52 protein-coding genes, 2 tRNA genes, 2 rRNA genes and 1 pseudogene (1 of these 57 running past the window's edge) are annotated in these 56240 nt (G+C 60.4%); 26 read left to right on the forward strand and 31 right to left on the reverse strand.

All coding sequences use genetic code 11. The features are described from left to right. The 5 genes from HU762_RS06520 to HU762_RS06540 form a co-directional block, all read left to right on the forward strand. Positions 1–82 (forward strand): 23S ribosomal RNA (locus HU762_RS06520); the annotation flags it as partial. A 161-nt stretch (positions 83–243) separates the two neighbouring features. Beyond that, positions 244–359, forward strand: a 5S ribosomal RNA gene (gene rrf, locus HU762_RS06525). 148 nt (positions 360–507) lie between these two features. Beyond that, entirely contained in the window at positions 508–1167 is a 660-nt protein-coding gene (locus HU762_RS06530) for a paraquat-inducible protein A (protein WP_186634474.1), read from the forward strand. Then, entirely contained in the window at positions 1154–1777 is a 624-nt protein-coding gene (locus HU762_RS06535) for a paraquat-inducible protein A (protein ID WP_186635459.1), read from the forward strand. The genes HU762_RS06530 and HU762_RS06535 overlap by 14 nt, the downstream gene beginning before the upstream one ends. Next, a complete protein-coding gene (locus HU762_RS06540) occupies positions 1770–4073 on the forward strand; it encodes an MlaD family protein (protein ID WP_186634478.1) in 2304 nt (767 codons plus the stop codon). The genes HU762_RS06535 and HU762_RS06540 overlap by 8 nt, the downstream gene beginning before the upstream one ends. A 98-nt stretch (positions 4074–4171) precedes the next feature. Here HU762_RS06540 and mksF read toward each other — a convergent pair whose 3' ends face one another. The 3 genes from mksF to mksB are packed head-to-tail and all read right to left on the reverse strand — an operon-like array spanning position 4172 to position 8980. Further along, complete coding sequence (mksF, locus tag HU762_RS06545; protein ID WP_186634481.1) at positions 4172–7012, reverse strand: Mks condensin complex protein MksF; 2841 nt, start codon at positions 7010–7012, stop codon at positions 4172–4174. Further along, on the reverse strand, positions 7009–7710 hold the full coding sequence (gene mksE, locus HU762_RS06550) for an Mks condensin complex protein MksE (protein WP_186634484.1): 702 nt from the start codon (positions 7708–7710) through the stop codon (positions 7009–7011). The genes mksF and mksE overlap by 4 nt, the downstream gene beginning before the upstream one ends. Then, positions 7700–8980 carry an Mks condensin complex protein MksB gene (gene mksB / locus HU762_RS06555; protein WP_053125232.1) on the reverse strand — a complete coding sequence of 427 codons (1281 nt, stop codon included), beginning with the start codon at positions 8978–8980 and terminating at the stop codon, positions 7700–7702. The genes mksE and mksB overlap by 11 nt, the downstream gene beginning before the upstream one ends. Positions 8981–9161: 181 nt before the next feature. Between mksB and HU762_RS06560 the strand changes: the two genes are divergently transcribed. Beyond that, a complete protein-coding gene (locus HU762_RS06560; protein ID WP_238340362.1) occupies positions 9162–9941 on the forward strand; it encodes an energy transducer TonB in 780 nt (259 codons plus the stop codon). After that, a complete protein-coding gene (gene rimI, locus HU762_RS06565; protein WP_186634487.1) occupies positions 9934–10386 on the forward strand; it encodes a ribosomal protein S18-alanine N-acetyltransferase in 453 nt (150 codons plus the stop codon). Before HU762_RS06560 ends, rimI begins: the two co-directional genes overlap by 8 nt. 63 nt (positions 10387–10449) lie before the next feature. Here rimI and HU762_RS06570 read toward each other — a convergent pair whose 3' ends face one another. Further along, complete coding sequence (locus HU762_RS06570; RefSeq protein WP_186634490.1) at positions 10450–10866, reverse strand: serine kinase/phosphatase; 417 nt, start codon at positions 10864–10866, stop codon at positions 10450–10452. Between the two features lie 133 nt (positions 10867–10999). On the opposite strand from HU762_RS06570, the gene can reads away from it, so the two are divergent. Then, positions 11000–11644 carry a carbonate dehydratase gene (gene can, locus HU762_RS06575; RefSeq protein WP_039594546.1) on the forward strand — a complete coding sequence of 215 codons (645 nt, stop codon included), beginning with the start codon at positions 11000–11002 and terminating at the stop codon, positions 11642–11644. Positions 11645–11654: 10 nt separating this feature from the next. Here the strand turns inward: can and HU762_RS06580 are convergent, their stop codons facing one another. The 3 genes from HU762_RS06580 to HU762_RS06590 all read right to left on the reverse strand — a co-directional run bounded on the left by HU762_RS06580 (position 11655) and on the right by HU762_RS06590 (position 15048). After that, a complete protein-coding gene (locus HU762_RS06580) occupies positions 11655–12182 on the reverse strand; it encodes a lysine methyltransferase (protein WP_186634493.1) in 528 nt (175 codons plus the stop codon). Between the two features lie 174 nt (positions 12183–12356). After that, positions 12357–13517, reverse strand: coding sequence for a hypothetical protein (locus tag HU762_RS06585; RefSeq protein WP_186634496.1), 1161 nt, complete (start codon positions 13515–13517; stop codon positions 12357–12359). Positions 13518–13629: 112 nt separating this feature from the next. Then, positions 13630–15048 (reverse strand): TIGR00366 family protein, encoded by a 1419-nt coding sequence (locus HU762_RS06590; RefSeq protein WP_186634499.1) that lies wholly within the window; start codon positions 15046–15048, stop codon positions 13630–13632. A gap of 221 nt (positions 15049–15269) precedes the next feature. Here HU762_RS06590 and HU762_RS26890 point away from each other — a divergent pair, with 221 nt between their 5' ends. After that, on the forward strand, positions 15270–16586 hold the full coding sequence (locus HU762_RS26890; RefSeq protein WP_186634502.1) for a PAS domain-containing methyl-accepting chemotaxis protein: 1317 nt from the start codon (positions 15270–15272) through the stop codon (positions 16584–16586). 67 nt (positions 16587–16653) lie between these two features. Here the strand turns inward: HU762_RS26890 and ggt are convergent, their stop codons facing one another. Further along, complete coding sequence (gene ggt, locus HU762_RS06600; RefSeq protein ID WP_346656840.1) at positions 16654–18498, reverse strand: gamma-glutamyltransferase; 1845 nt, start codon at positions 18496–18498, stop codon at positions 16654–16656. A 95-nt stretch (positions 18499–18593) separates the two neighbouring features. Continuing rightward, entirely contained in the window at positions 18594–19394 is an 801-nt protein-coding gene (locus HU762_RS06605) for a LuxR C-terminal-related transcriptional regulator (protein WP_186634507.1), read from the reverse strand. A 123-nt stretch (positions 19395–19517) separates the two neighbouring features. Here HU762_RS06605 and HU762_RS06610 point away from each other — a divergent pair. Both HU762_RS06610 and HU762_RS06615 read left to right on the forward strand, forming a co-directional pair. Further along, positions 19518–20338: pseudogene (locus tag HU762_RS06610) on the forward strand (carbon-nitrogen hydrolase family protein). 141 nt (positions 20339–20479) lie between these two features. Further along, complete coding sequence (locus HU762_RS06615) at positions 20480–21805, forward strand: APC family permease (RefSeq protein WP_186634509.1); 1326 nt, start codon at positions 20480–20482, stop codon at positions 21803–21805. 135 nt (positions 21806–21940) lie between these two features. On the opposite strand, the gene HU762_RS06620 is transcribed toward HU762_RS06615, so the two are convergent. Both HU762_RS06620 and HU762_RS06625 read right to left on the reverse strand, forming a co-directional pair. Next, positions 21941–22017 (reverse strand) — tRNA-Met (locus tag HU762_RS06620). Positions 22018–22120: 103 nt separating this feature from the next. Next, the gene (locus HU762_RS06625; RefSeq protein WP_186634511.1) at positions 22121–24178 is read right to left on the reverse strand and encodes a methyl-accepting chemotaxis protein; all 2058 of its coding nucleotides are present in this window, start codon (positions 24176–24178) and stop codon (positions 22121–22123) included. 332 nt (positions 24179–24510) lie between these two features. Between HU762_RS06625 and HU762_RS06630 the strand changes: the two genes are divergently transcribed. Next, a complete protein-coding gene (locus HU762_RS06630) occupies positions 24511–25728 on the forward strand; it encodes an MFS transporter (RefSeq protein WP_186634513.1) in 1218 nt (405 codons plus the stop codon). 151 nt (positions 25729–25879) lie between these two features. Here the strand turns inward: HU762_RS06630 and ychF are convergent, their stop codons facing one another. The 8 genes from ychF to HU762_RS06670 form a co-directional block, all read right to left on the reverse strand. After that, positions 25880–26980 carry a redox-regulated ATPase YchF gene (gene ychF, locus HU762_RS06635; RefSeq protein WP_186634515.1) on the reverse strand — a complete coding sequence of 367 codons (1101 nt, stop codon included), beginning with the start codon at positions 26978–26980 and terminating at the stop codon, positions 25880–25882. Positions 26981–27001: 21 nt separating this feature from the next. Next, the gene (gene pth, locus HU762_RS06640) at positions 27002–27586 is read right to left on the reverse strand and encodes an aminoacyl-tRNA hydrolase (protein WP_003185374.1); all 585 of its coding nucleotides are present in this window, start codon (positions 27584–27586) and stop codon (positions 27002–27004) included. Positions 27587–27752: 166 nt separating this feature from the next. Then, positions 27753–28355 (reverse strand): 50S ribosomal protein L25/general stress protein Ctc, encoded by a 603-nt coding sequence (locus HU762_RS06645; protein ID WP_186634517.1) that lies wholly within the window; start codon positions 28353–28355, stop codon positions 27753–27755. A gap of 140 nt (positions 28356–28495) precedes the next feature. Then, positions 28496–29437, reverse strand: a complete 942-nt coding sequence (locus HU762_RS06650) for a ribose-phosphate pyrophosphokinase (protein WP_003171603.1) — start codon at positions 29435–29437, stop codon at positions 28496–28498. A 47-nt stretch (positions 29438–29484) separates the two neighbouring features. Further along, positions 29485–29559, reverse strand: a tRNA-Gln gene (locus tag HU762_RS06655). 37 nt (positions 29560–29596) lie between these two features. Further along, positions 29597–30448 carry a 4-(cytidine 5'-diphospho)-2-C-methyl-D-erythritol kinase gene (ispE, locus tag HU762_RS06660; protein ID WP_186634519.1) on the reverse strand — a complete coding sequence of 284 codons (852 nt, stop codon included), beginning with the start codon at positions 30446–30448 and terminating at the stop codon, positions 29597–29599. Between the two features lies 1 nt (position 30449). Further along, positions 30450–31067, reverse strand: coding sequence for a lipoprotein insertase outer membrane protein LolB (lolB, locus tag HU762_RS06665; RefSeq protein ID WP_186634521.1), 618 nt, complete (start codon positions 31065–31067; stop codon positions 30450–30452). Positions 31068–31071: 4 nt separating this feature from the next. Then, complete coding sequence (locus HU762_RS06670) at positions 31072–32796, reverse strand: tetratricopeptide repeat protein (protein WP_186634524.1); 1725 nt, start codon at positions 32794–32796, stop codon at positions 31072–31074. A 181-nt stretch (positions 32797–32977) separates the two neighbouring features. On the opposite strand from HU762_RS06670, the gene hemA reads away from it, so the two are divergent. The 6 genes from hemA (at position 32978) to HU762_RS06700 (ending at position 38358) form a co-directional block, all read left to right on the forward strand. Continuing rightward, positions 32978–34267 (forward strand): glutamyl-tRNA reductase, encoded by a 1290-nt coding sequence (gene hemA, locus HU762_RS06675; protein WP_186634526.1) that lies wholly within the window; start codon positions 32978–32980, stop codon positions 34265–34267. Further along, positions 34264–35346: a peptide chain release factor 1 gene (gene prfA, locus HU762_RS06680; protein WP_186634529.1), complete on the forward strand. Its 1083-nt coding sequence runs from the start codon at positions 34264–34266 to the stop codon at positions 35344–35346. The genes hemA and prfA overlap by 4 nt, the downstream gene beginning before the upstream one ends. A gap of 14 nt (positions 35347–35360) precedes the next feature. Further along, positions 35361–36191, forward strand: a complete 831-nt coding sequence (gene prmC, locus HU762_RS06685) for a peptide chain release factor N(5)-glutamine methyltransferase (RefSeq protein WP_186634532.1) — start codon at positions 35361–35363, stop codon at positions 36189–36191. After that, positions 36185–36940 carry a molybdopterin-synthase adenylyltransferase MoeB gene (locus HU762_RS06690; RefSeq protein ID WP_186634535.1) on the forward strand — a complete coding sequence of 252 codons (756 nt, stop codon included), beginning with the start codon at positions 36185–36187 and terminating at the stop codon, positions 36938–36940. Before prmC ends, HU762_RS06690 begins: the two co-directional genes overlap by 7 nt. After that, a complete protein-coding gene (murI, locus tag HU762_RS06695) occupies positions 36933–37724 on the forward strand; it encodes a glutamate racemase (protein WP_186634538.1) in 792 nt (263 codons plus the stop codon). Before HU762_RS06690 ends, murI begins: the two co-directional genes overlap by 8 nt. 115 nt (positions 37725–37839) lie before the next feature. Then, the gene (locus HU762_RS06700; protein WP_186634541.1) at positions 37840–38358 is read left to right on the forward strand and encodes an acyloxyacyl hydrolase; all 519 of its coding nucleotides are present in this window, start codon (positions 37840–37842) and stop codon (positions 38356–38358) included. 44 nt (positions 38359–38402) lie between these two features. Here the strand turns inward: HU762_RS06700 and HU762_RS06705 are convergent, their stop codons facing one another. From HU762_RS06705 to HU762_RS06730, 6 genes are all read right to left on the reverse strand, one after another. Continuing rightward, the gene (locus HU762_RS06705) at positions 38403–38708 is read right to left on the reverse strand and encodes a YkgJ family cysteine cluster protein (protein WP_186634544.1); all 306 of its coding nucleotides are present in this window, start codon (positions 38706–38708) and stop codon (positions 38403–38405) included. Between the two features lie 28 nt (positions 38709–38736). Then, positions 38737–39492 carry an SDR family oxidoreductase gene (locus tag HU762_RS06710; protein WP_238340363.1) on the reverse strand — a complete coding sequence of 252 codons (756 nt, stop codon included), beginning with the start codon at positions 39490–39492 and terminating at the stop codon, positions 38737–38739. Positions 39493–39593: 101 nt separating this feature from the next. Beyond that, a complete protein-coding gene (gene phrB / locus HU762_RS06715; protein ID WP_186634550.1) occupies positions 39594–41069 on the reverse strand; it encodes a deoxyribodipyrimidine photo-lyase in 1476 nt (491 codons plus the stop codon). Between the two features lie 8 nt (positions 41070–41077). Beyond that, positions 41078–42016 carry a MerR family transcriptional regulator gene (locus tag HU762_RS06720; RefSeq protein ID WP_186634553.1) on the reverse strand — a complete coding sequence of 313 codons (939 nt, stop codon included), beginning with the start codon at positions 42014–42016 and terminating at the stop codon, positions 41078–41080. Beyond that, the gene (locus HU762_RS06725; RefSeq protein ID WP_186634557.1) at positions 42016–42978 is read right to left on the reverse strand and encodes a 2-thiouracil desulfurase family protein; all 963 of its coding nucleotides are present in this window, start codon (positions 42976–42978) and stop codon (positions 42016–42018) included. Before HU762_RS06725 ends, HU762_RS06720 begins: the two co-directional genes overlap by 1 nt. Positions 42979–43151: 173 nt before the next feature. After that, positions 43152–44138, reverse strand: coding sequence for an NAD(P)/FAD-dependent oxidoreductase (locus HU762_RS06730; protein WP_186612407.1), 987 nt, complete (start codon positions 44136–44138; stop codon positions 43152–43154). Between the two features lie 197 nt (positions 44139–44335). Here HU762_RS06730 and HU762_RS06735 point away from each other — a divergent pair, with 197 nt between their 5' ends. Together HU762_RS06735 and hemH are read left to right on the forward strand one after the other, a co-directional pair. Beyond that, the gene (locus tag HU762_RS06735; RefSeq protein WP_186634559.1) at positions 44336–45235 is read left to right on the forward strand and encodes a TIGR01777 family oxidoreductase; all 900 of its coding nucleotides are present in this window, start codon (positions 44336–44338) and stop codon (positions 45233–45235) included. Between the two features lie 13 nt (positions 45236–45248). Next, positions 45249–46274 carry a ferrochelatase gene (gene hemH, locus HU762_RS06740; RefSeq protein ID WP_186634562.1) on the forward strand — a complete coding sequence of 342 codons (1026 nt, stop codon included), beginning with the start codon at positions 45249–45251 and terminating at the stop codon, positions 46272–46274. Positions 46275–46363: 89 nt separating this feature from the next. On the opposite strand, the gene HU762_RS06745 is transcribed toward hemH, so the two are convergent. Then, complete coding sequence (locus HU762_RS06745) at positions 46364–47638, reverse strand: uracil-xanthine permease family protein (RefSeq protein ID WP_186612401.1); 1275 nt, start codon at positions 47636–47638, stop codon at positions 46364–46366. 2 nt (positions 47639–47640) lie between these two features. After that, the gene (gene upp, locus HU762_RS06750) at positions 47641–48279 is read right to left on the reverse strand and encodes a uracil phosphoribosyltransferase (protein WP_186612399.1); all 639 of its coding nucleotides are present in this window, start codon (positions 48277–48279) and stop codon (positions 47641–47643) included. A 162-nt stretch (positions 48280–48441) separates the two neighbouring features. Between upp and HU762_RS06755 the strand changes: the two genes are divergently transcribed. Both HU762_RS06755 and HU762_RS06760 read left to right on the forward strand, forming a co-directional pair. Next, positions 48442–48999, forward strand: coding sequence for a hypoxanthine-guanine phosphoribosyltransferase (locus tag HU762_RS06755; RefSeq protein ID WP_181287867.1), 558 nt, complete (start codon positions 48442–48444; stop codon positions 48997–48999). A gap of 4 nt (positions 49000–49003) precedes the next feature. Then, entirely contained in the window at positions 49004–49477 is a 474-nt protein-coding gene (locus HU762_RS06760) for a WbuC family cupin fold metalloprotein (protein WP_186634565.1), read from the forward strand. Here the strand turns inward: HU762_RS06760 and dauA are convergent. Continuing rightward, positions 49474–51189 carry a C4-dicarboxylic acid transporter DauA gene (gene dauA / locus HU762_RS06765; RefSeq protein ID WP_186634568.1) on the reverse strand — a complete coding sequence of 572 codons (1716 nt, stop codon included), beginning with the start codon at positions 51187–51189 and terminating at the stop codon, positions 49474–49476. The genes HU762_RS06760 and dauA overlap by 4 nt on opposite strands. 285 nt (positions 51190–51474) lie before the next feature. Here dauA and HU762_RS06770 point away from each other — a divergent pair, with 285 nt between their 5' ends. Together HU762_RS06770 and HU762_RS06775 are read left to right on the forward strand one after the other, a co-directional pair. Then, positions 51475–51960 carry a hypothetical protein gene (locus HU762_RS06770; RefSeq protein ID WP_186634571.1) on the forward strand — a complete coding sequence of 162 codons (486 nt, stop codon included), beginning with the start codon at positions 51475–51477 and terminating at the stop codon, positions 51958–51960. A 61-nt stretch (positions 51961–52021) separates the two neighbouring features. Beyond that, complete coding sequence (locus HU762_RS06775; RefSeq protein ID WP_186634574.1) at positions 52022–52309, forward strand: PA4642 family protein; 288 nt, start codon at positions 52022–52024, stop codon at positions 52307–52309. A gap of 112 nt (positions 52310–52421) precedes the next feature. Here HU762_RS06775 and mqo read toward each other — a convergent pair whose 3' ends face one another. Then, positions 52422–53930, reverse strand: coding sequence for a malate dehydrogenase (quinone) (gene mqo / locus HU762_RS06780; protein WP_186634577.1), 1509 nt, complete (start codon positions 53928–53930; stop codon positions 52422–52424). A 734-nt stretch (positions 53931–54664) separates the two neighbouring features. After that, positions 54665–54898 carry a hypothetical protein gene (locus tag HU762_RS06785; RefSeq protein WP_186612373.1) on the reverse strand — a complete coding sequence of 78 codons (234 nt, stop codon included), beginning with the start codon at positions 54896–54898 and terminating at the stop codon, positions 54665–54667. A gap of 206 nt (positions 54899–55104) precedes the next feature. Here HU762_RS06785 and HU762_RS06790 point away from each other — a divergent pair, with 206 nt between their 5' ends. Further along, entirely contained in the window at positions 55105–55689 is a 585-nt protein-coding gene (locus tag HU762_RS06790) for a YajG family lipoprotein (RefSeq protein WP_186612372.1), read from the forward strand. 56 nt (positions 55690–55745) lie between these two features. Here HU762_RS06790 and HU762_RS06795 read toward each other — a convergent pair whose 3' ends face one another. Further along, positions 55746–55952, reverse strand: a complete 207-nt coding sequence (locus HU762_RS06795) for a hypothetical protein (protein WP_047229420.1) — start codon at positions 55950–55952, stop codon at positions 55746–55748. Positions 55953–56176: 224 nt separating this feature from the next. Here HU762_RS06795 and HU762_RS06800 point away from each other — a divergent pair, with 224 nt between their 5' ends. Continuing rightward, a protein-coding gene (locus HU762_RS06800; RefSeq protein WP_186634580.1) for a hypothetical protein crosses the window boundary here: on the forward strand, positions 56177–56240 show its 5' end (the start). It continues 218 nt past the right edge of the window; the window shows 64 of its 282 coding nt (coding positions 1–64); it begins with the start codon at positions 56177–56179; its stop codon lies beyond the right edge, outside the window.

Genomic DNA, 56240 nt, shown 5'->3' on the forward strand with positions numbered 1-56240 from the left:
ACTACGACGTTGATAGGCAGGGTGTGTAAGCGCTGTGAGGCGTTGAGCTAACCTGTACTAATTGCCCGTGAGGCTTGACCATATAACACCCAAGCAATTTGCTGATCCTGCCTGCAGGGCGCCAGATTGCGGTGTGTGAAGACGAAACGAACCGAAAGTTCGAATCTCACAAAAACACCGAAGCTATCACATACCCAATTTGCTGAAGCGAGGCCAGCCGGCCACGACTCGGTACCCGAATTTCTTGACGACCATAGAGCATTGGAACCACCTGATCCCATCCCGAACTCAGCAGTGAAACGATGCATCGCCGATGGTAGTGTGGGGTTTCCCCATGTGAGAGTAGGTCATCGTCAAGATTAAATTCCAAAACCCCTATCTGCTGATGCAGGTAGGGGTTTTGTTTTGCCCGCTATAAAAAGCTGTGAACGCTCATGATAAATTTGCACAGTTATTTTCGAGCTGGAGCACTAGAATAGCCCCAACTTAGTTGAGCCAGAGCGCTTTATGCCCGATCCGTCAGACATTGATAGGTTGTCAGATCTACCCCTGAGCGATCTGGTGGCGTGTCATGAGTGCGACCTGTTGATGTGCAAGCCTCAGTTGGCCTATGGCGAAAAAGCCGAATGCCCTCGGTGTGGATACGAGCTCTACGCTCACCGGCACAATGTCGTTGAGCGTAGCCTGGCCCTGGTGATCGCCGCTTTGCTGTTATTTGTGCCAGCGAACTTTTTACCCATCATGAAGCTCAATCTGCTCGGGCAGTCCTCCGAAGACACTGTTTGGAGTGGCGTGGTCGGTTTGTTTGATACCGGTATGCAGGGCGTGTCCGTCGTGGTGTTCCTGTGCAGCATGGCTATTCCGCTGCTCAAGTTGCTGTGCCAATTGATTGTCCTGCTGACTATTCGCTGGAATATCGGACGAAGCTACGGCCTGCTGTTGTATCGCATTTATCATCATTTAAGGGACTGGGGGATGCTCGAGGTTTATCTCATGGGCGTGCTGGTTGCTATCGTCAAGCTCGCAGACATGGCGGCGATTACCGTGGGGCTGGGCCTGGTGTGCTTTGTCAGTTTGTTGCTGGTTCAGGTCTGGCTGGAAGTGGTGATGTCACCCCATCAGATATGGCATGCGTTATCAGGAGAAGACGGCCATGCGAGCAATTGATGCGGGCATCCTGGTCTGTACCGAATGCCATGAATTGAATCGACAGGACGCAGACGCTGGCAAACAGACCTGTACCCGTTGCGGCGCACGAATCCACCCCCGTCGCCCCAACAGTCTCATGCGGACCTGGGCATTGTTGATCACCGCAGCGATTCTCTACATTCCTGCCAATATGCTGCCGATCATGACGATCAACTCGCTCGGTCAGGGAGCGCCAAGCACCATCATGGCCGGCGTGATCGAGTTGGTTCAGCACGGCATGATTCCCATCGCCGCAGTGGTGTTCGTCGCCAGTATCGTTGTCCCCACCTTCAAGTTGGTGGGCATCGCCTTGTTGTTGTTTTCGGTGCAACGGCACCAACCCATGTCCGCGCGACAGCGCATCCTCATGTACCGCTTCATCGAGTTCATCGGCCGCTGGTCGATGCTGGATATTTTCGTAATCGCCATCTTGGTGGCAGTGGTGAATTTCGGGCGGCTCGCCAGTGTCGAAGCCGGTCTCGGCGCCATCGCTTTTGCCAGCGTAGTGATTTTGACAATGATTGCCGCAGTAACCTTCGATCCCCGACTGATTTGGGATAACACGGAGTCGGATGACGACCATGACTGATTTGCCTACTGCTAAAACCCGACCAGCTTCAAACTGGTCGGCCATCTGGGTACTGCCGCTGATTGCCTTGATCATCGGCGGATGGCTTGGTTGGCGGGCTTATAACGAGACCGGAATCGAGATCAACGTGCGTTTTGAAAGTGGCGAAGGCATTCAGGTCAGCAAGACTGAGGTCGTCTACAAAGGCATGACAGTCGGCAAGGTAAAAGCCCTCACGCTCGACGATGAAGGCAGCTCAAAGGGCGTCATCGCGACCATCGAAATGAACAAGGACGTCGAGCAATACCTCAAGACCGGAACGCGTTTCTGGCTGGTCAAGCCGAGCGTGACGCTGGCGGGGATCACTGGTTTGGAAACGCTGGTTTCAGGTAACTACGTTGCCATCAGCCCCGGCGAGGGTGAGTCGACCCGTAAATTCAAGGCGTTGGCTGAGGAGCCGCCCCTGTCGGACGCCAAGCCGGGCCTGCACTTGACGATCAAGGCAGATCGACTGGGCTCGCTGAACCGTGGTAGCCCGGTGTTCTATAAACAGATTCAGGTGGGCCAGGTGAAAAGCTACCTGTTGTCCGAGGATCAACGCACGGTGGAGATCAAGGTCTTCATTGAGCCCACCTACGCCAGCCTGGTCCGCAAACACACGCGGTTCTGGAATGCCAGCGGTATCAGCATCGATGCCAACCTCTCAGGCGTCAAAGTACGCAGCGAATCCCTGGCGAGTATCGTCGCGGGCGGTATTGCGTTCGCGACGCCGGAAAACCGCAAGGACAGTCCGCCTACGGACCCAAGCCTGCCGTTCCGCCTGTATGAGGATTTCGACGCTGCGGCTGCCGGGATTCGGGTCAAGGTCAAGCTCAGCGACTTCGAAGGATTGCAGGCTGGTCGTACGCCGGTGATGTACAAGGGCATCCAGGTCGGCAGCCTGAAAACCTTGAAAGTCGACCCGGACCTGTCCAGCGCCAGCGCCGAGCTGACTCTCGATCCGTTGGCCGAAGATTACCTGGTGGCGGGCGCCCAGTTCTGGGTGGTCAAGCCGTCGATTTCCCTGGCGGGTATCACTGGCCTCGAAGCGCTGGTCAAGGGCAACTACATTGCCGTACGCCCGGGCGACAAGGGCGGCGCGCCACAGCGCGAGTTCGAAGCCCGGGCGAAGGCGCCACCGCTGGATCTGCGCTCGCCCGGCCTGCACCTGGTCTTGTTGACTGAAAATCTCGGTTCGCTGGAGGTCGGCAGTCCGATCCTCTACAAGCAAGTCAAAGTCGGATCGGTCCAGAGCTACCAGTTTTCCCGCAAGAAGAAGCAACTGATCATTGGTGTGCACATCGAGAAGGAATACGAAGGGCTGGTAAACGGTTCGACGCGGTTCTGGAACGCAAGCGGCGTGACGCTCACGGGCGGTTTGACCGGTGGTATCCAGGTCAAGAGCGAATCTCTGCAAAGCCTGATGGCCGGGGGAATTGCCTTCGAAACGCCGGAGCCGAACGTACCGTTGAAACGGCGCATTCCACGGTTCCGCTTGCACGAGGATCGCGAAGCCGCGCAGCAGAAAGGGACGCTGGTGACGATCAAGGTTGATCGTGCCGATGGTTTGCGCAGCGGTACGCCGGTCCGTTTCAAAGGGCTGGACGTAGGCAAGATCGAGGACGTCGATCTCAGCGCCGATATGCAGTCGGTTTTGGTTACTGCGCGTATCACCGAAGTGCCGGAGCGTATTGCCCGTGTCGGTTCACTGTTCTGGGTGGTCAAGCCTGAGCTGGGCTTGATGAAAACATCCAACCTGGAAACCCTGGTGACCGGTCAATACATTGAGGTGCAGCCTGCGGTAAAGAACCTCGGGCCGCAGAAAAACTTCGTGGCCCTGGCCGAGCCGCCGGAAAGCGCAGTTCCCGAGGCTGGGTTGAGCCTGGTACTGAGCGCGGCCCGCCGCGGTTCGTTGAAGGTCGGCGTTCCGGTAACCTATCGTGAGATTGCCGTGGGCAAGGTCACGGGCTACGAGCTGGGGCAAACGGCAGACCGGGTATTGATCCATATCCTGATTGAGCCCAAGTACGCGCCGTTGGTGCGAGGTGGTACGCGGTTCTGGAATACCAGTGGGTTCGGCCTGGATTTTGGCCTGTTCAAAGGCGCGACGGTGCGAACCGAGTCGCTGGAGACGCTGATTCAGGGCGGTATCGCTTTTGCCACCCCGGATGGCGAGCGAATGGGCAGTCCGGCACGACCGCAGCAGACATTTGCGCTGTTCGATCAATTTGAGGATGAATGGCTGACCTGGGCGCCGAAGATCAAAATAAGCCAATAGGATTATTGGCATAGCTCCCTCGCCCAAGGTTTCACCTGACCATGAAAAAGGCCGCGATCCATCAGGATCGCGGCCTTTTTCATTTCCGGCTATTTACCTCAAACAGGGTCCAGCTCCGGCTCGTCGGCCTGTACGTTCACCGTGGCTTTCACCGCATCGTGACGACGAATGTACTTCCAGTCCGCCTCGTCGATGTAGATGCCGTTCGGGCCGCTGCCGCCTTCCAGGTCGATGGCGACACTGGCGCAGACCTGTGGCTTCACACTGGCGAGGATCGGCACGAAGCCCAGTTGCAGGCTGGTTTCCAGCAGCGCCGCCTGGTTCTTCTCGTCGATGTCTGCCGCTTCGTCCAGGTAGTACGGCAGGCGCACGCGGCCGGCCTGTTCGCGGTCCATCAGGTGCAGCAACAAATACATGTTGGTCAGCGCCTTGATGGTCATGGTGGTGCCGTTGGACGCCGCGCCGTCGATGTCGGTGTGAATGACCGGCTGGCCGTTGACCTTGGTGATCTCGAACGCCAGCTCGAAAAGGTCCTTCAAGCCGAGCTGGTTGTGGTTCGCGGCCACCAGCCGCGCCAGGTATTCCTTGGCTTCTTCGTTCTTGTTGTCCTGCTCGGCGCTCTGGCTGAGGTCGAACACCGACAACGTCTCGCCTTCTTCGTACTGGCCGGCGCTGTGGATGATCTGGTCGATGTGCTTGAGCGCTTCCTTGTTCGGTGCCAGGACGATACGGAAGCTCTGCAGGTTGGACACCTGGCGCTTGTTGATCTCGCGGTTGAACAATGCCAGTTGATGCTCAAGGCTGTCGTAGTCGCTGCGGATGTTGCGCAGGGTCCGGGCGATGTCGGTGACCGCTGCACGGCGGGCCTTGCCCAGGGTCAAGGCTTCGTCGGTGCGGTGGGCATAGGCGTTGATCAGCAGTTGCAGACGTCGCTCCATGTCATCTTCGCTGTCGAACTTGGCCACGCCCTTGAGGCGCACCTGGGCGTACAGCGCTTCGATCTGGCCATCGACCCGCTGCAGGCCTTGCCAGCTGTCCTGGTAATCGTTGAGCAGCGGCAGCAAGTTATCCATTGAATCGTCGACCGGATCCATGAACGGCGTACCGAACGGCAGGTCCGCCGGAAGCAATTGGCGACGGCGCAGGGCGTCGTCGAGGGTGCGCTGCTTGGCTTCCATGTCTGCGATCTGCCGGCCCACCAGTTGCAACTTGGCGGACAATTGCTGGACGCGCTCAGTGAAGGCATCGCTGGAGCGCTTGAGTTCGTCCTGGGCGGCTTCCATCTGCGCCAGTTGCTCGAGCTTCTCGCCTTCCTCGGCGCTCAGGGTCTGGCTGCGACGGAAGTCTTCCAAGGCTTTCTGCGCATCGAGGACCTGCTGGTACAGCGCCTCGGTCTGGGTCTTGCTCGCGGCGCGGTCGGCGGCCACGGCTTGCTGGGTCTTGAGCTGCTTGAGCTCTTTTTCCAGGCGCTCTTTCTGGTCACGCAGCGCGGCACGGTCGGCCAGGGCTTGCAGGGCCGGCGGCTCGATGTGGGACAGGTCGATGGACAGTCCTGGCACTTCGAAGCGCTCGCCCTTGAAGCCGTCGAGGATCAGTTCCATGGATTTGACCCACTCGCCGTTCTCGTCCAGCGCGATGCCGTGTTCGCCCAGCGGCAGGCTGAACAGGGCGCTGTTGAACAAGCGCATCAGGCGCTCGACATCCTGCTGCGAGAACTCTTCCCGCAGGCGGGCGTAGCTGTTGTTGTCGGCGTGATCGAGTTGCTGCTTGACCGATTTCAGGCGTTTTTCCAGGTCCCGCAGGCGCTCTTCCAAGTCTTCGGCGCTGAACTGCCGGGACTGGGCCAGGGCACCGGCCAATTCATCGTGGGCATCCTTGGCGGCGAGCAATTGCTGTTCCAGGATTTTGACGTCATCCACCAAGGCGAAACGGTTCTTGAGTACCGACAGCTCGCCGAGCCAACGCTGGATACCACTGATTTCCCGCTCCAGGCGCATCAGCTCCTGAGTGCCACCGCGCTGGTCGTTCTGCAGCGAATCCTGTTCGTTGCGGTAATGTTCGGCCTGGATAGTCAGCTCTTCCTTGCGCGCACTGGCGTAATCCGACCAAGTGCCCAGCAGCGAGTCGAGCAACGGCGAGAGACGATGCAACTTGCCCCGCAGGATATCGCGCTGGGCCACGCCATTGGCCAAGGCTTCCACCAACGGGCCGGCGGCCACCAGGGAGTTGTAGTCCTGCTCCATGCGTCGTACGTCGCGGAAGGCTTCTTCGCACGCGGCGATGTAATCCACGCTGCCGGAACGCAGGCTGTGTTCGAACGCGTCGAGGAACAGCTGCTTGAGCTTGGCCGCGGTGATTTCGCGCATGTGCAGCAGGTTGATGAACAGCGCGCGGAAGGTCTTGAGGCTTTGCTCGCTGGTGGAACGCAGCGGGATCAGCGTCAGGTCCAAGGGGATCGAGGTGTGGCCACCCACCAGCAGGCGTCGCAGTTCATCCGGCTTGAGCTCGTAGGCTTTCAGACCTTCGCGTTCCAGATTGGTGAACAGCTCTTTCTGGCGCAGGCAGGTGTCGTCTTTCTGGTAGTGGGCCAGGTCCAGCTTGCCGGCATAGGCAAAGAACTGGTGACCGAAACCGCCGCCGGGGCCGCGACCGACCACGCCAATCACGTGCGGGCCATGAGGCAGGGCGACCTCCACGAGGATGTAGCTGGTGTCCGAGGCAAAGTAGAAACGCCGCGATTGTTCCAGGCTGTATTTACCGAAGCTCATGTCCGACATGCGCGCCAGGATCGGGAACTGCAAGGCGTTGATCGAGGCGGATTTACCGAGGTTGTTCGCGCCATACACCGACAGCGGCTCTTCCAGCGGGAACAAGCCGAGGCTGTAGCCGGCCGTGTTCAAAAGGGCAAAGCGGCGGATGCCGTAGCGTTCCTTGCTCATGCGTCGGTCTCCTGTTCTTCGGCAATGGCCCGGGCCAGTGCGTCTTCTTCGCTTTCACCTTCGAATTCGCTGAGGTCCAACGGATCATCGGTCTGCAGCAGTTTTTCGTCGCTGTCTTCGTCGATCAATACCGGCGCGGGCAACGGCAGCACGCTGTGCAGGCTGGCGGCCAGGTCGCGGTCCTGCTGGACCGACAGGCAGACATCGAGGAAGCGATGCATCGGCGGCAGGAAGCGGTACACGCCGTTGTCTTCGCTGGCAAAACCCAGTTGGGTCATGCGCCGCATGATTTTTTCTTCCAGCTCTTCCTGGGTCTGTACTTCGGCCTGGATGAACAGGTCGCGGTATTTCTCCAGCAACGAAGGCAGCTCATCGCGGCCCAGGCTGCCGCCGTCGAGCACGGCGATCGGGTCGCGGCCCTGGTCGGCCAAGTGCTCAACGAGGATGAAAGTGAACAGGGCCAGGCGCTGGGCGGTCTTGTTCACCGCGGCGGCGGCCAGGTCCGGCACGAAGTAGTAGAAGCCACGGGTGTCGCACACCAGCTCGAAGCCCAGGGCCTTGAACAGCGTGCGGTACTGGTCTTGGCAGTTCGACAATTGCGCGTACAGCTCCGGGTCGCGGCGGCTGACGTGATAGCCCTTGAACAGCTCGCGGAAGATCGGCGCCAGCTGGGACAGTTCGGATAGATCAAGATGCATGGGGGATGCTCGCAGAATCCTCGGCGGCGGTGTCGCCGGCCGAGAGCAGGGCGAAGGAGCGCAGGCTGACCTGATGCTCGTGAGTGTGGTATTCGCGGCGTTCCAGACGCTCGCGCTTGAAGCGTTTTTCCCGCGACAGGCGCGAGAACCAGTACAGCAATTCGTCGGTGGCGCCGTCCGGTTCCTGCTCCAGCAGCCAGGTCATCAAGTCCGGCATCGGCAGGGCGTCTTCGCAGCGCTCGACCATCTCGCGCACGGTACGCGGCGCACGCGGTGCTTCACCACCCTTGTGGGTTTTGTGGGACTTGGGGAAACGCGCCGGTTTCGGTTCGAAACGGGCCAGGGCATAGACGTAGGCTTCGACCTGGCTGGCGCTGCCCAGGAAGGTGCTTTGCGGCCGGGTGAACAGCGGCATGGCAGCTTGCGGCACGGCGTCGATGCCTTTGCGGCGAATGGCGGCCAGGGCCAGCGCCGCGCCGCGGGTCACGGCGTTGTGGCGGCGAGCTTCTTCACGCAACGGCAGGAGCAGTTCACGGGCATGGCGCAGGGTCAACTGGGCGCTGGTCTGCATCTCCAGGATGCGCGCGTGGGTGCGCAGCAACATGTCGTCGTCCACCAGGTGGCCGAGGCGCTGCTGTTCGGTGAGCATGCGTAACAGCACATTCTCGACCTTGCGCACGCCCTGCTCGAACGCGCCGTCGGCGTTCACCAGCTGGATCATCGGCTCGACGTATTCGTCCCAGGTCGCCAGCACTTCAGCGTAGCGCTGGCGCAGCGGGATCTGCCGGTCGCTGGTCTTGGCCCGTTCGGCGACGGCTACCAAGGCCTGTTCATCGTTGGCGAGCTTCTTGAGCACGTCGCGCACGCGCATGTCCAGCAGGCGCAACTGGCGGGCCAGGTCATTGCCGTCGCGCACGTCGAAAGCGTCCTGGATGTAACCGGCCAGGCGTTCGAGGTGGCGCAGGTAGGCTTCGATTTCCAGGCACAGGCCCAGGCGATGTTCGCGGCGCAGGTAGGCGAGGAAGTCATGGATCTGGGCATTGAGCTCGAAACGGTTCGGGCTTTTCGCCACCGGTACGAGGATGTCCAGGCGGATCCATACGTCCAGCAGGCTGGTGATGTCCTGGGGCGTGCTGTCCAGTTGTTGGGCGGCCAGTTGTGAACGCAGTTCGTTGAGGCTCAGGGTGCCCTGGTCGAAGTGCTCGCACAAAGGTTCCAGCAATGCCCAGTGTTCAGCGAGGGCGCGCAAGACGCGCTTGGGTTCGATCATCGCAATGGCCGTCGGGTTGGCAATTAAAAGCCGCGATTGTACTGCATCGGACCGGTTGCGATTCACCCCTGAGACGGACTGTCGTTGCGTATTGATCAACTAATGAAGCCAACGGGGCAGCGATCCGCGCCGAAGGGCGGTAGAATCCCCTCACTTTCAGTTATCCACAAGTGGCCGACCCTTGCTTATCGAGTCCCGTCGCCGCGCCTATCTGACCGCCATGCAGGTGGTCAACTGGCTGCCGCGTACCGAATTGCCGTTCGCCGCCCCGTCGCGGCCCGAGCTGCTGGAATCGCCAGAACCGGTGGAGATCGAGCCGGTGCAGGTGATACCGGTCGCCAAGACCGCTGCGCAACTGGTGGCGCCCGCCGTCGAGCGGCCGAAGGTCGAAGTCCCGCGCCCGAGCCTGGCTTCGACCCGCACCAATGCCAAACCGGTGGAAGAGGTTGTCGAGGCGCCGCCCAAGGCACCCTACGTCGCCCCGCCGCGTTTTGCCCTGCAACTGCTGCGTGCCGGGCGTTGCCTGTTGTTGGTGGAGTTACCCACAGGCGATCCGTTCCAGAGCCGCGACCCAGCTTACTTGCTGCTCAAGGACATGCTCCGCGCCGCCGGCCTGCCGGACAGCCCGCAAATTATCGGCGAGCCGGTGCGTTGGCCGCTGCTGTCACGCGGCACGATGGACCAAGGGCCCGAGGCCGCTCGAGACTTCGTCCAGGGCTTCGTTTCGGCGCGTCTCGAAGACGAGCCTTGCGTGTGCCTCTGGTTGGTTGGCCTGCCGGCGGTGAAGTTTGCTGGCGAGGCGGATGCCGAGGCGTTCAATCGTGAATTGCAGGTCGAAGGCCTGGGCTCGGCCTGGGCATTGCCCGGGCTGGAACTGTTAATGGAAGCGCCACAGCGCAAGGCTGATGTCTGGCAAGCCATGCGCCGGCTGATGGCGCGCTGGAAAGAATCGAATGAGTGACGCTGTATCGTTCCGCCCGATGACCGAGGCGGACCTCGACGCTGTACTGAAAATCGAATACGCGGCCTACAGCCACCCCTGGACCCGGGGGATATTTCTCGATGGATTGGGCAAATACCAGATCTGGCTGATGTTCGAAGGCCAGCAGCAAGTGGGTCATGGCGTAGTGCAGATCATTCTGGATGAAGCCCATCTACTCAATATTACCGTCAAGCCGGAGAACCAGGGTCGCGGGCTCGGCTTGCGGCTGTTGGAGCATCTGATGTCGATTGCCTACGAGGCTAAGGCTCGTGAATGCTTCCTGGAAGTGCGCGACAGCAATCGCACCGCGCTCCGGTTGTACGAACGTTATGGCTTCAATGAGATCGGACGGCGGCGTGACTACTATCCGGCGGTGGGAGGCCGCGAGGACGCGGTGGTCATGGCTTGCACTTTGGTCGACTGACGGTTTTCTCGTTGACCGGACTGTCGCTATCGCGAGCAAACTCGCGATAGCGACAACACTCAGTCAGGACCGGCCCCGATTGCGGCTTCCATCCAACGGATCGATATCGGCCATTTCCGCTTCGTCCAAGCCATCGCCTCCACCTATATCGTTTTCGTCGACGATGCTCAGATCCCAATCGGCCTGTTCGTCGTCGCCGGCTTCATGGGCGTCCCGCGAGCCGTCGTCACGGATCAGCGTTTCGGGGCTCATATCATCTTCGGTCGGCTGGCGGTCATCGATCGAAGCACCGGTCATGCCCGCTTCGCGGACGCGTTCTTCCGGCATCAATTGCTCACGTTCGTCCGCTGGCAATTCGTCGCCGATTTTCGCGCCGGGTTCATCGTCGAAGTCCAACTCATGCATCGAGCCCATGCGATCTTCATTGTCATCGATGGGCTCCGGTTGCGTCGCATCGAAGGGACGTCGTGAATCATTCATGGCAATTCCTCATACTGTGGGCCTTACTAAGAGTCGACCGGCAGCGGGGCCAGGAATTCCAATGCATCGCCAACGTGACCTCGACCGACGGTCGTCTGTCACAGTTGCGCACTCTCTATCGAGGCTGGACAGCATGAATGAATTACAAGATCTGATTGATAACAACGCGCGCTGGGCCGATGCGATCAAGCAGGAGGATCCTGACTTCTTCGCCAAGCTGGCTCGTCAGCAGACCCCTGAGTATTTGTGGATTGGCTGTTCCGATGCGCGGGTGCCGGCCAACGAGATCGTCGGCATGTTGCCGGGCGATCTGTTCGTGCACCGCAACGTCGCCAACGTGGTGCTGCACACTGACTTGAACTGCCTTTCGGTCATTCAGTACGCGGTGGATGTGCTCAAGGTCAAACATATCCTGGTTACCGGCCATTATGGCTGCGGCGGCGTGCGTGCCTCGATGCAGGACCGCCAGTTGGGACTGATCGACGGCTGGCTGCGCTCGATTCGCGACTTGTACTACGAACATCGCGACGCATTGGCCAAGTTGCCAACCGAAGAAGAGCGCGTAGACCGCCTGTGCGAACTCAATGTGATCCAGCAAGTGGCCAACGTCGGCCACACCAGTATTGTGCAGAACGCCTGGCACCGTGGGCAGAAGTTATCGATCCATGGCTGCATCTACGGCATCAAGGATGGACGCTGGAAGAGCCTGGACACCACGATCAGTGGCTTCGAGCAATTGCCGCCGCAGTATCGGTTGCGCCCAGTAGACGCGCCTTGAGCCCAGTGCTTCAGTTGCGATGACAGCGACGACGCCAGTGCCGCAGGAACTCCATTCCTTGCTCGTTGGGCGGTTCGTCATAGCCGGTGATCCAGCCGTGACAGTTGGACGAACCGCACCGGCAGGCGAACTGCCGATACAGCTTCTGTTCGGTACTGGCGTAGTCCATCGTCAGGCAGTCGCCTTCGCGGATCTCGGTCAGGGACCACAACCACAGTTCGCTCATGTCCAGGAAGACATTCGGGTTGCATGAATGCAGCAGCAGTCCGGCGAAGTAGGGGTCGTACATATGGACATTCGGCAGGAGCTGCAGGGTATGCAGGCGTGGGCGGCCCACCAGCACTCCTGAGACCCTGCACATTCGCGTCATGGGGGTGAACTGCTTGCGGGCGACGATCCCGTTGCCGCGTCCGTCTTTCGTCCGATGCACGTCAAAATCGCGCGCAGAGGGATAGCCCAGGCGGGTGCTGAGTTGTGTTTCCGGGTAGAGGCAGTCCCGGTTCTGTGAGCTGGCGCCACCAGCAGTCAACTTGGTCATGACAGTCCCTGTCGGTGCTAAACACTCGACGTTCAGAGCTGGCTTCCTGCCAGCGGCCGTTGGAAAGCCTAATAGCTTCCTCCAAACCCAGCAGCGCATCTACTGTCGACTCTGACAGGCGTCAAAGGTGTTTTCCCGTGTGAGCGCAGGCTTACACGGGAGGGCCTATCAGGTTTACACCGCTTCGGCAGGCAACGGCATGGGTACCTTCAGTTGTTGGAGTTGCGACTTGACCGGAGGCGTTGCGCACTTTTTCGCTGCGTCATCCGGGGACAGTTTGCGAATCGAGGTGTAGAACAATTCACAGGTCTGCTCTTTCTGCGTGACCTGCCACGTCTGCGTGCATTGATTTAGCTGCTGGGTAGGATCAGTGTTCGGTTTACTGCCCATCCCGGCTTGCCAGCAAGCAGCAGTCAGGTCCTGGCCCATGACTTTCAGGCCTGCGGCATCTGCCTTGGCTTGGTCGCCGTCATAGCTCTCAGGATCGGCGGCATACCAGATATAGCTCGGATGGTTGGAGCCCAACACGGGAACCTTGACCCCCGCGGTCGGTATAATGGTCGCCAGGCCAAGGACGTTCACTGTCTGGCCATATTGCGTCTTGATCCAGTCCCGAACGGGCGCGCCGAAGGCCACCATTGGCAACGCGGCGCCGCTTGCGGTTTGGGTGACCTGCGTGACCATGGTGGTCTGGTAATCGTTGAAATAACTGTAGAGCCCTGCAAGCGTGCTGCCGGCATTGGACGGCGCCGCGATGGGCGCAATGTCGATGATGGTTTGGTACGCGGGGGTCTGGTCAGCAGCGATACCGTTGACGGTCAGCAGCGTGGCCCAGCGATCGGTGGTGGCTGACTCCAGGTAATCCTGGGCCTGGGTCAGGGAGTAGTCCGGTGGGAAGTGCAGCAACTCTACGCTCTTGCGGTTCTCCAGAGCCATGCCCAACGGCAGGAACAGGTACCAGTCATAGGCCCATTTTTTATCATTGTTGAGTTTCGTGGCACCGTCATAAGCAAGGTCGCCGGCCTTGAGCAGCGCAGTCAAAGGCTGCCCATAGCTCTTAGGCACGCCGCTGATATTGGCATAGACCGTGTCGTTGTCGCGTTTGACGCTGACCTTGGCCGCGTCGTAGCCGTCGCGCTGCACACTTTGCGTCAGGTAATGCTCAACGGTCTGTTCCAGTGTCCAGTCGCGAAAGCAGATGACGTTGCAGTTGTTGGGATAAGCGAAGAGACGGGTGACGCGCTCGGTGCTGCCGAGGTTTACATCGATGTCAGCGGCTTGGGCGTTAGCGCTCAAGATCAGGGCGGCAAGTGGAAGTGCTGCGAGTTTGAACATGCTCAGATCCTTTTCAGCGTGTGGACCCCTCGAAACAGGGTGTATCCATACTGAAACAGACCGAGCCGAAGGAGAAGTGGGCCGAAGGAAATTCCGGCCCTTTTTTATGGCTTTATGGCATCACCGGCGGCAGATAGGTCAGCGTTGTACCCAGCGCCCATAACAGCGCCAACACCAGTGGTGTGTGCACGAGCAGTTGCACGAAGGAAAAACCGATCAGATCCCGTGCCTTCAATCCCAGCACGCCTAACAGCGGCAGCATATAGAACGGATTGATCAGGTTCGGCAACGCTTCGGCGGCGTTGTAGATCTGCACGGCCCAGCCCAAGTGGTAGTTGAGATCGTTGGCCACCTGCATGACGTAGGGCGCTTCGATGATCCACTTTCCGCCGCCGGAAGGAATGAAAAAGCCCAGCACGGCGGAGTAGACGCCCATCAGCAAGGCGTAGGTGTCATGAGACGCGATCTGTACGAAAAAGGTCGAGATGTGGTGGGCGAGCGTCTGGGCATCGCTGCCCTTGACCGTGGTCAGCAGCGCGGCGATCGAGCCGTACAGCGGAAACTGAATCAACACGCCTGTGGTGGTTGGCACTGCGCGGGCTACCGCATCGAGAAAGCTGCGTGGTCGCCAGTGAAGCAGGGCACCGAGCATGATAAACAGGAAGTTATAAGTGTTGAGCCCGGAAATGGCGCTGATCGCAGGCTTGGTCGAAAACTCATGGAACAGCCAGCCGGCGGCCAGCAGCACCAGCGCAATGGTCAGCAATGGGCTGTGCTCCAGCCATTCTCCCGGACGCGTGCGAGGCTGCAACGCCGGCATGCTGAAACTCGGGTCGATCCCGCAGGCGGCGGCGTCACGGGCGCTGTTCGGGCCGGGAGCCGTGGCGTAGGCGACGATCAACGAAATCACGATCAGCGCTAGCAGCATCACCCCGGATTGCCAGAGAAAAATCGTCTGGGTAAAAGGAATGACGCCGGTGATCGACAGGATCGAGGGCGGCAGGCTCGCTGGGTTGGCCTGCAATTGCGCGGCCGATGACGACAACCCCAGCGCCCAGACCGCGCCCAGGCCCAGATAAGCGGCAGCGCCGGCGGCGCGATAGTCCATTTTCAGATCGGTGCGACGGGCCAGGGCTCGTACCAGCAGGCCGCCGAAAACCAGCGACAGGCCCCAGTTGAGCAATGACGCGACCATCGAGATCAGTGCCACCCACGCCACGGCACTGCGGCCGTTTTTGGGGATGCGTGCCAGGCGGTCGATCAGCTTGACGGCCGGTGGCGAGCTGGCGACCACGTAACCGCCAATCACCACGAAGGCCATTTGCATGGTGAACGGGATCAGGCTCCAGAAGCCGTCGCCGAAGGCCATGGCCGCCGCGGTAGGTTTGGCGCCGATGAACAGCGTCGCCACCGCGACCACCAGCACCGCCAGCGCGGCGAAGACCCAGGAGTCGGGAAACCAGCGCTCGGCAAAACTCGAACAGCGCAGCGCGAAGCGGGCGGAACGGCTGTCTTCAATGTCAGTGGTCACGGCAATCACCTCGGTTTTTATGGTTATAGGTATCTGGACCGACGAAGCCTCTACGGTCAGGTGCCAACAGTAGAACAATCCAATGACCGTAGAAGGCTGGTTGGCGTTCGAGGGCGAGCTGATTATTTTTCAGACCGACCAGTGGCACTCTTTAGAAAGAATTTGCCGGGCCGATGCCAAGGGAATACATAAAAAATTCTCCTGTCTGTCGGAGCATCTCCATGTTCAACAATCGCCTGAAGCAGGAGCTGCTCGCTCTTCGCCAAGAACTCTCCAGTCTCATGCAAGTAAAAGAGAGCCTGGATCGTGAAATGCTCGGCCTAACCCTTGATGCGGAAGGGCGGGTGCAGTCAGTCAATCAGAACTTTCTCGACGACATGCACTACAAGAGCCAAGACTTGATTGGCCGGTCCGTCGAGGATCTGGTGCCGGCTTACCTGAGGTCCAATGAGTTCCAGATTCGCTTCAAGACCGCGCTGACCCGTGGCGAGCACTTCTCGGGCGCCGTGCGCCTGACGCGAGGCGACGGCAAGGAGGCCTGGTTGCGCTCGATCCTCCAGCCGGTACGCAACGCCGAGGGGCGAATTCGTTATTTCTCGATGTACTCCAATGATCTGACGCGAACCATCGAGAATTCCCGCGAACACGAAAACCTCATCGGCGCGCTGGTGCGCTCAACGGCGGTGATCGAGTTCGATCTGGGCGGCCATGTACTGACGGCCAATGATCGCTTCCTCAACGCCATGGGTTACAGCCTTGCGCAAATCAAGGGCAAGCACCACCGCACGTTTTGCGAGCCAGAGGAATACAACAGCCCGGCCTACCAGCATTTCTGGAAGCGTCTGAACAGCGGCGAGTTCGTGGCTGGCCGCTTCAAGCGCATCGACGCCAGCGGTCGCGAAGTGTGGTTGGAAGCCTCCTACAACCCGGTGGTCGATGCCAACGATCGGCTTTATAAAGTGGTCAAGTTCGCCACCAACATCACCGATCAGGTCAATCAAGAGAAAGCCGTCGCCGAAGCAGCCAACATCGCCTACAGCACCTCGCTGCAAACTGACAATTGTGCCCAGCGCGGGACGACCGTCGTGACCCAGGCGGTGGATGTGATGCGCGACCTGGCCCGGCACATGCAGACCGCCGGCGAGGGTATCGAGGCGCTGAACGAGCAATCCCTGGTGATCGGGACCATCGTCAAGACTATCAGTGGCATCGCCGAACAGACCAACCTGCTGGCGCTCAACGCAGCCATCGAAGCGGCCCGGGCGGGCGAGCAGGGCAGAGGCTTCGCGGTAGTGGCCGATGAAGTACGGCAACTGGCGTCGCGTACCAGTCAGGCAACTGACGAGATTGTTGGCGTGGTCCGTCAGAACCAGGACATGGCCCGCAACGCCGTGGCGCTGATGACCGACGGCCAACACCAGGCAGAACAGGGCCTGGCCCTGGCTGCCGAGGCGGGAACGGTAATCGTCGAGATTCAGGACGGAGCGAAAAAAGTCGTGGATGCGGTCAGCCAGTTTGCCAATCAGTTGTCGACCTGAAAGAACTGAGCGAGCTGCCGCTATCGTGAGCAGCTCGCTCTAACACATTGCTCCGGCGGTAGAGCGCTCAATCTCCCAGCGCTTGTCCTTCTCGTCGCGGATCCGCTCCGCCAGCCAATGACGTTTTCCCCTGCGCATCACGCACCCGGACAATCGCCTGGGTGCCGCTGGTCATGTCAATTTCGCTCACGGTGTGACCTTGTTCCTTCAGCGCCTGGATCAGCGTTGGGCTGAATTGGCCTTGCTCCAGTTCGGTTGCGCCATTGCGGCTACCAAAATTGGGCAGGTTGATCGCTGTTTGCGGATCGAGATTCCAGTCCAGCAAGCCGATTACGGATTTGGCGACGTATTCGATGATCTGCGAGCCGCCTGGGGAGCCGACCGCGGCCAGCCATTCGCCGTTCTGGCGGTCGAAAATCAGCGTCGGCGCCATGGATGAGCGCGGACGTTTACCCGGCTCGACGCGGTTGGCGACTTTCTGCCCGTTTTCCTCGGGTATGAACGAGAAATCCGTCATCTGGTTATTGAGCATGAAACCCTGGACCATCAAGTGCGAGCCAAATGCCGACTCCACGGTGGTGGTCATCGACACGGCACCGCCCAGGTCATCCACTGCAACCACTTGCGAAGTGGAAATACGCAGGGGTGAGCGGTCGGGCGCGAAGGCCATCTGGATGCCCGGCGGTGTCCCGGGCTTGGCGATGCCCATGCTGCGCGGGCCGATCAGGCTCGCGCGGCTGGCCAGATAGTCCGGGTCGACCAAGCCCTTGACCGGCACAGGAACGAAATCCGAATCGGCGACGTATTGGGCTCGGTCGGCGTAAGCCAGGCGTTCCGCCTCGGCGATCAGGTGCACCGCTTTCGGCTGGGGCTCGATGCCAGCGGGCCGGTCAGACTTGAGTGGCTTCAGCGCGGCGAGGGCGGTACGGCTGTCGCGCTGTTCGAGTTTCTCCAGGGTCCCGAGGATTTGCGCGACGGCAATGCCGCCCGACGAAGGCGGCGCCATTCCACAGACTTGCCAGCGCTTGTAGTCGGTGCACAACGGCGCGCGCTCGCGGGCGGTGTAAGCCTTGAGGTCGTTCAACGACAGGCTGCCGGGATTGGCGTGGCCGCGCACCTTCGCGACCATCTCTTCGGCGATGGGCCCTTCATACAGCGCTTTGGCGCCTTCGCTGGCAATACGCTTGAGGACGCCCGCCAAGGCCGGATTTTTCAGCAGCGTGCCAACCGCTTTCGGGCTGCTATCGGCATTCAGGAAGTAGGCGGCCATGTCTGGCGAGCCGGGCAAGGAGGCGTCGGCGGCGATCATCGAGTGCAATCGGGAAGAAATCCTGAAGCCCTGTTCCGCCAGTGCAATCGCCGGCTCGAACAGCGTCGCCCATTCGAGGCGACCATGCTTGCGATGGGCCAGCTCCAGCGCACGCAACACGCCCGGCGTGCCGACCGAACGACCACCGATCTGTGCAGCACTGAACGGCATGGGCTTGCCGTCGGCTTGCAGGAAGAGGTCTTCGCGGGCGCCGGCCGGTGCCGTTTCGCGACCGTCATAGGTGCGCACCGCCTTACCGTCCCACAATACGATGAACGCGCCGCCGCCAATGCCGGAAGACTGCGGTTCCACCAGCGTCAGCACCGCCTGCATCGCAATCGCTGCGTCGATGGCCGAGCCTCCACGCCGCAACATCTCTCGTCCGGCCTCGGCCGCCAAGGGATTGGCCGCAGCCGCCATGTGTCTGTCGGCATGGCGAGTCTGCAGATCGGTGCGGTAGCCGGAAGCGATTTCCGGCGCGCTGGGTAATGCGGGCGTGGTTGTGGAAGAGGGCGGTGCCTTACAGGCGACGAGGGTCAGGGCGACAGCCAACAGCGAAACGGCTGACAGGCGTTGAAGATTTGGTCTGAGGTCCGAAAGCACGTGTCGCTCCATCCGTGGGCCAGGGATATTGAGAACGACTGTAGCGATGCGAGACGTAGGGTGCAAATCAGCCGGGGTAGGGCAGTACAGGAGCGTCAGGCATTCTGCGCCTGGAGAAATATCGAAAACAGCTCGGACTGGGACTTGATCCCCAATTTGCTGTACATGTGTTTCTTATGGACTTTCACGGTTTCGACAGAAATTTCCAGCTTGCGGGCGATTTCCTTACTGGAGCAGCCACTGAGCATCAAGCGCCCGACATCCAGCTCCCGCGCCGTCAATTGCGCACCTTTGAGTTGCTGCACTGACGCTTCCAGCTGCACGCGCCAGTCGATTTGCGGCGGTGCTGGGGCGAGGGACACCACTTCGTTTATTTCGTAAGGCAGGCGTTGGCGCAACAGGCCGAGCACCCAGGGCTGGATCAGCGACAGCAGGGCGATCTGCTGGCCGCTGAACCGCTGCTTGCTGCCCAACGACAGGCATAACGTGCGGTCGCCTTCGAGTTGGCAATTGAATTGGATTTCATCGGACACCACGTTCAAACGAAAATAACGCTGGTAATACTCGGTCAATTCGAAATGTTCCGGTGCCACTTCCGACAGGCGATACAGCCCGGTGCGCGACTGCTCGCGACAGGCAATGTAGAACGGATCGAGCAGGTACAACCCACGCAGATAATCCTGAAAAAGCTGATCGGGACTGCCGTCCTCGCCTGGGCATTCGGCGAACACTTGCGGATGCTGATCGGCACTGAAAAGCAGCGCCACCCAACTGTCGAACGGCACGTACTGGTCGAGCAAACGTACCAGTTGCGTCCAGAAGTTGGGCTTGTCCAAGGCGTCGATCAATTGCCCGACCGAGCGGTGCCACGCGATGTCGTCGAATGAAAGTGTCATGCCTCTACCCCCATCGGGTTACCCCAGCGGCGTGATTTCCCGGCTGTTGGCTTGCTGCGCATACTGGCGCACAGACACCGACCGGGCAATCTTTCTGCAGCCAGGTCTAGAACAAGGAATACCATGAGAGTCGAACTTGCCCAGTTAGCGGGCCGTGATAACGACACGGCTTACAACCTCGAACGCGCGCTTCAGGCGATGGCCGCCTGTGCTGCCGATACGCAGCTGATTGTATTTCCCGAAACCCACCTGATGGGCTTTCCGTCGATCGAGACGGTGGCCGAAACCGCCGAACCGCTGGACGGTCCGACCGTCAGCGCGGTGATTGCTGCGGCCCGGGAACATGACGTCGCCGTGGTGATCGGCGTGGCCGAGAACGACCGCGGCCATTTCTACAACACCACGTTGCTGATCACACCCCGAGGCATTGCCCTGAAATATCGCAAGACGCACCTCTGGGCGTCGGATCGCGGCGTGTTCGAGGCCGGCGACCGTTACGCCACGTGTGAGTGGAAGGGTGTGCGGGTCGGCCTGCTATCTGCTACGACATCGAATTCCCCGAAACCGCCCGAGCCCTGGCGCAACTAGGCGCCGAGCTGCTGATCGTCACCAACGGCAACATGGACCCTTACGGCCCGACGCACCGTACCGCGATCATGGCCCGCGCTCAGGAAAACCAGGCGTTTGCATTGATGGTCAACCGGGTGGAACAGGGCGATGGCGGACTGGTGTTTGCAGGCGGCAGTGCGTTGGTCGACCCGCTAGGCACTTTGTTATTCGAGGCCGGGCGTGAGGAGGGGCAGTTTGCGGTGGAGCTGGACTTGCAACAGCTGGCGGCCGCCCGGCGTGATTATCGGTACCTGGATGACCAGCGGCTGAAGATCCCGGGGGAGATTGTCGAGCGTGCGGGTGGATTGCGGGAGCTGCTGATTCCTTTGCATTGATCCAGGGCCCGTGTTGCAAGGGCTGAAGTTATCGCAAGCAACTCAACGCTGTTCACCTAAAAACCAGAACAACAACGTAACACCCGAAATTTGCGCCGACCTCGGCTCTGCCATAAATCTAATAATTCGGAGTAGTCGCTCATGGCTCGTTTGCAACGCACCCTGTCATTGGGGTCGGTGGTGCTGTTCGGCATCGCTTATATGACACCGATCATTGTCCTCGGCACGTTCGGCATCCTCGCTCAATCCACTTCGGGCATGGTTCCCGCCGCTTACCTGGCGGCACTGGTGGCGATGTTTTTCACCGCGATGAGCTATGGCCGAATGGCCGCGGCGTTCCCCGTCGCCGGCTCGGCCTACAGCTACGTGCGCAAGGCGATCAGCCCGAAACTCGGGTTTATCGCCGGTTGGGCGGTGTTGCTCGATTATCTGTTCTTGCCCATGGCGATCTGGCTGATCGGCGCGGCCTACCTCCATTCCGCATTCCCGGCCGTACCGCAGTGGCTCTGGGTGCTGCTGTTCATCGGCATCACGAGCGGGATCAATATTGTCGGCCTGAAACTGGCCAACGGCATCAACGCGTTATTGATGCTGGTGCAGTTCCTGGTGCTGATTGCCTTCGTTGCGCTGTGCGTTCATTACGTCGCTGGCGATGCGAGCACGCCGTTGTGGTCGATCAAGCCGTTCTTCAATGGTGACATGCAGATGCCGCTGATCATGAGTGGTGCAGCCATCGCCTGTTATTCATTCCTCGGGTTCGATGCGGTCAGCACCTTGACCGAAGAAACCCGCGACCCGCGCCGTACCATCCCGCGAGCGATCATGCTAATTACCCTGATTGGCGGATCGATCTTCGTCAGCGTGTCGTACTTCGTGCAGGTCGCGCATCCATCGTTCCAGTTCGACAGCGTCGACGCGGCGGCCTATGAAATTGCCCGCAATATCGGTGGCGACCTGTTCGTGTCGTTCTTCCTGATCGGCCTGATCGTTGGCCAGTTCGCGTCGGGGCTGTCGGCCCAGGCCAGCGGCTCGCGGCTGCTGTTCGCCATGGGGCGCGATGGGGTATTGCCCAAATCATTTTTTGGCACCCTGCATGAGCGCTTTGGTACGCCGATCAACAGCATTCTGTTGTGCGCCGTGGTCGCGTTGCTGGCGCTGAAACTGGACGTCACCACCTCAACCTCGTTCATCAACTTCGGCGCATTCCTGGCGTTCAGTCTGGTGAACCTGTCAGTGATCTTTCACTACTGGATCGGCGCAAAGAACAGAGGGCCGCGTGAATTCGTGCTGTTCCTGATATTCCCGTTTATCGGTCTGGTCGCGGATGTGTGGCTAATGGTCAGCCTCGATCACCTGGCGATCTATCTCGGCCTGAGCTGGTTGGCGATTGGCGTGGTGTATCTGGCGGTACTGACGGGCGGCTTCCAGCGCCAGCCACCGGAGATGGATTTCCAGGAAACCACATGAATCCCACTGCGCCCTGTTGGAGCAGGCGGTGCTAAGGGGGGAAGAAAGGAGAGCAGCCAGAAACAAGAAAGCCCGCACGAGGCGGGCTTCTTGAGGTGATTCATAGACTGCTGTAGACATCTATGGATCGGTACTTGGTGGCTACACAGGGACTTGAACCCCGGACCCCAGCATTATGAATGCTATGCTCTAACCAACTGAGCTATGTAGCCAAGTGGCGCGCATTATTCGCTGGTAACGGAGATGTGTCAAGCGCAAACCTAAAATATTTCTCTGCACTTTCAACCGCTTATCCGTCCCCGCTGCAAATACCGGTCAACCGAGTTGAAATCTCCCTGTGTTCGCGCTCAAGGCCTGGCTGCCTTGGCTCAAGGTGTCGGCCGCCAGGTTCACGGCGCGGGCGCCTTCGAGCAGGCGCATGGCCGCTTGGTCGACCTGCTGGATATTGCCACTGACCTCGTCGGCGGTGCTGGCCTGTTCGTCTACCGCCGTGGCGATTTGCGCCAGGGTATCGGTAACACTTTGCACGGCGCTGGCAATTTCGCCCAGCCGTTCGCCAAGACCGGTGACGGCTTGGGCATCGGTCTGGGCCTGGCCGCAGGCGGCTTCCATCAGGCTTACGGCTTCGTTGACCGTGGCGCGCAGGCTGTCGACGGTGCCGGCAATCTGCTGTGTCGAGGACTGGGTGCGTTGTGACAGGCTGCGTACTTCATCAGCCACTACGGCGAACCCGCGGCCCTGTTCCCCAGCGCGAGCGGCCTCGATGGCGGCGTTGAGCGCCAACAGGTTGGTCTGCTCGGCCACGCCACGAATGGTATCTACCACCAGTTGGATCTGCTGGCCCTGTTCACTGACCCGGCCCAGCGCGGCGGCGGTTTCGTTCAGGCGTTGATTGAGCTGCTGGATACTGGCGGTGGTGCGCTGGCTGTCACGGCTGCTGTCGGCGGCGATGCGACGGGTCTGCTGCGCGCTGTCGGAGGCCTGCTCGCAACTCCTGGCGACACCTTGGGAGGTCGCGGCCAACTGCGTCGCGGCAGCGGCGATCTGGCTGATCTGTATCTGTTGCGCCTCGACTTCGCCCAGGGCACCGCTGGAATGAGTATTGAGGGTGCGCACGGCGTTGCTCAGTTGCAGCGTTTCGTGGTCCACACCCAACAGGCTGTTGCGCAACTGCACCACGGCTACGTTGAGGGCGGTGCTGATCGCCGCCAGCTCGTCACGGCCTTGTACCGGTACTTGCAGGCTCAGGTTGCCATCGCGCAAGGCTTCGGCCAGCAGAGTGATGCCGCTGGCGCTGCGCCGGATAGAAGCTTGCAGGCAGATGAACAGGTAAAGCGCCGCCAGCAGCAGGCAGCCCAGCACGGTGGCGACCAAGGTGAATTGGCGAATCGCCGAACCGTGATAATGGTCAAGCCGAGAATCCAGCGCCACCAACGATTGTTGGCGCAAGGTGGCTAGGTCCAGAAGGAGGCTGTCCATCTGCTTTTCGAAGTCATCCGGCTTGAGATTGATGGCGCCGCCGAAAACCCCGTCATCGAGGACCTTCAAGCCCGCGTCCAGACGCTTGACGCTGCCTTGGAACTGGCCGGCCCAGGTTTGCAATTCGCTGGGCAAGCGTGTTTCCAGCAATGCGCCGGTCTTGACCAACTGGTCCCGAGCGTCGCCCATGCGGCTGCGCAAGTCGCGCAATTGCAGGCGACTCTGCAGGGTGAATTGGCCCGATACCACCGAGGCCTGGCCAATGCTGGCCAGGCGCCCGACGCGTTCGATCAGCTCAGGTGTCTGCTGGGTCGAGATCTGGGTCAGCAGATAGGTTTCCAGCCAGGAGGCAAGGGTCAGGCGATTGTCCATGACGATCTGCTCGCGCAGGGCTTGCAGCGCGCCGAGTGCCGAGGCGAAGCGATCATAGCCATCCGGCCACCACCCCACGGTCCCCAGGCTCTTGGAATCCAGGCCCTTGAGATTGGTTTGCAAGGTTTGGTAGCGGGCGAGGGTGTCGGCTTCGGCGCCTTCGGCCTGAAGAGTCGCGCCCAGGTCGTCGGCGGCCTGGTTGAGCGCCGGCTGCACGGCATCGAACGCGGCCATGGCGGCAAGCGTCGCGGGCGTCGGTTGTCGATTGGTTTCCGTGGCTCGCCAGCGAGCCGCGCGATTGCGTTGGGCGGCGAGCAGGTTGTCCAGGTTATCCAGGGCCAGCAACTGACGGACCCCGGCGCGCTCGCCGGAAATCAGGTTGAGCTTGTCGCGGTAGTCCTGGCCGATGAGCCACAGACTGCCCATGAGCGGCAGGATGAACAACAGGAACAACAATTGGAATTTGCGGGCGAAACCAAAATGCCCCAGCAACCGGATTCCCGGTGATAGAAAAGCCTGCATGCCCATACTCCCCTGAACACCCTTGCACTGTTTTTGTGCGTTTTTACACAGTGCTGAAACAGGTGCCCTTTTAAAAGGCCTCGAAAGTTTGTCCAGGCCGGCTCTGTAGGCCTGCTCTGTAGCGAAACTTCCCATTCTCGGTCCCTTTGTAAGGGGCCGCGTCGTAGAGCATTAGCAAGGCAAGATTCAGACCATGGCGTAGCGCTATCATCTTGTTTGCCGACTATTTTTTGTAGGTCGATAGCAAGCTAAGGGGATAGCCTTGCCGCACTGAAAAATGGCACATTGATGAACCTGCCCATGTGCACTCATCTGCCGTATGGAAACTTCCCATGGCTATCAGCAATACCCAGGCCGACACGACGTCGGTAGCCGTCACGCCTCAAAGCAGTCCCTTGGTCATGCGCATCATTGGTGCGGTGGCATTGGCGCACCTGATCAACGACCTGATCCAGGCCGTATTGCCTTCGATCTATCCAATGCTAAAGGAGAGCTACGGCCTGACGTTTACCCAGGTCGGCCTGATCACACTGACCTTCCAGCTCACCGCATCCCTGCTTCAGCCTTGGGTGGGTTATCACACCGATCGGCATCCCAAGCCTTGGCTTTTGCCGGCGGGAACGGTGTGCACATTGATAGGCATCGTGATGATGTCCATGGTCGGTAGTTTTGCCTTGATCCTGGTGGCGGCGGCGTTGATCGGGATCGGCTCGTCAACCTTCCACCCCGAGGCGTCACGCGTGGCCCGACTGGCCTCTGGCGGTCGCTATGGCTTGGCGCAATCGACTTTCCAGGTGGGCGGGAACGCCGGCTCCGCCTTCGGTCCGTTGTTGGCGGCGGCGATCATCATTCCTTACGGCCAGGGGAATGTGGCCTGGTTTGGGCTGTTCGCGGTGTTTGCGTTGTTCGTGCTGTACCGCATCAGTCGCTGGTACGCCAATCACCTGAACCTGTTCAAGCTCAAGCAAGGCCAGGCGGCGACTCACGGGTTATCCAAGGGGCGCGTGACCAGTGCGCTGGTGGTGCTTGGGCTGTTGGTGTTTTCCAAGTATTTCTACATGGCCAGCTTTACCAGCTACTTCACCTTCTACCTGATCGAGAAGTTCGACCTGTCAGTGGCCTCTTCGCAGTTGCACTTGTTCCTGTTTCTTGGCGCGGTAGCAGCGGGGACGTTCTTCGGCGGTCCGATCGGCGACAAGATCGGTCGCAAGGCCGTGATCTGGTTCTCTATCCTTGGAGTGGCGCCATTCACCCTGATCCTGCCCCACGTTGACCTGCTGTGGACCAGTATCCTCAGCGTGGTGATCGGTTTCATCCTCGCCTCGGCGTTCTCCGCCATCGTGGTGTACGCCCAGGAACTGGTGCCTGGCAACGTCGGGATGATTGCCGGCATATTCTTCGGATTGATGTTCGGTTTCGGCGGGATTGGTGCCGCGCTGCTGGGGCATCTGGCAGACATCCATGGCATCGAATATGTGTATTGGTTGTGCTCGTTCCTGCCGTTGCTGGGGGCGTTGGCGATTTTCCTGCCGCGGACGAAAAAGGCCTGAGACGGCCCGTTGCATGACTCGAACGCATCAGCGGCAGCGCTGCGATCTATATGGGGTATTTGTTCTAGTCACGTATCGGGGCTCAGGTGAGTCAAAAAACGCCCACAAAAAAGCCGCGAATCAACGCGGCTTTTTCAGGTCCCGATAACGCTTAGACGTTGAAGCGGAAGTGCATCACGTCGCCATCCTTGACAATGTATTCCTTGCCTTCCAGACGCCACTTACCCGCTTCCTTGGTCCCGGCTTCGCCCTTGTACTGAATGAAGTCGTCGTACGCGATGACCTCGGCGCGGATGAAACCTTTCTCGAAATCGGTGTGGATCACGCCGGCGGCCTGCGGTGCGGTGGCGCCGACGCGTACGGTCCAGGCACGGACTTCTTCGACACCAGCGGTGAAGTAGGTCTGCAGGTGCAGCATTTCGTAGCCGGCGCGGATCACGCGGTTCAGGCCAGGCTCTTCCAGGCCCAGGGCTTCGAGGAACATGTCCTTCTCTTCACCGTCGTCCAGCTCGGCGATTTCCGCTTCGATCTTGTTGCAGACGGGAACAACCATGGCGCCTTCTTCTTCGGCAATGGCCTTGACCACGTCCAGGTGCGGGTTGTTCTCGAAACCGTCTTCAGCGACGTTGGCGATGTACATGACCGGTTTGGTGGTCAGCAGGTGGAAGCCCTTGATCACCAGCTTTTCGTCGGTGCTCATCTTTTTCATCAGGCTGCGCGCAGGCTTGCCTTCGGTGAAGTGGGCGATCAATTGCTCCAGCAGGGCTTTCTGAGCGACTGCATCCTTGTCGCCCCCCTTGGCGTTGCGGGCGACTTTCTGCAGTTGTTTTTCACAGCTGTCGAGGTCGGCGAAGATCAGTTCCAGATCGATGATCTCGATGTCGCGTTTCGGGTCGACGCTGTTGGAAACGTGGATCACGTTCTCGTCTTCGAAGCAGCGCACCACGTGGGCGATGGCATCGGTTTCACGGATGTTGGCCAGGAATTTGTTTCCCAGGCCTTCACCTTTCGAGGCGCCAGCCACGAGGCCTGCGATGTCGACGAATTCCATGGTCGTCGGCAGGATGCGCTTGGGGTTGACGATCGCCGCCAATGCCGCCAGGCGTGGGTCAGGCATTGGGACGATACCGGTGTTCGGCTCGATGGTGCAGAAGGGGAAGTTCTCGGCCGCGATCCCGGATTTGGTCAGGGCGTTGAAAAGGGTGGACTTGCCGACGTTAGGCAGGCCGACGATGCCGCAATTGAATCCCATGGTATTTCCCCTCGGTAAGAGTCAGGCCTTCTGGCTGTGCAGGTTTTTCATCGCGCGGTTCCATTCACCGGCGAGGATATCCGGCAGCACGCCGAGGGCAAAGTCGATGCTGGCATCGAGTTTTTCCTGTTCGGCGCGAGGCGCACGACCCAGGACAAAATTTGAAACCATACTGGCAACGCCCGGGTGGCCTATGCCGAGCCGCAGGCGGTGAAAGGTATTCTGATTACCCAGCTGCGCGATGATGTCGCGCAGCCCGTTATGACCGCCATGGCCGCCGCCCTGCTTGAGCTTGGCAACGCCCGGAGGCAGATCGAGTTCGTCGTGGGCCACCAGGATTTCTTCAGGCTTGATGCGAAAGAAACCGGCCAATGCCGCCACGGCCTGGCCGCTGCGGTTCATGTAGGTGGTGGGGATCAATAGACGAACATCCTGACCCTGATGCGAAAAGCGCCCGGTCAGGCCGAAATATTTGCGATCGGCGGCCAGGCTGACGCCTTGTGCGTGCGCGATGCGCTCAACAAAAAGGGCCCCTGCGTTATGCCGGGTCTGTTCGTATTCAGCGCCTGGATTTCCCAAGCCAACGATCAGTTTGATGGCAGTCACGATAGGGGCCCTTCCTGGAGTGGTGGATAACATGTCGCGATCAGACGGCGCGGCGACAACGAACTAAAATTGCGGATCTACCGTTAAGTAAACTTCGCGTTCTTGCCCGCTGTCTCGCTACGTTCCAGTCCGCGATGTTTCCGGTCACTCCGGCAACAGAGTGAAATTACTCTGCAGCGCCTTCTTCAGTAGCTTCTGGAGCAACACGTGGAGCGTGGACGTTGGCAACAGCCTTGTCATCGCCGTGCGCCAGGGCAACAAACTCAACGCCTTTAGGAGCCTTGAGGTCGGACAGGTGAATGATCGTGCCGATTTCGGCGTCAGCCAGGTCGACTTCGATGAATTCAGGCAGGTCTTTCGGCAGGCAGGACACTTCCAGCTCGGAAGTCACGTGCGAGATCTCGCCGCCTTTCTTGACCGGGGCAGCTTCGTTGACGAAGTGCACTGGAACAACAGCAGTCAGCTTCTGACCGGCAATAACGCGGACGAAGTCAGCGTGCATCACGTGGCCTTTGGCCGGGTGACGTTGCAGGGCCTTGATCACGACGTTTTGCTTGGTGCCGCCAACGTTCAGCTCGATGATGTGGCTGTAGGCCGCTTCGTTTTCGAGCAGTTTGGCAACTTCTTTGGCCAGCATGCTGATGGACTCAGGGGCTTTGTCGCCACCGTAGACTACAGCTGGAACCAGGCTTGCGAGACGACGCAGGCGGCGGCTCGCACCTTTCCCCAGGTCGGAACGCACTTCAGCATTCAGAGTAAAATCGTTCATGTTGTATCTCCAAAATAGCCATTTCCGAATGACGTCTGCGACCGACGCCAAAGCGGTATGGGCAAAAAAGCCCCGCCCCAACATGAGTGTTGGGGCGGGGCGCTTTTCGTCAACGAGATATCCTGGAAAGGGCAGGGCCCTTAACGGAACATCGCACTGATCGATTCTTCGTTGCTGATGCGGCGAACCGCCTCGGCAACTACCGGTGCGATATCCAGTTGGCGGATACGCGCACAGGCTTGTGCTGCAGCGGACAGCGGGATGGTGTTGGTCACCACCAGCTCGTCCAGCACGGAATTTTCAATATTTTCGATCGCTCGACCCGACAGCACAGGGTGTGTGCAGTAGGCAAAGACCTTGGCAGCGCCATGCTCTTTCAGGGCCTTGGCCGCGTGGCACAGGGTGCCGGCGGTATCGACCATGTCATCGACCAGAATACAGGTGCGCCCTTCGACATCGCCGATGATGTGCATCACTTCCGAGTGATTGGCCTTCTCGCGGCGTTTGTCGATGATACCCAGATCCACGCCCAGGGATTTGGCAACGGCCCGTGCACGCACGACGCCGCCGATATCCGGGGACACGATCATCAGGTTTTCGAAGCGCTGATCTTCAATGTCATCCACCAGTACCGGGGAGCCGTAGATGTTATCCACGGGAATATCGAAGAAGCCCTGGATCTGGTCAGCATGCAGATCAACCGTGAGGACACGATCGATGCCGACTACGGTCAGCATATCAGCCACGACTTTCGCGCTGATAGCCACACGTGCGGAACGCGGACGGCGATCCTGGCGGGCATAACCAAAGTAAGGAATAACAGCAGTAATACGAGTAGCCGAGGAGCGGCGGAAGGCATCAGCCATCACGACCAGTTCCATCAGGTTATCGTTGGTCGGAGCGCAAGTCGGCTGAATAATGAAGACGTCTTTACCGCGAACGTTTTCATTGATCTCGGCAGTGATTTCGCCGTCGGAAAATTTACCGACAGAAATGTCACCGAGAGGGATATGCAGCTGACGTACTACACGCCGAGCCAGATCGGGGTTGGCGTTCCCCGTAAAGACCATCATCTTGGACACGCGCAGTACCTGAAGGCTGAGGGTATACCTGGATGAGTATAGGAAAATGGCAGGGGCGGCTGGATTCGAACCAACGCATGGCAGGATCAAAACCTGCTGCCTTACCGCTTGGCGACGCCCCTGTATCTGTTGCTGCGAGTGCCCAGCACTCGTTTCCTTTTAGAGCAGACTTTGCAGCTTGCGATGCAACATCGAAACGTTGCTTCCTTTTGCTACAAACCCTGTAAGGGTCTCTGTCAGAAGGGCCGAGACTTTATCAGCTTCAGCTTTGCTTGGGAAGCCCCCAAACACACAACTTCCAGTTCCGGTGAGTTTTGCTTCGGTAAATTTACCTAACAAATTCAATGCGTTACGAACATCTGGATAACGCCTTGCTACCACCGGTAAGCAGTCATTTCGACTGTTTCCCTTGGGAACGGGGCGCACTTTAATGGGAGGAGAGTTACGTGTCAACAGCGGATCTGAAAAAATTTCTGCTGTACTTACAGATACTTGCGGCACCAGCACCAAGTACCAAGGTTCTTCGGGTTCGACCGGGGTGAGTTTTTCCCCGACGCCCTCGGCAAAAGCCGCGTGGCCATGGACGAAAACCGGCACGTCGGCCCCCAGCGTCAGGCCCAGGGCTGCCAGGCGATCCATGTCCCAGCCAAGCTGCCACAAGTGGTTTAACCCCAGCAGCGTGGTGGCCGCGTTCGAGCTGCCGCCACCGATGCCCCCGCCCATGGGCAGGACTTTTTCAATCCAGATATCGATGCCCAATGAACAACCGGATTGCTCCTGGAGTTTTTTCGCCGCCCTGACGATCAGGTTGCTGTCATGGGGAACGCCATCGAATTCGGTGTGCAAGTGGATCACGCCGTCATCACGCACGGCATAGGTGATCTCGTCGCCGTAGTCCAGGAACTGGAAAATCGTCTGCAATTCGTGATAGCCGTCCGGGCGGCGGCCGAGAATGTGCAGCATGAGGTTGAGCTTCGCCGGGGACGGCAGCGTCAGGCGTGTCTCACTCATGTCACTGCCCCAGCTTGCGCGGCTGCCATTGCTTGATGACGAGCGTGACGTCGAGGTTGCTGCCGTGCAGCTTGATGCGCTCGGGCAACCAATAGCCGTTCTGCTGGGCATAGCTGAGGTATTCGATCTGCCAGTCGTCCTGCTCCAGGTTGGACAGGCGGCTGTCGGCGTCGAGGGTCAGGCGACTTTTGCTGTCCGGTGCCGGGAGCCCGCGAACCCACCAGGTCAGGTGCGAAACCGGCAGTTTCCAGCCCAGCTGTTCCTCCAGTAGCGCTTCCGGGCTGGGCGCCTCATAGCGGCCCTGGTTGGCGACTTCCAGCGAAACCTGGCCGGGCCGGCCGGTCAAGCGTGCCGCGCCACGACCCAGCGGGCCGGAGAGGCGAATGTCGTAGTAATCCTGGCGCTGCAGCCAGAACAAAGTACCGCTGCCCGAGTCTTTTGGCGCGCGGATGCCGATCTTGCCGTCGATCTGCCAGCCGTCGAGGCCGCTGAGTTGTTCTTTGTGTTCGCGCCACAGGGCTGGGTTGCCATGACCCTGGACGGATTCCCGAGCGCCGAAGCCCGCGCAACCGGCGAGCAGGGCGATGAAGCTGAAAACAATGAAATGGCGCAAGAACATAATCTTAAAGAGTCTCTGATCCGGTCAGGCGTTTGATGGTGCTGCGCAAGATCTGGCTGTCGGGCTGTTCCTTGAGGAATCTGCTCCAGACCTGCCGGGCTTCGCGTTGTTTGCCGTTGGCCCACAGGACTTCGCCCAGGTGAGCGGCGACTTCCTGGTCGGGGAAGCGTTCCAGGGCCTGGCGCAACAGGCGCTCGGCTTCGTCGAGATTGCCCAGGCGGTAATTCACCCAGCCCAGGCTGTCGAGCACAGCCGGGTCTTCCGGATTGATCTGGTGGGCCTGTTCGATCAATACCTTGGCTTCGTCGTAGCGGGTGGTGCGATCCGACAACGTGTAGCCGAGCGCGTTGAGGGCCATGGCGTTGTCGGGGTCCCGCTGGATGATCAGGCGCAGATCCTTTTCCATCTGGGCCAGGTCATTGCGTTTTTCCGCCAGCATGGCGCGGGTGTACAGCAGGTTCAGATCGTCCGGGTATTGCTTCAAGGCCTGCTGCAGCACGCTCCAGGCTTTGTCGCCCTGGTTGTTGGCCGCCAGGGTCTCGGCCTCGATCAGGTAAAGCTGGATGCCATAGTCTGGCTGCGTGTCGCGCTGGACGGCCAGGCGACTCTGGGCCTCGGCCGTCTTGCCATTGCCTATCAGGATGTCGGCCTGGCGCAATTGTGCAGGCAAATAGTCGTTGCCTGGGCCGACCAGCGCATACTCGATCAGTGCGCTCTCCGGATCGTTGCGTTCTTCGGCGATGCGACCCAGGTTCAAATGGGCCGAATCGACATGGCTTTCCCGGGCGATCAGGTCTTCCAGATAGCCCTTGGCTTCTTCCCAGGCCTTGGCTTCCAGGCAGACCAGCGCCAGGGAATAGCGCAGGTCGTCATCTTCGGGGTACTGCTGCACCAGGCTGGAAAACTCGACCTTGGCATCGTCCATGCGGTTGTTTTCCACCAGCATGCGCGCGTAGGTGAGGCGCAGGCGCTTGTCATCCGGGTATTTCTTGATGCTCTTTTCCAGCAGCGGGAGGGCTTCGTCGCCACGGTTCAGGCCTTGCAGAAGGCGCGCGCGCAGCAGGATAGGGGCCACTTCGCCTGCTTCCGGCGGATTGTCTTCCAACAGGGTGAGGGAGCCCTGGGTGTCGCCGTCCTGTTGCAGCAGCAGCGCTTTGCCGAAAATTAGCTGGCCGTTGTTCGGATGGCGCTGCAGCAAGCGATCGAAACTCTTCATGAGGCCGTTGCGGGTCTCCTGGTCGGTATCGGCCGCAGACAACGCAAGGAAGTCGAAATGGGTGTCACCCTTGCCCAGCAAGACTTTTTCCATATACATCATGGAATCGTCATAACGCCCGGCACGCGCCAGTTGCACGGCGGCGGCGCGTTGCGCTTCGAGATCGTCCGGGGCGTTCTTGGCCCAGATCAGCGCGGTATCCAGCGCCGGCTGGTCGGCGCCCAGGTATTCGGCAATGCGAAAGGCCCGCTCGGAGATGCCCGGATCCTGGGTGTTGATCGCCTGGGTGACGTAGTTGTCCAGCGCAATATCGAATCGATTGCGTTGGCCTGCCAGCTCGGCGCTCAACAGGCTGAAGATGGTTTCTTCGCTGAACGAGCCGTAGACCTTTGGCTTTTCGGGGGCCGGGGTGCTGCCTTCGACCGGTGGCGTACCCTCCGTCGATACGGGGGCCATGGACTGGCAGCCGCTGAGGAAGGCAAAAGCGAGGAGCAACGCAAAAGATCTATTCATATAGGAAGAGGACGACTTACCTGCGGTCGGATCATCATGACACAAGCCATCGGTCAAACATAACCGAGTCTCGGCGGATGCTTTATAGGCACAGGTAATTGTGACAATAGCCGGTGGTGGTTGTTCTGAATCTGGCGAAGTAGGACAATTGCCGGCTTCACGTCACCATCAGCGACCTTGAATGGCCTTCCTTGCACTTGGTATCAACCACAAGACTGCTTCAGTAGACGTCCGCGAGCGCGTGGCCTTTACGCCTGAGCAACTGGTGGAGGCCCTGCAGCAACTCTGCCGACTCACCGACAGTCGCGAAGCTGCGATCCTTTCCACCTGCAATCGCAGCGAGCTTTATATAGAGCAGGATCACGTTTCGGCCGAGTCAGTGTTGCGCTGGCTGGCTGAATACCATGATTTGAGCCTCGAAGAGCTGCGTGCCAGTGCTTATGTGCACGAAGACGATGCGGCCGTTCGTCACATGATGCGTGTCGCCTCCGGGCTCGATTCGTTGGTGCTGGGCGAGCCGCAGATTCTCGGCCAGATGAAGTCGGCCTACGCCGTGGCCCGCGAGGCCGGAACCGTCGGTCCGCTGCTGGGGCGACTGTTCCAGGCCACCTTCAACGCCGCCAAGCAAGTACGCACCGACACCGCTATCGGCGAAAACCCGGTGTCTGTGGCGTTTGCCGCCGTCAGCCTGGCGAAACAGATTTTCAGTGACTTGCAACGCAGCCAGGCGCTGCTGATTGGCGCCGGCGAGACCATCACCCTGGTCGCCCGCCATCTGCACGAGCTGGGTGTGAAGCGCATCGTTGTCGCCAACCGTACCTTGGAGCGCGCCAGTACCTTGGCCGAGCAGTTCGGTGCACACGCCGTGCTGCTGTCGGATATTCCGGCTGAGCTGGTGCACAGCGACATCGTCATCAGTTCCACCGCCAGCCAATTGCCGATCCTGGGCAAGGGCGCGGTGGAAAGCGCCTTGAAGCTGCGCAAGCACAAGCCGATCTTCATGGTCGACATTGCGGTTCCCCGTGACATCGAGCCCGAAGTTGGCGAACTGGACGACGTTTATCTCTACAGCGTCGACGATTTGCATGAAGTCGTCGCCGAAAACCTGAAGAGCCGGCAAGGCGCGGCGCAGGCGGCGGAGGAAATGATCACCGTCGGCGCCGACGATTTCATGGTGCGCCTGCGCGAACTGGCGGCGGTGGACGTGCTCAAGGCGTATCGTCAGCAAGGCGAACGCCTGCGCGACGAAGAATTGCAAAAAGCCCAGCGCCTGCTCGCCAATGGCGGCAGCGCCGAAGAAGTGCTGGTGCAACTGGCGCGCGGCCTGACCAACAAATTGCTCCACGCCCCCAGTGTCCAGCTCAAGAAGCTGACCGCCGAAGGCCGCCTCGATGCGCTGGCCATGGCCCAGGAACTTTTCGCTCTCGGTGAAGCTTCACCGGATAGCTTTTCGGATAAAAAAACGCAATGAAAGCGTCACTGCTCAATAAGCTGGACATTCTCCAGGACCGTTTCGAGGAACTGACCGCCTTGCTGGGCGATGGCGAAGTCATTTCCGACCAGAACAAGTTCCGCACCTACTCCAAGGAGTACGCGGAGGTCGAGCCGATTGTCGCGACCTATAAACAGTTGCTGAAGGTGCAAGGCGACCTTGAGGGCGCCCAGGCGCTGCTCAAGGACAGCGATCCGGACATGCGTGAAATGGCGGTCGAGGAAGTGCGCGAAGCCAAGGATCGGTTGGTCGAGCTGGAAAGCGAACTGCAACGCATGCTGCTGCCCAAGGATCCGAACGACGGGCGCAACGTGTTTCTCGAGATCCGCGCCGGTACCGGCGGCGACGAGGCGGCGATTTTTTCCGGCGACCTGTTTCGCATGTACTCGCGCTACGCCGAACGCCGCGGCTGGCGGGTGGAAATCCTCTCGGAAAACGAAGGCGAACACGGCGGCTATAAAGAAGTCATCGCCCGGGTCGAAGGCGACAACGTCTATGGCAAGCTGAAGTTCGAGTCCGGCGCCCACCGCGTGCAACGTGTGCCGGCCACCGAATCCCAGGGCCGTATCCATACGTCGGCCTGCACCGTGGCGGTATTGCCCGAGCCGGACGAGCAGGAAGCCATCGAAATCAACCCGGCGGACCTGCGGGTCGATACCTACCGTTCTTCCGGAGCGGGCGGCCAGCACGTCAACAAGACCGATTCGGCGATCCGCATCACCCACTTGCCCTCGGGCATCGTGGTCGAGTGCCAGGAAGAACGTTCCCAGCACAAGAACCGCGCACGCGCCATGGCCTGGTTGTCGGCCAAGCTCAACGATCAGCAGACCAGCGCCGCCGCCAACGCCATCGCCAGCGAGCGCAAGCTGCTGGTGGGCTCGGGCGACCGCTCCGAGCGGATCCGCACTTACAACTTTGCCCAGGGCCGGGTCACTGACCATCGCGTCAACCTGACCCTGTATTCCCTCGACGAAATTCTTGCCGGTGGTGTCGACGCCGTCATCGAGCCTCTGCTCGCTGAATACCAGGCCGACCAACTGGCCGCGATTGGCGAGTAAGCACAGGTGAATAAATGACCATCATCGCCAGTTTGCTACGCGCCGCCGAATTACCGGACTCGCCCACGTCACGCCTGGACGCCGAGTTGCTGCTGGCCGCTGCGCTGGGCAAGTCCCGCAGCTTCCTGCACACCTGGCCCGAGCGGATCGTGCCGAGCGAGGCGGCGCTGCTGTTTTCGGAATACTTGCGCCGCCGTCGTTCCGGCGAGCCGGTGGCCTACATCCTCGGACAACAGGGCTTCTGGAAGCTCGACCTGGAAGTGGCGCCCCATACGCTGATCCCGCGTCCCGACACTGAACTGCTGGTGGAAACCGCGTTGGCCTTGTTGCCCGCGACACCGGCCCGGGTCCTGGACCTGGGCACCGGCAGCGGCGCGATTGCCCTGGCACTGGCCAGCGAGCGTCCGACCTGGAAGGTCACGGCGGTCGATCGCGTGCTGGAAGCCGTGGCCCTGGCCGAACGCAATCGCCAGCGCCTGGGCTTGCGTAATGTCACGGTGCTGAGCAGTCACTGGTTCAGTGCACTGGACGGCGAACGGTTCGAACTGATCATCAGCAATCCGCCGTACATCGCCGCCAGCGATCCGCACCTGGCCGAAGGCGACGTGCGTTTCGAGCCGGCCAGTGCGCTGGTGGCGGGACCGGACGGCCTTGACGACTTGCGCGCAATCATTGCCCAGGCCCCCCAGCACCTAGAAGCGGATGGCTGGTTGATGCTCGAGCACGGTTATGATCAAGCCGACGCGGTGCGTGGGCTGCTGCAGGATCAGGGATTTGTCGAAGTCCATAGCCGCAAGGACCTGGGCAATCACGAGCGCATCAGCCTGGGACGCCTGCCGTGCTGAATGATCAAGAGCTGCTGCGCTACAGTCGACAGATCCTGTTGCAGCACGTCGACATCGATGGACAGCTGCGTCTCAAGCAGGGCCGCGTATTGATCATCGGCCTGGGTGGCCTGGGCGCCCCGGTGGCGTTGTACCTGGCCGCCGCAGGCGTCGGCGAGTTGCACCTGGCGGACTTCGACACGGTCGACCTGACCAATCTCCAGCGGCAGATCATCCATGACACCGATAGCGTCGGCATGACCAAGGTCGATTCGGCGGTTCGACGCCTGACTGCGATCAATCCTGAGGTTCGACTGGTTCCGCATCCGGCGGCAATGGATGAAGATTCCCTGAAAAGTGCAGTGTCGGCAGTGGATGTGGTGCTGGACTGTTCCGACAATTTTTCCACCCGCGAAGCGGTGAACGCAGCCTGTGTCGCCGCAGGCAAACCCCTGGTGAGCGGCGCGGCGATCCGCCTGGAGGGTCAGCTGTCGGTATTCGACCCGCGTCGTCCCGAAAGTCCTTGTTATCACTGCCTCTATGGACATGGCAGCGAAGCCGAACTGACCTGCAGCGAAGCCGGGGTGCTTGGCCCGCTGGTGGGGCTGGTGGGCAGTCTGCAGGCGCTCGAAGCCTTGAAACTGTTGGCGGGGTTCGGCGAGCCGCTGGTGGGGCGCTTGCTGCTGATCGATGCGCTGGGCACGCGCTTCCGCGAATTGCGAGTCAAACGCGATCCGGGTTGCAGCGTCTGCGGTAGCCGACATGAGTGAAGCACCGGTCGGTGTGTTCGATTCGGGCGTCGGCGGACTGTCGGTGCTGGGAGAAATCCGTCGGCTGCTGCCCAATGAGTCCCTGCTGTACGTTGCCGACTGCGGGCATATTCCCTACGGGGAAAAAAGCCCGGAATTTATCCGGCAGCGATGCGCGATCATTGCCGATTTTCTTCGGCGTGAGGGGGCCAAGGCGCTTGTAGTGGCGTGCAACACCGCAACCGTCGCCGGGGTCGCTGACTTGCGGCGCGATTATCCCGATTGGCCCATCGTCGGTATGGAGCCGGCGGTCAAGCCGGCTGCCGCCGCCACGCGAAGCGGCATCGTCGGTGTGCTGGCGACGACAGGCACCCTGCAGAGCGCCAAATTCGCCGCGCTACTGGACCGGTTCGCCTCGGACGTGCGCGTGATCACGCAGCCCTGCCCGGGGCTGGTGGAGTTGATCGAGGCGGGCGACTTGCACAATCCGGCCTTGCACCAACTGCTGCTAGGCTACGTCACGCCGCTGTTGGTGGCCGGCTGCGACACATTGATCCTCGGCTGTACGCACTATCCCTTCCTCAAGCCGCTGCTCGGGCAGATGGTTCCGGAGTCTGTCATTCTGATCGACACTGGCGCCGCAGTGGCTCGTCAACTTCAGCGGCTACTGGCTGAACGAGCGCTTTCGGCAGACGGGCCTGCCAGCGAAACCCAGTTCTGGACCAGCGCTGATCCGATACATTTAAGAAAAATCCTACCGGTGCTATGGAATTCGTCTGACATTGTGCGAAGCTTCGGTCTGTAAAAAAATCGTGAAAATTGTGTAAATCCTGCTGAACTTCTGATTTGGCGCGGATTTCTATAGCTGTGTCTGTTTGTAAGAAAAAACTAACTAAGTCTGTCGGAAAAGGATGTTTCTAATGAAGCGCTTATTCTGCTTTGCCGCGTTTGCGGCTGCATTGCTGGGGCACACTTATACCGCGCAGGCGGCGGGTGTGGAGTTCGGGGTTGGCCAGACCGGCGACTCGACCATGACTTATCGACTGGGCATGCAATTCGACTGGGATAAAAGCTGGCTGCAGAGCGACGTTGGTCGCCTGACTGGTTACTGGAGCGGGGCCTACACCTATTGGGAGGGTGATGAGACCTCCAGCAATCACAGTTTGTCGTTCTCGCCTGTCCTTGTGTATGAGTTCGCTGGCCAGAACGTCAAACCCTACATCGAGGCGGGTGTGGGTGTCGCGTTGTTTGAAAACACCGAAGTGGAATCCAACAAACTCGGCACGGCGTTCCAGTTCGAGGACCGAATCGGTTTCGGCCTGCGCTTCAAGGGTGGACATGAAGTTGGCATCCGCGCCACTCACTACTCCAACGCCGGCATCAAGTCGACCAATGACGGTGTGGAAAGCTACGCGCTGCACTACACAATGCCGCTGTAACACTCGAAATAGTGGGAGCGAGCAGTCGCTCCCATTATGGATGCCTAGCGATACGCCGTCGCAATCCCCAAGCGTTCTTCGATGCATTCCGGCGCGCCCATTTCGAACTCCCGGCAGATCAGCGGGCGCTTTTCGTAGATCGTGCACATCATGCTGTCGCGATCCAGCGCCGCGCACCAGCCGTCGTCAAGCCTCAACATGACTTCCCCGCCCCAGTCGTCGGTATCGATAAAGCGCTCCGGAACGCCAGTATCGGTGATCAGCAGCACTTCAAGCTGGCAGCAGCAGGCCGCGCATGTCGAACACGTAACGACCGGCGCGGGAAGCTCAACAAGGGGAATGGTTTTCATGGTGCGCAGTGTAAGGCAACCGGACGGCTCAAGGTTGGCCCTTGATCGGGTACCCGTCTCTCGCCCTGTCTGAAACCGTGTCTGTCTGGCCTGCCTCCGTCGATGTAGGCAACGGCCAGAGATTCGTCATGGCGGCGGCGGGGAACGCCAGTTCCTGAGGATGGTCGCTCAGTCGGGTCAATATGTGGTTCGCTGCTGTTTCGACTGACCAATGAACCGGGGCGACGAAACAATCATCGAGGTTTGGCGACGGGATGTCGAAGGCGGGGTGCACCAACGTCACATCGATACCGTCACCCGCCAAGTCGACGCGAGCCGACTCGAACAGATAGCGCATCCCGTTGCCACCGGCCTCGATGCGCGATGGAGGCAAATGAGTGAGGGGGCTGGTAATGCCCACCAGATGAGGCGTCGTTCCGGCGCGCAGCAACGGCAAGGCCGCGTCGATACACAAGCTGGCCACCAACAGGTTGCTGCGCACGATGTGTTCGATGACCGTGTGGTCAACTAACTGCTCAGGAACATATTCAGCGGTACCGGCATTGATGATGACGGTGTCCAACGCGCCCCACTGCTGGGTAATCTGCTGACAGATTTCCCGGACAGTCTGGCTGTCGGTCAGATTGCCGGGCACCGCCAGTACCTGTCCTGGGTAACGCTCGGAAAGGGCCTGGCAGGATTGGAGCGCACTGATGGCCAACCGTGCGCCGCTTTTAAGCAACGCCTCGGCCAGCGATTCGCCCAAGCCGTTACCTGCACCGGTCAGCCAATACCTTCGCCCCATTTTCTTCCCCATCCCATTGCGCGCGAGCGCTCTAACACGCCGCCTGCATGATAAAGACCCCGATATTAATTGGACTATATCGGGCCATTTTGGATTTGCATTCAGCCTTCAGCAATTTCATGTTCGGTAACCGCCCATTCGTTCGGTTTCACTCCTTGACGTGCCGGAAGTCGCTTGAAGACTTCCAATGCTCGCGCCCGAGATTGAGGCAGGTTGACGATCGGCGCCGGGTAATCCGTTACCCCAAACAATTCTCGCTGGGCGTTGGGATTGTGGACCCGTCGTGTATCCAGATCGTTCAATTGCGGTAACCAGCGTTTGATAAATAATCCTTCTCGATCGAATTTTTCCGATTGGTTCAACGGGTTGAAGATGCGAAACCAAGGCGCCGAGTCCGTCCCGGTGGAGGCGCTCCACTGCCATCCGCCATTGTTGGCGGCCAGGTCGCCATCGATCAGGTGTCGCATGAAAAAACGCTCGCCCTCGCGCCAGTCGATCAGCAAGTTCTTGGTCAGGAACATGGCAACGACCATTCGCAAACGGTTATGCATCCAACCGGTTTCGAGCAGTTGGCGCATGGCCGCATCAATGATTGGCAGGCCGGTGCGCGCCTGTTGCCAGGCCGCCAGTTCATCGGGGGCGTTGCGCCAGGCTAGCGCTTCGGTCTCCGGGCGGAAGGCGCGATGCCGTGAGACGCGTGGATATCCCACCAATATGTGTTTATAGAATTCGCGCCAGAGCAATTCGTTGATCCATGTCACCGCCCCGGCGCTACCGCTCTCGAACTCGCCCTGATTGGCTTGCAGCGCGGCGTGCAGGCATTGGCGCGGGGAAATGACTCCAGCCACCAGATAGGCCGAAAGCTGGCTCGTACCTGGCCTGGCCGGGAAATCCCGCTCACTCTGGTAATAGTCCAGATGCTGTTCGGCAAAAGTGTCCAGGCGCCGGCGGGCTTCATCTTCACCCGCGGGCCAAAGCACGCGCAGCGCTTCGCTGGGCGGGGCGAACCCTTCGACCTGGGTCGGCACCGGGTCACTGGCGATCGGGACGGGCGCCTGCGTCGTGGGTGCGGGGACGAGACCAGGCACAGAAAAGTGCAGGCGGCTGTAACAGACCTTGCGAAACTGGCTGAACACCTGGAAGTAGCCGCCAGACTTGGTCAGAACGCTGCCGGGCTTGAACAGCAATTGGTCGAGATGGCTATGAAACTCAACGCCTTGATCATTCAACACCCGAGCCACTTCGGCATCGCGTCGGGTTTCGTTCAGGCCGTACTCTTCGTTGACATGCACGGCGCTGATGTTCAGCTCGCGACACAGCGTGGCCAGTACCTGCGGCGCCTGGTGCCAATGCGACGCATGACGGATCAGCAGCGGTATGTTCAACAGGCCCAGGGCCGTGTTCAACGATGCGAGGTTGCGCAGCCAGAAATCGATTTTGCACGGCGCGTCATCGTGGGCATGCCATTGCCCGGGGCTGGGCAAATACACCGCGACACATGGGCCGCGCGCCGCAGCCGCTGCCAGGGCGGTATTGTCGTGCAGGCGCAAATCGCTGCGCAGCCAGATCAGTTGCATGGGATTGCTCATTGGAGAAGTGCTCTGCGGCTCAGTTCGCGGTGAGCGGAGAGTGGGTCTTCGGCCCAGCTGACGTTCATCATCGAGACGCCTGTGGATAATTTGGCGTGATGGATCGATACCGCCGGGCCAGTAATGACGATTGGGCAGTCGATGGCGCTCAGCAGCTTAGGCAGTTGGGAAAGGTTCATGGCGTTGCTGGAATACAACAGCACGGCGCGAGCCTTCATACGCTCGGCGGCCAAGGCCAACTCGCCCGCAGGCAGGGGACCATCGAATATTTCCACCGGACAATCGGCATTGCTGGCGAGCCAGGCGATGAGCCACAAGTGAGGCTCCTGCGATTGCGAGTGATTGACCAGCAGCAACGGCGGCCCATGCAGCTGGCGGTTGTTGTGATAGATCCGGCTGCCGAATTTGCTGCGCAGCCAGGAATAAAAGAATACCTGCTCCATTTGCGCGCCAAACTGGCCCTGCCAACGCATCTGCAATTCGGCCAGCAAAGGCAACAGCAGCTGCTCGCATACGGTCCACGGCGGGTACAGCGCCATGGCCTGGTTGACCAGGTCATCGATCTGGCGCTCGGCCAGTTGGCTTACCGCCAACACAAGCGCATGGCGCTGGCGCTGCCAATCGTCTTCCAAAGGTTCGCCGGGTGGCTGCGGTGTGTCGAGCAACGGCTTGATCTTACTCACCGCCACGCCACGATTGATCCAGGTGAGGATGCTCTGGATGCGTTGCACGTGCTCGGGGCTGAACAACCGGTGGCCCTTGGGCGTGCGGTGCGGCACGACCAAGCCGTAACGGCGCTCCCACGCTCGCAGCGTGACGGCGTTGACGCCGGTTTGCCGGGCCACTTCGCGTATGGGAAGCCAGCCCTGCGCCAGTGCCTTGGCAAAGTCGGCGCCGAGGTCTTCGCTGGCGCTGGAGTCGGGTTTGCTGTTCATCAAATGGCGTTTCGCAAGCTGAGGTTTTCCGGGTGGGGTTGAAGGTAGACCTGCTGCGCGAGATAGGCATCGGGGTGCCGGCGCAAGTGATGCTTGAGCAAAGTCAGCGGTACCACCAATGGCACGATGCCGAGGCGATACTGACCAATGAGCTCTTGGACTTCCTGCTTGTCCTGCGCGTTGATAACGCGCTTGAGGTAGCCGCTCAGGTGCTGGAGGACATTGGCATGGGTGCGACGGGTGGCGCATTTCTTCAGGGCCGCCATCAGCGCGCTGAAATAACGTGGGCCCAACTCGTTGGGGTCGGTCTTGCCCATGTTGCCCAACAGGTTGCCAAGGGCCCTGTACATAACCGGATTGTGCGCCATCAGCAAGTATTTATAGCGCGAGTGGAATTCAATCAGGTCGCGTCGGGTGAGGCCGCGTTGGCGAAGCGGTTGCCAGGCGGCATAGGCGAACACCCGCGTCAGGAAGTTTTCCCGCAGGACCGGATCGTTGAGGCGGCCGTCTTCCTCCACCGGCAGGTCCGGATGGCGCTCGCAAAAGGCCTGGGCATAAATACCGCGCCCGCCACCGTCCTGGGGAGCGCCGTTGTGGCCATAGACCTTGACCCGTTCCAGCCCGCAAGAAGGGGATTTCTGCATGAAGATATAACCGCAGACATCGTCCAGCTCGCCGGCCATTTGCTGCCCGTACTCGGCCAACGGCCGGGTCACGTCGAGGTCGCGATTAACTGTTCCCAACGCGTTGGGGTGTTCAGGGTCGCCCACCAGCCGGATCGGCTCGCGAGGAATGCCCAGGCCAATGGCAACTTCGGGGCAAACCGGGACGAAATCGAAGTATTCGATGAGCGTGCGGCTGCACAACGGCGATTGCTTGTGCCCGCCATTGAAGCGAACTTCAGCGCCCATCAGGCAAGCGCTGACGGCGATTCTGGGTTTGGCGATCGTTTCGTTGGGCATGGGCTACCTCTGATGAGTAAATCTTGTACATATTTTAATTTATGTACAATATTTTCATCATAGGTCCGAATGCGTGCATGTCAACCGGGAATTACGTAGTGAGGCGCAGTGGATACGTTCGCAGAGGGGCTGCTGTCTGACTCGACAGCAGCGAACAGCGCAGGTGATGCGATTTACTGAAGGCTGGCGTGCAAACGACGGGCGGCCTCCTGGCCACTGAGCCAGGCCCCTTCGACCCGGCCGGACAAGCACCAGTCGCCGCATACGTACAAGCCCAGGTCGGCATCGGCCAGCGCTCCCCATTCATGGCTGCCGGCAGGGCGAGCGTACAGCCATCGATGAGCCACGCTGAAGCTCGGCGCGGGCATCGCGCTGTGCAGCAGTTCGGCGAAGGCGCCGTGCAGGTGTTCGATGACGGCTTCCTTGGGCATGTCGATGTGCTGGCGACTCCAGTCGCTGGTGGCGTGCAGCACCCAGGTGTCGAGCTGGGTGTCGCGCCCCGGCTTGCTGCGGTTGCGCGCCAGCCAGTCGAGGGGACTGTCCTGAACGAAGCAGCCTTCCATAGGCGTATCCAACGGTGTTTCGAAGGCCAGCGCCACGGCCCAGGTGGGGTCCATCTTTACCCCGGCGGCGACGCCGGCCAATTTCGGCACGGCCGCGAGCAATGCCGTAGCCTGGGGCGCAGGCGTGGCAATCACGACTTGGCCGAAGGGACCGTGGGTAAATCCTTCCGCGTCCTGTAAATGCCAATGTTCCTGGCCGCGAAACACTTCCGTGATGCGGCAGGAAAACTGCACCTGCAGGTCGCCAAGCAGGGCGCGGGTAATCGCACTCATGCGCGGGGTTCCCACCCAGCGGGTCTGCTCGTCGGGCGAGGGGCTCATCTGCCCGTCCTGGAAATGATAGAGCTGCGGGTTCCATTCAGCCGCCCAGCCGTTGGCTTGCCAGCGCTGCACTTCCGTGACGAAGCGCCGGTCGCGGGCGGTGAAGTATTGCGCGCCCATGTCCAGGGCGCCGGCGTCGCTGCGTTTGCTCGACATGCGTCCGCCGCTGCCGTGGCTTTTATCGAAGAGTTGGATGACGTGCCCAGCCTCCGTCAGGGCCTGGGCGGCTGATAAACCGGCGATGCCGGTGCCGATGATTGCGATAGGTACAGTCATGAGGGCCTCGTTTACCTTTCTGTACAGACTACGCCGTCGTTTAATCCTGTACAATTTTGGTTTTTGGTATAAGTTTTACCGTTCGCGTTTTGGCAGGTTGTCCTATTGTTTAGACACAGACCCTGTCCGATATGAAAAATGCCTATTTATAAAAATAGACTAATGGGCCGGGTAAAACGCGATGCGAGGAACACCTCATGCACATATTGCTGACCGGCGGTACTGGTTTGATCGGACGTCAGCTCTGCCGGCACTGGCTGGAGCAGGGGCACCGCTTGACAGTATGGAGTCGTCGACCCGAACAAGTGGCAGGAATCTGCGGAGCGCAGGTGCAAGGCATTGCCAAGCTCGACGAGATTGGCGAGCCGGTCGATGCAGTGGTCAACCTGGCAGGCGCGCCCATCGGCGACCGGCCTTGGACGCACAAGCGCAAGATGTTGCTGTGGAGCAGCCGCGTCACGCTGACTGAGGTGCTGCTCGCTTGGCTGGAGCGTTGCGAGCAAAAGCCGCAGGTGCTGATCTCCGGTTCCGCCGTGGGCTGGTACGGCGACGGTGGCGAGCGAGAATTGACGGAGGAGTCGGGGCCGGTCAGCGAGGATTTCGCCAGTCAGTTGTGCATCGCCTGGGAAGAGACCGCGCAGCGAGCCGAGGCCATGGGCATACGCGTGGTGCTGATTCGCACGGGTCTGGTCCTGTCCGCCGAGGGCGGCTTTTTGTCGCGGCTGTTGCTGCCGTTCAAACTGGCGCTGGGCGGGCGTATCGGCAATGGGCGGCAGTGGATGCCGTGGGTTCATATCGACGATCAAATCGCCTTGATTGATTTTCTTCTGCACCGCAGTGACGCCAGCGGTCCTTATAATGCGTGCGCGCCGAACCCGGTGCGCAACCGAGATTTTGCCAAGGCCCTGGGGCACGTATTGCATCGCCCGGCCGTGGTGCCGATGCCGGAGCTGGCGCTGAAAATTGCGCTGGGTGAGTTGTCATTGCTGTTGCTGGGCGGCCAGCGCGCCACGCCGGCCCGATTGCAGGCGGCGGGGTTTTCATTCCGGTTCACTGATTTGCCTGCGGCCCTGGAAGATTTGTCGGGTCGCCTTTGAAATAGGACGTTGCATGACCGATCACGCGTTGCTTCTGGTGAATCTGGGTTCGCCTGCCTCTACCTCGGTGGCCGATGTGCGCCGCTATCTCAACCAATTCCTGATGGACCCGTACGTCATCGACCTGCCATGGCCGGTGCGGCGGTTGCTGGTGTCGCTGATCCTGATCAAGCGCCCAGAGCAGTCGGCCCACGCTTACGCGTCGATCTGGTGGGAAGAGGGCTCGCCGCTGGTGGTGCTCAGCCGCCGCTTGCAACAGGCCATGACCGCCCAATGGACGCAGGGGCCAGTAGAACTGGCGATGCGTTACGGCGAGCCATCCATTGAATCAACCCTGGTGCGCCTGGCGAGCCAGGGCCACAAGCGCATCACGCTGGCGCCGTTGTACCCACAATTTGCCGACAGCACCGTCACGACGGTCATCGAAGAAGCCAAGCGGGTCGTGGGTGAGAAGAAGCTCGATGTCGAGTTTTCGATTCTCCAGCCTTTTTATGATCAGCCGGAATACCTCGATGCGCTGGTTGCCAGCGCCAAGCCGTACCTGATGCAGGATTACGATCACTTGTTGCTGAGTTTCCACGGCCTGCCGGAACGGCACCTGACCAAACTCGACCCCACGGGTTTTCATTGCTTCAAGGACGCCGATTGCTGCAAGAATGCGCCGCCGGAAGTCATGGCGACGTGTTACCGCGCCCAGTGCATTCGCACCGCCGAGCTGTTCGCCCAGCGCATGGGATTGGCCGATGGCAAATGGTCGGTGTCGTTCCAGTCGCGACTGGGTCGCGCCAAGTGGATCGAACCCTATACCGAAGCGCGCCTGGACGAGCTGGCCAAGAGCGGCGTGAAGAAAATCCTGGTGATGTGCCCCGCGTTCGTCGCTGACTGCATCGAGACCCTGGAAGAAATTGGCGACCGCGGCCGTGAGCAGTTCCGAGAAGCGGGAGGAGAGGAGTTGGTGCTGGTGCCGTGTCTCAATGACGATCCGCAGTGGGCGCGGGCGTTGAGTACCTTGTGCGAGCGAGCGCCGATCGCGCTGTAGCCGATCGTTCCCATGCTCCGCGCCAAAGAGCCGAACGCGGAGCGTCCGTAGAAGCATTCCCACGCGGAGCGTGGGAACGATCAATAGATTTACAGCAGCGGCTCATCCGCCTTCTTCTGCTTCCAACCATCATTGCCCGGCAAGATCAGGTTCAGCGCAATCGCCACCACGGCGCACAACGCGATGCCTTTCAGGCCGAAGTCGTCCGGGCCTGTGCCGGTGCCCACCAGCACGCCGCCAATGCCGAACACCAGCGTCACCGAAACGATCACCAGGTTGCGGGCTTCGCCCAGGTCGATCTTATGGCGGATCAGGGTGTTCATGCCCACCGCCGCGATCGAGCCGAACAGCAGGCACAAGATGCCGCCCATCACCGGCACCGGGATGCTTTGCAGCAGCGCACCGAACTTGCCGATGAACGCCAGGCTGATGGCGAAAATCGACGCCCAGGTCATGATCTTCGGGTTGTAGTTCTTGGTCAGCATCACCGCGCCAGTGACTTCGGCATAGGTGGTGTTGGGCGGGCCGCCGAACAGGCCGGCGGCGGTGGTGGCGATGCCGTCGCCAAACAGCGTGCGATGCAGGCCGGGCTTCTTCAAGTAATCGCGACCGGTCACGCTGCCCACGGCAATTACTCCGCCGATGTGCTCGATGGCCGGCGCGAGGGCTACCGGCACGATGAACAGGATTGCCTGCCAGTTAAACTCCGGCGCGGTGAAGGCCGGCACGGCGAACCAGGGCGCGGCGGCGATTTTCGCAGTGTCGACCACGCCGAAATAAAACGCCATGGCAAAGCCCACCAGTACGCCGGAGATGATCGGCACCAGGCGGAAAATACCTTTGCCGAACACCGCGACGATCAGGGTGGTGAGCAACGCCGGCATCGAGATCAGCATCGCGGTTTGATAATGAATCAGCTCGGAGCCGTCGCCGGCCTTGCCCATCGCCATGTTGGCGGCGATCGGCGCCATTGCCAGGCCGATGGAAATGATCACCGGGCCGATGACCACCGGCGGCAGCAGCCGATCAATGAACCCGGTGCCCTTGATCTTCACCGCCAGGCCCAGGAACGTATAGACGAAACCCGCCGCCATGACGCCGCCCATGGTCGCCGCCAGGCCAAATTGGCCCTTGGCGAGGATGATCGGCGTGATAAAGGCAAAACTCGACGCCAGGAACACCGGCACCTGGCGCCCGGTGACGATCTGGAACAGGATCGTCCCCAGGCCCGCCGTGAACAGCGCCACGTTCGGGTCCAGGCCGGTGATCAGCGGCATCAGCACCAGCGCGCCAAAGGCGACGAAGAGCATCTGCGCGCCGGACAGCACTTGGCGCCAGAGCGGATCGTTGAATTCGTCCTGCATGCTCAAGCGTCCTTCTGCTTGGTGCCGAAGATCTTGTCGCCGGCATCGCCCAGGCCCGGGATGATGTAGCCGTGCTCGTTGAGTTTCTCGTCGATGGACGCGGTGTAGATGGTCACGTCGGGGTGCGCATCCTCGACGGCCTTGATGCCTTCGGGCGCGGCGACCAGCACCATGGCGCGGATGTCCCGGCAGCCGGCCTTCTTCAACAGGTCGATGGTGGCAACCATCGAGCTGCCCGTGGCAAGCATCGGGTCGATGATCATCGCCAGGCGCTCATCGATTTCCGGCACCAGTTTCTCCAGGTAGGTGTGGGCCTGCAGGGTCTGCTCGTTGCGAGCCACGCCGACAGCGCTGACCTTGGCGCCCGGGATCAGGCTGAGCACGCCTTCGAGCATGCCGATGCCGGCGCGCAGGATCGGCACCACGGTGATTTTTTTCCCGGCTATTTTTTCCACTTGTACCGTGCCGGCCCAACCGGCGATCTCGTAGGATTCCAGCGGCAGGTCCTTCGTGGCTTCGTAAGTGAGCAGGGCACCGACTTCCTGGGCGAGCTCGCGGAAGTTCTTCGTGCTGATGTCAGCGCGGCGCATCAGGCCGAGTTTATGTCTGATCAGCGGGTGGCGGATCTCGAGGATGGGCATGGGGAAGGCTCCGGCGGCGGGCAAAAAAACCGGCCTAGATTAATCTATCCGAGGGTGTTGTCCTATAGACAATACAGAACGTTAGTCCACAAATGCTTGATCTGGCCGGGCGGGATGCGTACCTTTGCCGGCTTTTCCGCATTGCCACCCTTGGAGAGCACCATGTCCGCTGATCTCGAGCATATCCGTCAAGTCATGCGAGAGGCTGACTGCCTGTACACCGAAGCTGAAGTCGAAGCGGCCATCGCCCGTGTTGGTGCGCAAATCAACGATCAGTTGGCCGACAGCAATCCGGTGGTGTTCTGTGTCATGAACGGCGGGCTGATTTTCTCCGGCAAGCTGCTGACCTACCTGAATTTCCCGCTGGAAGCCTCCTACCTGCACGCCACCCGTTATCGCAACGAAACCAGCGGCGGCGACCTTTTCTGGAAAGCCAAGCCGGAAGTTTCGTTCATCGACCGCGACGTGCTGATCATCGACGACATCCTCGACGAAGGGCATACCTTGGGCGCGATCATCGATTTCTGCAAACACGCCGGCGCTCGCGCGGTGCACACTGCAGTGCTGATCGATAAGGACCACGACCGCAAGGCCCGTCCCGACCTGAAGGCCGATTTTGTTGGCTTGCCGTGCATCGATCGCTACATCTTCGGCTACGGCATGGACTACAAAGGCTACTGGCGCAACGCCAACGGTATTTTCGCCGTCAAAGGGATGTAATCGAATGACTCGGCCGGCCTTTCTGGATCAAGCCTTGTTCGATGAACTGGCCGAGAAAGCCGCGGCCAGTCCTCGCGGGCGACAGCACCATAACTTCCATGAGATGGATGAGCCGTGCCATCGCATGGCGGTTGGCTTGCAACCGTCGACCTACATCCCGCCGCATCGCCATTTGAGCGCCGACAAGGCGGAAACCCTGCTGGTGCTCAGGGGCCGGCTCGGTGTGTTGATTTTTGACGAAGCCGGGACGCTGATCGACAAGCGAATCCTCCAGACCGGCGGCGATTGCCTCGGTGTCGACCTGCCGGCAGGCGTGTATCACGGCCTTGTGGTGCTCGAAGCGGACAGCCTGATGTTTGAATGCAAGGCCGGCCCTTACCGGCCCGTCGGCGACGGCGAACTGGCCCACTGGGCGCCGCGCGAAGGCGAAGCGGGCGTGGCGCAGTACCAAGCCTGGATGCGCGCCCAGTTCGACTAGGCGGCGAGCCATTTCTCGCTCTTGACCCGCGCCTGCTCCAGATTCTGTACATACACCAATTGACGCTGCTCGCGATGAACCCCCGCGCGGCGCAGCTTCAGGCGCACCCGTGGCGCTGTCCCCACCAGGATCAGACCAATGCCCTGCTTGCGATAATCGCGCAGGATATTTTCCAGCGCGACCAGGGCAGTCATGTCCAGCATCGGCACGGCGCTCATGTCCACGATCACCACCCGAACGCCGTGGTCGAACCGGCGCAATACGTCCAAGGCCTTTTCGGCCGCGCCAAAAAACAGCGGCCCGCGAATGGCGTAGCAACGAACGTGTTCGGGCAGGTTCAGCAGGGCATGGTGGGCATGGCGTGGCAACTCGGCACTGTCGGTCAGCTCGCTCATGCGCTTGATGAACAGGCCGGCGGCCAGCAACAGGCCGACGGCGACGGCCAGCACCATGTCGAACAGCACGGTCAGGCTCAGGCAGGTCAGTAGGACCAGCACGTCGCTGCGCGGAGCGATGCGCAGCGTATGCAGCACGTGCCCGGCCTCGCTCATGTTCCACGCGACCATCACCAGCAGCGCCGCCAAGGCAGCCATGGGCAAATAACTGAACAGCGGCGCCAGCAGCACAATCGCCACCAGCACCACCAGGCTGTGAATGATCGCGGCCAGCGGTGACGACGCGCCGCTGCGCACGTTGGTGGCGCTGCGGGCAATGGCGGCGGTGGCGGTAATGCCGCCGAACAGCGGGGCGACGAGATTGCCCAGGCCCTGGCCTATCAGCTCGGCGTTGGGATCGTGTTTGCTCCCGGTCATGCCGTCCGCCACCACCGCGCACAACAGCGATTCGATGGCGCCGAGCATGGCGATGGCGAAGGCGGGCGCTAGCAATTGGCGGAGCAAGTCATAGGACAGGATCAACGGCCGGCCTTGGCCATCCGGCAGATTCCAGGGCCAGTCGAAGCTCGGCAGGAATGGCGGGATGCCGGGGTAGGCGACGCCATCGACGATATAACTGAAGCGTTCGCCCAACGTCGCGATCGGCCATCCCGCGCGTTCCATCGCCAGGCCCAACAATGTGCCCACCAGCAACGCCACCAAATGCCCGGGAACCCGTGGCACCCAGCGCGGCCAGGCAATCAGCACCGCCAGGCACACGGCGCCGATGACCCCATCGCCGAGACGGGCACTGGGCAGCGCCACGATCAATTCGCCCAATTGCTCGATGTAGTGTTTGGCGTGGCCCGCGGTGCTCAGGCCCAGCAAATCCTTCAGTTGCAGGGTCGCGATGACCACGCCGATGCCTGCGGTGAAACCGAGGATCACTGGATAAGGAATGTATTGGATCAATCGTCCCGCGCGCATCAGGCCCAGGGCGATCAGGATCACGCCGGCAAGCATGGTGCACAACAGCAGGCCGCCCAGCCCGTATTGTTGAGTGATAGGCAGCAGGATGACGACGAATGCCGCCGTTGGCCCGCTCACGTTGAAGCGCGAGCCGCCAGTGAGGGCGATCAGCGGCGCTGCCACCAGCACCGTGTACAGGCCATGTTGCGGCGGTACGCCAACGGCTATCGCCAGAGCCATGGCCAAGGGAATGGCGATGATACCGACGGTCAGCCCGGCCACCAGATCGCCGCGCAGGCGTTCCAGCGTGTAGCCGGCACGCCAGGTTTGGCGCCAGGCGGAGAATAACGGTGGGGCGGAGAAAGACATGAATACTCCTCGCAAGGGGGCTGGCATTGGCCCCGTACTGATCGTTCCCACGCTCCGCGTGGGAATGCCGCCCAGGACGCTCCGCGTCCCATGTGACGCAGAGCGTCACTGGATGCATTCCCACGCAGGAGCGTGGGAACGATCATGTGACGGCGTCTGTTCGGCGTCGGGACTGATGGCACATCGAGTATGCCGCGCCCGCTGCCCGGATGTATTGATCCGGGTCGCTTATTTTTACCGTCCGTGCGCATGCTAGAGTGCCCGCCCAAGACTTCGGAGCTTGTCATGCGTGTATCGATCCGCCGCTGCGCCACTTTGCTGTTGATATCCAGCTTGCCGTCCATGGCCATTGCCGCGCCGATGCACAGCCAGTTCCTGCCTCCCGATGATCTGGTGGCGCGCCAGGAACAGCCTGAACAGCAGCAGTTGCTGCAAGTCACCGAATACTCGGTGGTGCTGGGCAACCAGCGGCCGTCCAACCAGCAGCCGATCCCGGTCACGTCGCCGTTGATGGTGCGCCTCAAGGGCAAGCCTTTGAACAAGGGGGCCACCATCAACCAGGTGATCCTCAATTTCGACGGTGAAAGCAAAAGCCTGAAGAAGCCGGTCTACGACGAGGCGAGCAAGACCCTGACGCTGTCTTATCCACAGGCCCAGTACCGGGTGGTGATCGATCTTTTGCGCAACGACACGGTGTACGTACAGTTTCTCAGCTACGCCAACGGCCATATCTGGGCGGACCTGCACACCAGCGCCGCACGCCCGCGTTGAGCCCCGAGGCCTGGCGGGGGTAAACTGCCCGCCCCGTGAACTGTGCGAGCTGGAGCCGGCAATGCGTAAAGACAAGAAACAACTGATTGGTGACGAGATTGGCGACGAGCAGGTCAAGCAGTTCCTCAATTTCGAACCGGTCGATGCCACTTCGCCGTCGTTGCACAAACTGATCAAGGCCTACCGTGGGCTGCGTGCTCACGACTTCGAGCGCTTCCTGACGTTCTTTGTCGAGGCCGGCCATGACCTCAACGGCAAGGATGAGCACGGCAACGATTTCGTTGCGCTGATCCAGGACCAGCGTAACGCCGAGGAGTACATCGAATTGGTTGAGAAGGCGCGTGGCTGATTGATCAGCGGCCTGCTTTGCAGGCCAGCGGGAGCAAGCTCCCTCGCCACGAAGCTTCCAAAAAAACGCCCCGCTCTCATGAAAGAGCGGGGCGTTTTTTTATCCAGTCGAATCAAGCGTAGCTTTGGGTCTCGCTGCTTTCTTCAACCAGTTCCAGCGCAACGTTGTTCTGCGCGCTGACCTTGCGATACAGCGCCGCATCGGTTTCCAGCACTTTTTCCCGGGCCGGGAAGATCTCCGCGAGCTTGGCGGCCCACTCTCCCTTGGCTTTGTCCGGGAAGCAGCGCTCGATCAGGTCAAGCATGATCGAAACGGTGACCGACGCGCCTGGCGAGGCGCCGAGCAGGGCGGCGAGGGTGCCGTCCTTGGCTGCGACCAGTTCGGTACCGAACTGCAAAACGCCGCCTTTCTTCGGATCTTTCTTGATGATCTGCACCCGTTGGCCGGCCACTTCCAGGCGCCAGTCCTCGGCTTTCGCCTCGGGGTAGAAGCGACGCAGGGATTCCAGGCGCTGCTCCATGGACTGCATCACTTCGCTGATCAGGTACTTGGTCAGGTCCATGTTGTCCCGGGCCACGGCCAGCATCGGGCCGATGTTGCCGGCGCGTACCGACAGCGGCAGGTCCATGATCGAGCCGTGCTTGAGGAACTTGGTGGTGAAACCGGCGTACGGCCCGAACAGCAGGGATTTCTTGCCGTCGACCACGCGGGTGTCCAGGTGCGGCACCGACATCGGTGGCGAGCCTACCGCGGCCTGGCTGTAGACCTTGGCCTGGTGATGCTTGACCACTTCCGGATTGTCGCAACGCAGCCACTGGCCGCTGACCGGGAAGCCGCCGAACCCCTTGCTTTCTTCAATGCCTGAAGCTTGCAGCAGCGGCAACGCCGCGCCGCCGGCACCGAGGAACACGAATTTGGCATCCACTTCACGGGTGTTGCCGCTGTTGACGTCCTTGATGCTGACGGTCCAACCGTTGCCGTTGCGCTTGAGGCCGGTGACGCGCTTGCAGTACTTGATCTGGGTGTCCGGTGCGCTGCCCAGGTGCTGGAGCAACTGATTGGTCAGGGCGCCGAAATTGACGTCGGTACCGTTCATGACACGGGTGGCGGCGATGACTTCGTCAGCCGGGCGGCCGGGCATCATCAGCGGCATCCATTCGGCCATCTGCTCGCGGTCTTCGGTGTATTCCATGTCGGCGAAAGCGTGATGCTGGCGCATCAGTTCGAAGCGCTTCTTCAGGAATTCCACGCCTTTCTCGCCCTGCACGAAGCTTAGGTGCGGCACCGGGGCAATGAAGGATTTTGAGGAGCCGAACGTGCCTTTCCTGGTCAAGTACGTCCAGAACTGCTTCGACACTTCAAACTGAGTGTTGATGTGCACGGCTTTCTTGATGTCGACACTGCCATCGGCGGCCTGGGGCGTGTAATTCAGCTCACACAGCCCGGCGTGGCCGGTACCGGCGTTGTTCCAGGGATTGGAACTCTCCGCGGCACCCGAGTCCATCAGCTCGACGACTTCCAGCGAAATCGCGGGGTCGAGCTCCTTGAGCAGCACGGCCAGGGTGGCACTCATGATGCCGGCCCCTACCAGAACTACATCGACTGCTTCGTTATGCGCCATTTAACGCGTCTCCAAAATCTGCAGCACCAAATTGTCGGCATAGCGGCCAGGAAGCGGGGCAGGTCAGTTGCGCCCCAGGTATCCATGGCCAGGATCGCCATGTCCGAATCTTCGCAATTCTTCGCAACACTGCGGATGCATGCAGCCTGGCCTCAAGAGTCCCATGAACTCATTTAAGCGCCGGGCAGGCAATTCGACTTATGGCCGAGACATCCGTTCGTGCAACCAAATCCGTAGCGGACAGGCTTCAGGCGCCGGTTCTTGAGCGATATCCGGTCCTGTGTCGTTGGGCTGTTCCAGACGCCAATGGTGCTTGTTCAGACGCAAAACTCTTCATTTGCTCGCCACACTCTTGTGAAGTTGTGAAAACCCGTTTTTTCACGCTCTTTTGAAGACGTGAACCTCAAAAAAGGGCTGTCCCAGCCTGGCACCGTGCCCGGTTTGGATGCCCTCATGAAGTACATGACAGGCAAAACGGGCAGACAGCTCAGTGACCGAGCGTAATGACAGCTCTGCAGATTCGCGAAAAGTGGTGATTTGCCAGGGAAACAGCAAGCGCGCCAGCTTCACTCGATCTGTGTGGGCGGCTCTCTGTGGGCGGTGCGGGGTGCCAATACAAGCGCATCAGCGGCGTTGCGGGGCCCGATCAGGAGACGTCCTTATAATCGGGGGGAGATTGTAGCGAAGAAACGCGCGGAAATGGTCGTGTTTTATGACTTTTATTAGCCTCGCGGTCAGACGGCCAACAGTTGCCGGCTGCGCGAACGAGCGCGAGGGGCTTGTACCAAGGCGCTGGCGGGCAGTGGTTGATGCAGCCAGTTGAGACGGATCTCTTCGATTTCCACCCAGCCATCGCCCATGGGCTGCAAGCTGCATTGCTTGAATGCCTGGCAACGACCGGTGCGGTCCAGCAGGGCAAAGCAGCGGTGATGTGGGCGTGGGGTGAACAGGGAGATGAGATAGCGCATGGTCGGATACCGTGTCGAAGGAGCTTGGGGACAGCCTGACAGCCGGCCATGACACACCGGTGTAAGGACCATGACAACGGGGTGACAGGAACCGTCCGGCACGGCCCATGTCAGACTTTGCAGTATTCATGCTGCGACGCTAGTTCGCCGCGATGGCGCACCGCTATACTGCCGGCCTGTCTGTGCCCGATTCTGGAGAGAAAAGCATGTTGCAACGCCTGTTGTTCGGTTTGATCGCCGTGACCAGTCTGACCCTTGTCGGCTGTGCCCATAGCCCGCAACAACTTAACCCGGAACCCAAGCTCAACGCCCAACTGGCGCCGGTGGGTCGGGGCCAACCGGTGGTGGTGCGAGTGGTGGACGGTCGTCCGTCGCCAACCCTTGGCACGCGCGGTGGCCTGTACCCTGAGACCAGCGTGATCACGGTGCAAGGCGCGCAGATCCTGCCCAAGTTGCAGGCCCAGGCCGAGGCAGCCGTGCGCTTGCTGGGCTTCACGCCCACTGCGAACGCAATGAACGCGCCGCAACTGACCGTGACCCTGGCCGAGCTGAAATACCAGTCGCCCAAGGAAGGCATGTACGTGACCGAAGCGACGATTGGCGCGACCTTCCGCTCCGACGTGCAGAACGCCAGCCGCCGCTACAGCGGTCGCTACGGTGCTTCGCTGGACCAACGCTTCGGCATGGCGCCGAACCAGGACACCAACACCAAGTTGGTCAGCGATGTATTGAGCGACGCCCTGACCCGTCTGTTCAAGGACCCGACCATTGGTCAGGTGCTGGCTGAGTAAGGCTGCGTCCCGAACGAAAAAGCCCGCACAAGCGGGCTTTTTTGTCGGCGCGATCTTCATGCGGCCTGGGAATAGAGCTCCAGCACGCTGATCCCGGTCAGCAGGTCTGTCTCCGGTAGGTCCGCATGCTGATGACCGCCGAGGGCGCAATACACCAGCCAATGACGGTCTTGCACGTTGAAGGACAAACTGCCGACAAGGTTCTGTTGTTCATCGCTCGGGCTGATGAGATAGAGGCGGTCCTGGTTTTCGGCGTGCAGCATGACGGATTCCGTGTGGGTTTGGAGGGCGACAGGGTGGCCTATCCATATGACGAAACCGTGACGGATGAAATTAGATAGATGAGCCCGACCCACGAAACAACCATCCCCGTAGGGGATCGTTATTGGTCGGAAAAAACGGCGCAGGGCGGCGGGCTTTCGGTAGAATCCGCGCCCTGTTCGTAGGTCCCCGGGCGCCAGGCGTCCGTTTTCCCTTGAGGTTTGTGATGTCGTTGCAACTGTTCTCGTTGTTCGCTGCCCACCCCGCCAAACTGATCAACCTGCTCGCGC

The organism is Pseudomonas sp. SWRI92, assembly GCF_014268685.1.
GTDB classification, from domain to species: Bacteria; Pseudomonadota; Gammaproteobacteria; order Pseudomonadales; family Pseudomonadaceae; genus Aquipseudomonas; species Aquipseudomonas marvdashtae.

Bases quoted from the DNA above. Each gene is read 5' to 3' on its own strand.
- HU762_RS06730 (WP_186612407.1), bottom strand. From the start codon at position 44,138: ATGACTGTACCTATCGCAATCATCGGCACCGGCATCGCCGGTTTATCA.
- HU762_RS06775 (WP_186634574.1), top strand. From the start codon at position 52,022: ATGCGTAAAGACAAGAAACAACTGATTGGTGACGAGATTGGCGACGAG.
- prmC (WP_186634532.1), top strand. From the start codon at position 35,361: ATGACCATCATCGCCAGTTTGCTACGCGCCGCCGAATTACCGGACTCG.
- HU762_RS26890 (WP_186634502.1), top strand. From the start codon at position 15,270: ATGTTCAACAATCGCCTGAAGCAGGAGCTGCTCGCTCTTCGCCAAGAA.
- lolB (WP_186634521.1), bottom strand. From the start codon at position 31,067: ATGTTCTTGCGCCATTTCATTGTTTTCAGCTTCATCGCCCTGCTCGCC.
- HU762_RS06795 (WP_047229420.1), bottom strand. From the start codon at position 55,952: ATGCTGCACGCCGAAAACCAGGACCGCCTCTATCTCATCAGCCCGAGC.
- ispE (WP_186634519.1), bottom strand. From the start codon at position 30,448: ATGAGTGAGACACGCCTGACGCTGCCGTCCCCGGCGAAGCTCAACCTC.
- HU762_RS06745 (WP_186612401.1), bottom strand. From the start codon at position 47,638: ATGCAGGACGAATTCAACGATCCGCTCTGGCGCCAAGTGCTGTCCGGC.
- HU762_RS06755 (WP_181287867.1), top strand. From the start codon at position 48,442: ATGTCCGCTGATCTCGAGCATATCCGTCAAGTCATGCGAGAGGCTGAC.
- HU762_RS06770 (WP_186634571.1), top strand. From the start codon at position 51,475: ATGCGTGTATCGATCCGCCGCTGCGCCACTTTGCTGTTGATATCCAGC.
- HU762_RS06645 (WP_186634517.1), bottom strand. From the start codon at position 28,355: ATGAACGATTTTACTCTGAATGCTGAAGTGCGTTCCGACCTGGGGAAA.
- HU762_RS06630 (WP_186634513.1), top strand. From the start codon at position 24,511: ATGGCTATCAGCAATACCCAGGCCGACACGACGTCGGTAGCCGTCACG.
- HU762_RS06605 (WP_186634507.1), bottom strand. From the start codon at position 19,394: ATGACACTTTCATTCGACGACATCGCGTGGCACCGCTCGGTCGGGCAA.
- mksE (WP_186634484.1), bottom strand. From the start codon at position 7,710: ATGCATCTTGATCTATCCGAACTGTCCCAGCTGGCGCCGATCTTCCGC.
- HU762_RS06735 (WP_186634559.1), top strand. From the start codon at position 44,336: ATGCACATATTGCTGACCGGCGGTACTGGTTTGATCGGACGTCAGCTC.
- mqo (WP_186634577.1), bottom strand. From the start codon at position 53,930: ATGGCGCATAACGAAGCAGTCGATGTAGTTCTGGTAGGGGCCGGCATC.
- murI (WP_186634538.1), top strand. From the start codon at position 36,933: ATGAGTGAAGCACCGGTCGGTGTGTTCGATTCGGGCGTCGGCGGACTG.
- HU762_RS06790 (WP_186612372.1), top strand. From the start codon at position 55,105: ATGTTGCAACGCCTGTTGTTCGGTTTGATCGCCGTGACCAGTCTGACC.
- HU762_RS06580 (WP_186634493.1), bottom strand. From the start codon at position 12,182: ATGACCAAGTTGACTGCTGGTGGCGCCAGCTCACAGAACCGGGACTGC.
- hemA (WP_186634526.1), top strand. From the start codon at position 32,978: ATGGCCTTCCTTGCACTTGGTATCAACCACAAGACTGCTTCAGTAGAC.
- HU762_RS06705 (WP_186634544.1), bottom strand. From the start codon at position 38,708: ATGAAAACCATTCCCCTTGTTGAGCTTCCCGCGCCGGTCGTTACGTGT.
- hemH (WP_186634562.1), top strand. From the start codon at position 45,249: ATGACCGATCACGCGTTGCTTCTGGTGAATCTGGGTTCGCCTGCCTCT.
- dauA (WP_186634568.1), bottom strand. From the start codon at position 51,189: ATGTCTTTCTCCGCCCCACCGTTATTCTCCGCCTGGCGCCAAACCTGG.
- phrB (WP_186634550.1), bottom strand. From the start codon at position 41,069: ATGCAACTGATCTGGCTGCGCAGCGATTTGCGCCTGCACGACAATACC.
- prfA (WP_186634529.1), top strand. From the start codon at position 34,264: ATGAAAGCGTCACTGCTCAATAAGCTGGACATTCTCCAGGACCGTTTC.
- HU762_RS06710 (WP_238340363.1), bottom strand. From the start codon at position 39,492: ATGGGGCGAAGGTATTGGCTGACCGGTGCAGGTAACGGCTTGGGCGAA.
- HU762_RS06585 (WP_186634496.1), bottom strand. From the start codon at position 13,517: ATGTTCAAACTCGCAGCACTTCCACTTGCCGCCCTGATCTTGAGCGCT.
- HU762_RS06530 (WP_186634474.1), top strand. From the start codon at position 508: ATGCCCGATCCGTCAGACATTGATAGGTTGTCAGATCTACCCCTGAGC.
- mksB (WP_053125232.1), bottom strand. From the start codon at position 8,980: ATGATCGAACCCAAGCGCGTCTTGCGCGCCCTCGCTGAACACTGGGCA.
- HU762_RS06615 (WP_186634509.1), top strand. From the start codon at position 20,480: ATGGCTCGTTTGCAACGCACCCTGTCATTGGGGTCGGTGGTGCTGTTC.
- mksF (WP_186634481.1), bottom strand. From the start codon at position 7,012: ATGAGCAAGGAACGCTACGGCATCCGCCGCTTTGCCCTTTTGAACACG.
- HU762_RS06535 (WP_186635459.1), top strand. From the start codon at position 1,154: ATGCGAGCAATTGATGCGGGCATCCTGGTCTGTACCGAATGCCATGAA.
- HU762_RS06670 (WP_186634524.1), bottom strand. From the start codon at position 32,796: ATGAATAGATCTTTTGCGTTGCTCCTCGCTTTTGCCTTCCTCAGCGGC.
- HU762_RS06725 (WP_186634557.1), bottom strand. From the start codon at position 42,978: ATGCCCAACGAAACGATCGCCAAACCCAGAATCGCCGTCAGCGCTTGC.
- HU762_RS06785 (WP_186612373.1), bottom strand. From the start codon at position 54,898: ATGCGCTATCTCATCTCCCTGTTCACCCCACGCCCACATCACCGCTGC.
- HU762_RS06540 (WP_186634478.1), top strand. From the start codon at position 1,770: ATGACTGATTTGCCTACTGCTAAAACCCGACCAGCTTCAAACTGGTCG.
- HU762_RS06700 (WP_186634541.1), top strand. From the start codon at position 37,840: ATGAAGCGCTTATTCTGCTTTGCCGCGTTTGCGGCTGCATTGCTGGGG.
- HU762_RS06570 (WP_186634490.1), bottom strand. From the start codon at position 10,866: ATGAATGATTCACGACGTCCCTTCGATGCGACGCAACCGGAGCCCATC.
- HU762_RS06720 (WP_186634553.1), bottom strand. From the start codon at position 42,016: ATGAACAGCAAACCCGACTCCAGCGCCAGCGAAGACCTCGGCGCCGAC.
- upp (WP_186612399.1), bottom strand. From the start codon at position 48,279: ATGCCCATCCTCGAGATCCGCCACCCGCTGATCAGACATAAACTCGGC.
- can (WP_039594546.1), top strand. From the start codon at position 11,000: ATGAATGAATTACAAGATCTGATTGATAACAACGCGCGCTGGGCCGAT.
- ychF (WP_186634515.1), bottom strand. From the start codon at position 26,980: ATGGGATTCAATTGCGGCATCGTCGGCCTGCCTAACGTCGGCAAGTCC.
- rimI (WP_186634487.1), top strand. From the start codon at position 9,934: ATGAGTGACGCTGTATCGTTCCGCCCGATGACCGAGGCGGACCTCGAC.
- HU762_RS06760 (WP_186634565.1), top strand. From the start codon at position 49,004: ATGACTCGGCCGGCCTTTCTGGATCAAGCCTTGTTCGATGAACTGGCC.
- HU762_RS06625 (WP_186634511.1), bottom strand. From the start codon at position 24,178: ATGCAGGCTTTTCTATCACCGGGAATCCGGTTGCTGGGGCATTTTGGT.